49 protein-coding genes, 2 tRNA genes and 1 pseudogene (1 of these 52 running past the window's edge) are annotated in these 57,671 nt (G+C 46.2%); 17 read left to right on the top strand and 35 right to left on the bottom strand.

Annotation, left to right across the window (positions count from 1 at the left end; genetic code table 11):
• The first annotated feature begins 260 nt into the window (after positions 1–260).
• The 6 genes from DWX26_RS03170 to mobQ all read left to right on the top strand — a co-directional run bounded on the left by DWX26_RS03170 (position 261) and on the right by mobQ (position 5,398).
• Positions 261–1,178: a ParM/StbA family protein gene (locus DWX26_RS03170; RefSeq protein WP_117688329.1), complete on the top strand. Its 918-nt coding sequence runs from the start codon at positions 261–263 to the stop codon at positions 1,176–1,178.
• A gap of 3 nt (positions 1,179–1,181) precedes the next feature.
• Positions 1,182–1,565, top strand: a complete 384-nt coding sequence (locus DWX26_RS03175; RefSeq protein WP_118600849.1) for an adenylate cyclase — start codon at positions 1,182–1,184, stop codon at positions 1,563–1,565.
• A 24-nt stretch (positions 1,566–1,589) separates the two neighbouring features.
• Complete coding sequence (locus DWX26_RS03180; RefSeq protein WP_005348487.1) at positions 1,590–2,306, top strand: replication initiator protein A; 717 nt, start codon at positions 1,590–1,592, stop codon at positions 2,304–2,306.
• Complete coding sequence (locus DWX26_RS03185; protein WP_118600851.1) at positions 2,303–3,160, top strand: ATP-binding protein; 858 nt, start codon at positions 2,303–2,305, stop codon at positions 3,158–3,160. Before DWX26_RS03180 ends, DWX26_RS03185 begins: the two co-directional genes overlap by 4 nt.
• Positions 3,161–3,330: 170 nt before the next feature.
• Complete coding sequence (locus DWX26_RS03190; protein WP_005348485.1) at positions 3,331–3,552, top strand: DUF3847 domain-containing protein; 222 nt, start codon at positions 3,331–3,333, stop codon at positions 3,550–3,552.
• Positions 3,553–3,688: 136 nt separating this feature from the next.
• Positions 3,689–5,398 (top strand): MobQ family relaxase, encoded by a 1,710-nt coding sequence (mobQ, locus tag DWX26_RS03195; RefSeq protein WP_118600853.1) that lies wholly within the window; start codon positions 3,689–3,691, stop codon positions 5,396–5,398.
• A 146-nt stretch (positions 5,399–5,544) separates the two neighbouring features.
• On the opposite strand, the gene DWX26_RS03200 is transcribed toward mobQ, so the two are convergent.
• The 11 genes and pseudogenes from DWX26_RS03200 to DWX26_RS03250 all read right to left on the bottom strand — a co-directional run bounded on the left by DWX26_RS03200 (position 5,545) and on the right by DWX26_RS03250 (position 16,244).
• Positions 5,545–5,961, bottom strand: coding sequence for a YjdF family protein (locus DWX26_RS03200; RefSeq protein WP_118108818.1), 417 nt, complete (start codon positions 5,959–5,961; stop codon positions 5,545–5,547).
• A gap of 257 nt (positions 5,962–6,218) precedes the next feature.
• Positions 6,219–6,476, bottom strand: a pseudogene (locus DWX26_RS03205) (TnpV protein); the annotation flags it as partial.
• 86 nt (positions 6,477–6,562) lie between these two features.
• Positions 6,563–7,777 carry a phosphoribosyltransferase-like protein gene (locus DWX26_RS03210; RefSeq protein WP_118600854.1) on the bottom strand — a complete coding sequence of 405 codons (1,215 nt, stop codon included), beginning with the start codon at positions 7,775–7,777 and terminating at the stop codon, positions 6,563–6,565.
• Between the two features lie 20 nt (positions 7,778–7,797).
• Positions 7,798–8,607 carry a Shedu anti-phage system protein SduA domain-containing protein gene (locus DWX26_RS03215; RefSeq protein WP_118600855.1) on the bottom strand — a complete coding sequence of 270 codons (810 nt, stop codon included), beginning with the start codon at positions 8,605–8,607 and terminating at the stop codon, positions 7,798–7,800.
• 16 nt (positions 8,608–8,623) lie between these two features.
• The gene (locus DWX26_RS03220; RefSeq protein WP_118108821.1) at positions 8,624–9,490 is read right to left on the bottom strand and encodes a hypothetical protein; all 867 of its coding nucleotides are present in this window, start codon (positions 9,488–9,490) and stop codon (positions 8,624–8,626) included.
• A gap of 182 nt (positions 9,491–9,672) precedes the next feature.
• Complete coding sequence (locus DWX26_RS03225; protein WP_118521292.1) at positions 9,673–10,530, bottom strand: macro domain-containing protein; 858 nt, start codon at positions 10,528–10,530, stop codon at positions 9,673–9,675.
• Positions 10,527–11,135, bottom strand: coding sequence for a hypothetical protein (locus tag DWX26_RS03230; RefSeq protein ID WP_118521293.1), 609 nt, complete (start codon positions 11,133–11,135; stop codon positions 10,527–10,529). The genes DWX26_RS03225 and DWX26_RS03230 overlap by 4 nt, the downstream gene beginning before the upstream one ends.
• Before the next feature lie 450 nt (positions 11,136–11,585).
• On the bottom strand, positions 11,586–11,957 hold the full coding sequence (locus DWX26_RS03235; protein WP_118202883.1) for a TnpV protein: 372 nt from the start codon (positions 11,955–11,957) through the stop codon (positions 11,586–11,588).
• A 31-nt stretch (positions 11,958–11,988) separates the two neighbouring features.
• Positions 11,989–13,647, bottom strand: coding sequence for a 23S rRNA (uracil(1939)-C(5))-methyltransferase RlmD (gene rlmD, locus DWX26_RS03240; protein WP_118600856.1), 1,659 nt, complete (start codon positions 13,645–13,647; stop codon positions 11,989–11,991).
• A complete protein-coding gene (locus DWX26_RS03245) occupies positions 13,644–14,594 on the bottom strand; it encodes a 3'-5' exoribonuclease YhaM family protein (RefSeq protein ID WP_118600857.1) in 951 nt (316 codons plus the stop codon). Before DWX26_RS03245 ends, rlmD begins: the two co-directional genes overlap by 4 nt.
• Positions 14,595–14,804: 210 nt before the next feature.
• On the bottom strand, positions 14,805–16,244 hold the full coding sequence (locus DWX26_RS03250; protein WP_118600858.1) for a S1C family serine protease: 1,440 nt from the start codon (positions 16,242–16,244) through the stop codon (positions 14,805–14,807).
• Positions 16,245–16,592: 348 nt separating this feature from the next.
• On the opposite strand from DWX26_RS03250, the gene DWX26_RS03255 reads away from it, so the two are divergent.
• From DWX26_RS03255 to DWX26_RS03270, 4 genes are all read left to right on the top strand, one after another.
• A complete protein-coding gene (locus tag DWX26_RS03255; RefSeq protein WP_118600859.1) occupies positions 16,593–18,968 on the top strand; it encodes an endonuclease MutS2 in 2,376 nt (791 codons plus the stop codon).
• Between the two features lie 74 nt (positions 18,969–19,042).
• Entirely contained in the window at positions 19,043–19,747 is a 705-nt protein-coding gene (locus tag DWX26_RS03260) for a response regulator transcription factor (RefSeq protein WP_022461607.1), read from the top strand.
• On the top strand, positions 19,747–21,165 hold the full coding sequence (locus DWX26_RS03265) for a sensor histidine kinase (RefSeq protein WP_022461606.1): 1,419 nt from the start codon (positions 19,747–19,749) through the stop codon (positions 21,163–21,165). The genes DWX26_RS03260 and DWX26_RS03265 overlap by 1 nt, the downstream gene beginning before the upstream one ends.
• A 63-nt stretch (positions 21,166–21,228) precedes the next feature.
• On the top strand, positions 21,229–21,720 hold the full coding sequence (locus tag DWX26_RS03270) for a CinA family protein (RefSeq protein ID WP_022461605.1): 492 nt from the start codon (positions 21,229–21,231) through the stop codon (positions 21,718–21,720).
• 42 nt (positions 21,721–21,762) lie between these two features.
• Here the strand turns inward: DWX26_RS03270 and trmL are convergent, their stop codons facing one another.
• From trmL to DWX26_RS03295, 6 genes are all read right to left on the bottom strand, one after another.
• Complete coding sequence (gene trmL, locus DWX26_RS03275) at positions 21,763–22,263, bottom strand: tRNA (uridine(34)/cytosine(34)/5-carboxymethylaminomethyluridine(34)-2'-O)-methyltransferase TrmL (protein WP_117802093.1); 501 nt, start codon at positions 22,261–22,263, stop codon at positions 21,763–21,765.
• Positions 22,264–22,295: 32 nt separating this feature from the next.
• Entirely contained in the window at positions 22,296–23,276 is a 981-nt protein-coding gene (locus DWX26_RS03280) for an AIR synthase-related protein (protein WP_118666573.1), read from the bottom strand.
• 135 nt (positions 23,277–23,411) lie between these two features.
• Entirely contained in the window at positions 23,412–24,965 is a 1,554-nt protein-coding gene (locus tag DWX26_RS03285) for a VanW family protein (protein ID WP_118600860.1), read from the bottom strand.
• A gap of 55 nt (positions 24,966–25,020) precedes the next feature.
• The gene (locus tag DWX26_RS16695) at positions 25,021–25,179 is read right to left on the bottom strand and encodes a hypothetical protein (RefSeq protein WP_022462412.1); all 159 of its coding nucleotides are present in this window, start codon (positions 25,177–25,179) and stop codon (positions 25,021–25,023) included.
• 24 nt (positions 25,180–25,203) lie between these two features.
• Complete coding sequence (locus tag DWX26_RS03290) at positions 25,204–25,941, bottom strand: 3'-5' exonuclease (protein ID WP_055220616.1); 738 nt, start codon at positions 25,939–25,941, stop codon at positions 25,204–25,206.
• A 41-nt stretch (positions 25,942–25,982) separates the two neighbouring features.
• Positions 25,983–27,734 carry a B12-binding domain-containing radical SAM protein gene (locus DWX26_RS03295; protein WP_022462410.1) on the bottom strand — a complete coding sequence of 584 codons (1,752 nt, stop codon included), beginning with the start codon at positions 27,732–27,734 and terminating at the stop codon, positions 25,983–25,985.
• Positions 27,735–27,914: 180 nt separating this feature from the next.
• Here DWX26_RS03295 and DWX26_RS03300 point away from each other — a divergent pair.
• Positions 27,915–27,987, top strand: a tRNA-Phe gene (locus DWX26_RS03300).
• 170 nt (positions 27,988–28,157) lie between these two features.
• Here DWX26_RS03300 and DWX26_RS03305 read toward each other — a convergent pair.
• Together DWX26_RS03305 and DWX26_RS03310 are read right to left on the bottom strand one after the other, a co-directional pair.
• Complete coding sequence (locus DWX26_RS03305; protein ID WP_022462409.1) at positions 28,158–28,778, bottom strand: sugar O-acetyltransferase; 621 nt, start codon at positions 28,776–28,778, stop codon at positions 28,158–28,160.
• On the bottom strand, positions 28,775–29,122 hold the full coding sequence (locus DWX26_RS03310) for an MATE family efflux transporter (RefSeq protein WP_022462408.1): 348 nt from the start codon (positions 29,120–29,122) through the stop codon (positions 28,775–28,777). Before DWX26_RS03310 ends, DWX26_RS03305 begins: the two co-directional genes overlap by 4 nt.
• Positions 29,123–29,252: 130 nt before the next feature.
• On the opposite strand from DWX26_RS03310, the gene DWX26_RS03315 reads away from it, so the two are divergent.
• Both DWX26_RS03315 and DWX26_RS03320 read left to right on the top strand, forming a co-directional pair.
• Complete coding sequence (locus DWX26_RS03315; protein WP_022462407.1) at positions 29,253–30,161, top strand: AraC family transcriptional regulator; 909 nt, start codon at positions 29,253–29,255, stop codon at positions 30,159–30,161.
• A gap of 151 nt (positions 30,162–30,312) precedes the next feature.
• Entirely contained in the window at positions 30,313–32,265 is a 1,953-nt protein-coding gene (locus tag DWX26_RS03320; RefSeq protein WP_022462406.1) for a glycoside hydrolase family 31 protein, read from the top strand.
• Between the two features lie 143 nt (positions 32,266–32,408).
• Here the strand turns inward: DWX26_RS03320 and DWX26_RS03325 are convergent, their stop codons facing one another.
• From DWX26_RS03325 to DWX26_RS03360, 8 genes are all read right to left on the bottom strand, one after another.
• Positions 32,409–34,160, bottom strand: a complete 1,752-nt coding sequence (locus DWX26_RS03325) for a sensor histidine kinase (RefSeq protein WP_118600861.1) — start codon at positions 34,158–34,160, stop codon at positions 32,409–32,411.
• A gap of 236 nt (positions 34,161–34,396) precedes the next feature.
• Positions 34,397–36,442, bottom strand: a complete 2,046-nt coding sequence (locus DWX26_RS03330; protein ID WP_117760707.1) for a glycoside hydrolase family 31 protein — start codon at positions 36,440–36,442, stop codon at positions 34,397–34,399.
• A gap of 127 nt (positions 36,443–36,569) precedes the next feature.
• On the bottom strand, positions 36,570–38,240 hold the full coding sequence (locus tag DWX26_RS03335; protein WP_158580580.1) for an extracellular solute-binding protein: 1,671 nt from the start codon (positions 38,238–38,240) through the stop codon (positions 36,570–36,572).
• A gap of 54 nt (positions 38,241–38,294) precedes the next feature.
• Positions 38,295–39,206, bottom strand: coding sequence for a carbohydrate ABC transporter permease (locus DWX26_RS03340; protein WP_118600863.1), 912 nt, complete (start codon positions 39,204–39,206; stop codon positions 38,295–38,297).
• A 38-nt stretch (positions 39,207–39,244) separates the two neighbouring features.
• A complete protein-coding gene (locus DWX26_RS03345; protein ID WP_243030501.1) occupies positions 39,245–40,129 on the bottom strand; it encodes an ABC transporter permease in 885 nt (294 codons plus the stop codon).
• Between the two features lie 255 nt (positions 40,130–40,384).
• A complete protein-coding gene (locus DWX26_RS03350; RefSeq protein WP_117813791.1) occupies positions 40,385–41,944 on the bottom strand; it encodes a response regulator transcription factor in 1,560 nt (519 codons plus the stop codon).
• 95 nt (positions 41,945–42,039) lie between these two features.
• On the bottom strand, positions 42,040–43,452 hold the full coding sequence (locus tag DWX26_RS03355; RefSeq protein ID WP_117813789.1) for an amidophosphoribosyltransferase: 1,413 nt from the start codon (positions 43,450–43,452) through the stop codon (positions 42,040–42,042).
• Between the two features lie 207 nt (positions 43,453–43,659).
• On the bottom strand, positions 43,660–44,535 hold the full coding sequence (locus DWX26_RS03360) for a LysR family transcriptional regulator (RefSeq protein WP_117813786.1): 876 nt from the start codon (positions 44,533–44,535) through the stop codon (positions 43,660–43,662).
• Positions 44,536–44,840: 305 nt separating this feature from the next.
• Between DWX26_RS03360 and DWX26_RS03365 the strand changes: the two genes are divergently transcribed.
• Positions 44,841–46,025, top strand: coding sequence for an MFS transporter (locus tag DWX26_RS03365; protein WP_055227985.1), 1,185 nt, complete (start codon positions 44,841–44,843; stop codon positions 46,023–46,025).
• 304 nt (positions 46,026–46,329) lie between these two features.
• Here DWX26_RS03365 and DWX26_RS03375 read toward each other — a convergent pair whose 3' ends face one another.
• From DWX26_RS03375 to pepF, 5 genes are all read right to left on the bottom strand, one after another.
• On the bottom strand, positions 46,330–46,857 hold the full coding sequence (locus DWX26_RS03375) for a flavin reductase (protein ID WP_117509337.1): 528 nt from the start codon (positions 46,855–46,857) through the stop codon (positions 46,330–46,332).
• A 525-nt stretch (positions 46,858–47,382) separates the two neighbouring features.
• Positions 47,383–47,454: transfer RNA gene (locus tag DWX26_RS03385), tRNA-Gly, on the bottom strand.
• A gap of 442 nt (positions 47,455–47,896) precedes the next feature.
• Entirely contained in the window at positions 47,897–48,022 is a 126-nt protein-coding gene (locus DWX26_RS17350; RefSeq protein WP_279220554.1) for a hypothetical protein, read from the bottom strand.
• Between the two features lie 2 nt (positions 48,023–48,024).
• Entirely contained in the window at positions 48,025–48,789 is a 765-nt protein-coding gene (locus DWX26_RS03390; protein ID WP_022462268.1) for a nitroreductase family protein, read from the bottom strand.
• 339 nt (positions 48,790–49,128) lie between these two features.
• Positions 49,129–50,937: an oligoendopeptidase F gene (gene pepF / locus DWX26_RS03395; protein ID WP_226906295.1), complete on the bottom strand. Its 1,809-nt coding sequence runs from the start codon at positions 50,935–50,937 to the stop codon at positions 49,129–49,131.
• Between the two features lie 202 nt (positions 50,938–51,139).
• Between pepF and DWX26_RS03400 the strand changes: the two genes are divergently transcribed.
• Genes DWX26_RS03400 through DWX26_RS03410 form a run of 3 tightly spaced genes read left to right on the top strand, consistent with a single transcriptional unit; the run spans position 51,140 to position 53,035 of the window.
• On the top strand, positions 51,140–51,517 hold the full coding sequence (locus DWX26_RS03400; protein WP_022462266.1) for a GntR family transcriptional regulator: 378 nt from the start codon (positions 51,140–51,142) through the stop codon (positions 51,515–51,517).
• Positions 51,510–52,208: an ATP-binding cassette domain-containing protein gene (locus DWX26_RS03405; RefSeq protein ID WP_055227982.1), complete on the top strand. Its 699-nt coding sequence runs from the start codon at positions 51,510–51,512 to the stop codon at positions 52,206–52,208. The genes DWX26_RS03400 and DWX26_RS03405 overlap by 8 nt, the downstream gene beginning before the upstream one ends.
• Positions 52,202–53,035: a hypothetical protein gene (locus DWX26_RS03410; RefSeq protein ID WP_117760689.1), complete on the top strand. Its 834-nt coding sequence runs from the start codon at positions 52,202–52,204 to the stop codon at positions 53,033–53,035. Before DWX26_RS03405 ends, DWX26_RS03410 begins: the two co-directional genes overlap by 7 nt.
• 73 nt (positions 53,036–53,108) lie before the next feature.
• On the opposite strand, the gene DWX26_RS03415 is transcribed toward DWX26_RS03410, so the two are convergent.
• The 3 genes from DWX26_RS03415 to malQ form a co-directional block, all read right to left on the bottom strand.
• Positions 53,109–55,373: a glycogen/starch/alpha-glucan phosphorylase gene (locus DWX26_RS03415; RefSeq protein WP_055227980.1), complete on the bottom strand. Its 2,265-nt coding sequence runs from the start codon at positions 55,371–55,373 to the stop codon at positions 53,109–53,111.
• Between the two features lie 168 nt (positions 55,374–55,541).
• The gene (locus DWX26_RS03420) at positions 55,542–56,576 is read right to left on the bottom strand and encodes a LacI family DNA-binding transcriptional regulator (RefSeq protein WP_117802081.1); all 1,035 of its coding nucleotides are present in this window, start codon (positions 56,574–56,576) and stop codon (positions 55,542–55,544) included.
• A 98-nt stretch (positions 56,577–56,674) separates the two neighbouring features.
• Positions 56,675–57,671: the 3' portion of a 4-alpha-glucanotransferase gene (gene malQ, locus DWX26_RS03425; protein ID WP_118600865.1), read on the bottom strand. The gene runs 485 nt beyond the window's last position; the window shows 997 of its 1,482 coding nt (coding positions 486–1,482); the start codon falls outside the window, past its right edge; the stop codon is at positions 56,675–56,677.

Here is a 57,671-nt window from a genome sequence, read left to right on the forward strand (position 1 = left end):
CAGACTGGATTCCCACCAACTATATATTCGGCACCGAACTGGCGCACACCTCCAGTATCCATATTATACGATAAAAAACAATGAAATCACAACAAGAGTACATGAAGAACGTAAGCACAATATATCTTTTTTCTCAATTCCTGCTCAATTTCCCCTCAATGCCTTTTTCCTCCGATTTTCGTATGCTTATCCCACAGCAGAGCAGTACCACACCGGTACGACCTGCTGAATCAATCAATACGAAAACGGAGGTATTTTTTATGCGAGAACTCAGAAACACCAAAATCATTGCTGTAGATCATGGCTACGGCAATATGAAAACAGCAAACACCGTCACCCCAACCGGCATCAAAGCCTATGAAACTGAACCAATCTTCACCGGGAATATTCTGGAATACAACGGCATTTACTACCGGATCGGCGAAGGACACAAAGAATTTATCCCGGATAAAGCTATGGACGAAGAATATTATCTTCTGACGCTAATGGCTATTGCAAGGGAACTGAATGTCTTTTCCATCCGTGAAGCAGATGTTCATCTGGCTGCCGGACTTCCTCTGACATGGATCAGAAATCAAAGAGAAGCTTTTCGTTCCTATCTGCTCCAGAATCCAGAAGTCCATTACCGTTTCAACGGCAAAGAATATCATCTCCGCTTTGTGGGATGTAGCCTTTACCCACAGGGATATCCGGCTATTGTAAACCACCTTGGAAATTTCAAGGGAACTAATCTCCTTGCAGATATCGGAAACGGAACCATGAACATTCTGTATATCAACAATAAGAAAGCACAAGAAAGCCGATGCTGGACAGAAAAACTTGGTGTAAACCAATGCATGATTGCTGCAAAGAACGCTGTTCTGGACAAATTTGGAGTGAAGATTGAAGAATCTACAGTAGAACAGATTCTGCGGTTTGGAACAGCTGACATTTCAGCACCATATATGGATTGTATCAGTTCTATTGCCAGACAGTATGTGGCAGAACTTTTTTCCACACTCCGCAAATATGAATACAATCCTGACCTAATGCGCCTGTATGTAGTTGGCGGCGGTGGATGTCTGATCCGTAACTTCGGAACGTATGACAAATTACGAGTCACCATCATTGATGACATCTGCGCCACCGCCAAAGGTTACGAATCTCTGGCTTATATGAGCCTGAAAAGGAGGGGATAAACCATGCAGAACAATATCCGCAACACAAACCTGCGCTTTAATCTGGACAAAGAACAGCAACGGAGAGCCTGGGAATATTTACAGACGATGGACAGGCAGGATTTTAAATCTTACAGTCAGGTAATCTCTCTTGCACTGGTAGATTATTTTGACCGCTACTACCACACACAGGCTGATCCTTATCTGGAAACAAGAGAACGGGAAGAACTTTTTGTGAAACAGATTGTAGATGCAGTGGAAAACAGTCTGAAACAGGCATTGCCACTTTTTCTTTCCGGACTGACTGCAGGCATGGCGCAAAGGGAGCCCCAAATCAGGGCATCCTTTCCAGCACCTGAAAATTCACAGCCAGATAGTGATGTAGACTGGGATTTTCTTGGGGAATAAACCCTTTTGATTGGAGGTGAACACATGACTGACTTTCTGACAGCAGACACCAACCTGCCATCTTATATGATGTTTCCCCGTTTCCTTCTGGACATGGAAATAAACGAAACTGCCAAAATGCTTTATATTATCCTGCTCGACCGGGCAAGGCTTTCCCAGAAAAATGAGGGGTGGTCAGATACAGACGGTCATGTGTTCATTTACTTTACGATTGAAGCACTGGCAGAAGTTCTCCACAAAAGCCAGATGACGGTTAAAACTGCTCTGGCAGTACTGGAAAAACAGGAGCTTATCTTCCGAAAACGGCAGGGTCCCGGACAGCCCAATCGGATTTATGTAAAACTCCCAAAAGAAACCATCCACTATACAGACAGATTTCTTTCCCTAAGACAGACAAAAAACTGTCCTATTGACAGACAGGATTCTTTCCCTGATACAGACAGAAAACTGTCTGGTAATAAGAAAGAGATAAAAAAGAACAATTTAGCAATAAGAGGGAGTAAGGAGCCACTCTCACCCTATGGAAAATTTCAAAATGTTTTTCTGTCAGAAAAAGAGCTTGAAGATATCCGGCAGACAATCCCTGACTGGAAGGATTATATTGAACGCTTATCCGGTTATATGGCTTCTACCGGAAAGCAATATCAGAACCACGCAGCTACCATCATCAGTTGGGCAAGACAGGATCATCCTGCTTCCCGACAACGGAATTACGAAAGTGAGGAATACGAAACATTATGACAAAATTTATAGAAAAACCAACAGCTATAACCCCAAACAGAGAGCTTCAGTCTGATGAATATTTTAACGAAACAGACCACCTGATCTACTGTTCCAAATGCAATACGCCAAGGCAATGCAGGCATGAATTACAGGGAAAGGTTCTTATTCCTTCCATCCGCTGTAAATGCCAGCAGGAAATCTTTGAGCAGGAAGAAGCCCAGAGAAAACTTCATGAAAAACAAATGGAAATAGAGCATCTTAAAACCAGCGGCTTACAGGACAAAGCACTCTATGACTACACTTTTGCCAGGGATAACGGCATCAATCCGGAAATAAAACTGGCACACAATTATGTAAGCAACTGGGAAGAGATGAGAGCAAATGCTTCCGGACTTCTCATCTGGGGTGATGTCGGTACTGGAAAATCTTTTTTTGCAGGCTGCATTGCCAATGCCCTTCTGGAAAAAGGCGTTCCTGTACTGATGACCAACTTTTCCCGAATTCTAAATACCCTTACCGGAATGCATTTTGAAGACAGAAACCAGTTCATCAACAGCTTAAACCGCTACAGTCTTCTGATTATTGATGATCTCGGAATTGAGCGGAACTCTGACTTTGTACTGGAACAGGTATTCAATGTGATCGACAGTCGTTACCGCAGTAAAAAGCCCCTGATCATAACGACCAATCTCACTTTATCAGAGCTGAATAACGCCGCTGATATCGCACACAAACGAATTTATGACCGTATTCTGGAGAGATGTATTCCTGTCCGTATCAATAACCGGAATATTCGTCAGGACAATGCAACAGCTAATTTAAAACAGGCAAAAAGAATTCTGTTAAACAATCATGCTCCGAACCAGAACTGAAGCAAAGAAGCATAACACGATAATTATTCTTCACTGACAGTGGTACTACTTTCTTTCCTTATTTATCACCAGAAACATGCCACTGTCAGTTATCCGAAACTATAGTACCAAACCATAAGATTTTAAAACCAATACTGCCCGGATACGGGCATAAAAAGGAGGTGCCAGATATGGCAGATAAAAAAATCATGACACCAGAAGAAAAAGCACTTTTACAGGCAAGACACCGCCAAGAAGAAGCCGAAGCAAGAAATCGCAAAAAAGAACGTGATGCCAGAACACACCGATTAGTCCAGGAAGGAGCCATTTTGGAAAGTATTGTTCCCCATATTAAAGAAATGGATTTGGATTCCCTGAAACGGGAGCTGATAATCCGGCTACGAGGAATGTAAACGCACAAGTTCTACTCCCGAAGGGCGCACTTACTCACCACCCGATAAATCGGGCGGTGGTATCCCCTACGGGGCTCGTGCGCTCTGCCGAGGGCTTTTCCGCTGTTGCAGGCAACATCGAAAGGAGGTGCCAGATATGGCAATTTATCATATGCAAGCCAAAGTTGTCAGCCGTGGTTCCGGACGTTCCGCTGTCGCAGCTTCTGCTTATATGAGCTGCAGCCGGATGTACAATGATTACGATGGCATCCAGCATGATTACACCAGAAAGCATGGACTCATTTATCAGGAAGTATTGCTTCCACCGATGGCTTCACCAGAATGGAAAGACCGTGAACAACTCTGGAATGCTGTGGAAGCTGCAGAAAAAACAAAAGACAGCCGACTGGCAAGGGAATTTGTTGTCGCACTTCCCGTTGAATTAGATAAGGACAGTAATATTTCTCTTCTAAAAGATTTTATTCAAAAGAACTTTGTAGATATGGGCATGTGCGCTGACTTTGCTATTCACGATACGGATGGACACAATCCTCATGCACACATTCTGCTTACCGTCCGTCCACTGAACGAAAACGGAACATGGCAGTATAAAACAGAAAAAGAATATCTCTGCATAAAAAATGGAGAAGAAAAAGGATTTACAGCTACTGAATTCAAAGCTGCTCAAAAAGATGGCTGGGAAAAGCAATACAGATATAAAGTTGGGAAAAAGAAAGTTTATATGACCGCATCTGTCGCACAGGAAAAAGGCTATGACCGCATCGACAAGCATCCAAAAAGCAGCCGCTATGGCAGACAGAATCCCATTTCTGAACAATGGAACAGTGATGAGCAACTCTGTATCTGGAGAGCAAACTGGGCAGATACTGTAAATGAAATGCTTGCCCACAATCAGATAAATGCATCCATTGATCACCGCAGCTTTGCAGATCAGGGAATCACCGAACAGCCGACCATCCACGAAGGCTATATTGCTCAAAACATGGAAAAGAAAGGAATGATAGCTGACCGCTGTGAAATCAACCGCCAGATTCGTGCAGATAACCAAATGCTCCGGGAATTAAAAGCTCAGGTAGAGAAACTGGCTCAAGCTGTCAAAAATTCTATTCCTGTAATTGCAGAAACAATGGAAACTATCCGAAATCATATGATTTTTACACAATATCATTTACTTCATAATGAGATGCAAAAAGAAGTAATTCATGATTGGATGAATCATTTTAATCCAATACTGAATAAATACAACACCGTTAAAAAGAAACTCAAAGCTAAAGTTACAGAACGGAAAGAGCTGAATGTAGAAAAAGAGAAAACCAGTATTTTGAATCCCATCCAGCATATAAAATTGAATCAGCAGCTTACCACTGTTACGGAAGAAATTGAAGAACTGAAATCAAGGAAAGAGCAACTAATCTTCCAGGCACAATGCTCCACTGATAAAGATATGACGAATCTATCCAAAAAATATGACCAGATGAATAGCAATCTTGATATCCTGGATTCTCAGGACATCTCCCTTAAAAAGCAGCTTAAAAAAGACGCCGCTGCTTTCCGGGAAGAAAAATTTCGTCCTGAACCTGAACAGTATACAGAATTGCTGGACACCAGAATCCAGATACGTCCTGATTTCCGGGATAAGCTGATCGAGCAGCTCAAAGGTACTTTTGGTAAGTATTATGACTATCACCGCCGTGATATTGCAACCAATGAAGTGGATTATCTCAATGTGGAAGATCCTGATGTCTTCTCCCATCGTGCATGGGAACTTAAATATCAAAGAGAACAGGAAATACGGCGAAATCAGCCTGCTCGGACTAAGAAAAAATCATATGATATAGAATTATAACCGTCTTTGAATAGATAATATGTTTTTACAAATCTTTTGTTCAAAAATGAGTTCTTTAAAAAAAGCATATGGATTTAACTTCCATACACCCAAACTGTAGACAAAACCCTGCTTTTGCAAGGTTTTGTCTACAGCCTGAAGGGACCTTAATGTCCCTTATGCTTTTCTCTTTTCTTTCGTTGTTTCAGTTCAAACATTCGCTGTTCTTCCGCCTCTTTTTTCTTCCGGCTTTTCTCTTTGCGTTCCTGCTTGTTCTGTTCCTGCTGTAATTTCAACGCCTGTTGCGATTTTGTACCAATGCCTATTTCCAGCATCTGCTTTTTTGCTTCCCGCTGCATCCGTTTCGGATTTCTTTTGATATCCTTTACAACAGTTTCAACAACCGGACTGAATTTCAAACTGAAATAGCACTTTTGAATATATTCCTGTACTTCATAATCTTTTGGCTCTGCACCAAATGTTACCTTTGCCACAGATAGTTTACCATCTTCGATGCGTTCAAAGATTCCCACCCAAAACGGCTCTTCAAAAAATACTGTCAGCTTTCCATTGACTTTGTCCATAAGAATCCCTCCTAAAATTGATTGAACAAAGAATGGACAACCCGGAGGGGCAGGTTACTTACCCTATTTATATAGGACGGCCGGGCTACCTACCGGCTCTGGCACACCAAAGATGTACGTTGCGTTTTTATCTTTGCTTTTATAATCAAGCCATATGGCACGATTAACTTCTGTTCAAATCATACCATATGATCAATGCATTTTCTATATACTTTCTTTATAATCAGAAAAAAAACCCCAAAGAAGCTTTCCACATTTTAAATATACACTAATTCTTTCGACACTATCTCTTCCACTACATTCTGGAAATTATTTACCGCCCTGACCCATTCCATCGGGTCGTTGGCTTTTATTTCTTCCACAATGCCTTACTTCTCCTGTGCTTCTTCATCCAAAACATTCCGATGTTCTATCAGTCTATCTTCCAACATATACCGTAAATATATCGCCGGACGATGCTCTTTCAGATATGTTTTCCGCATCATTCCATAATGCGGTTCTTCATCTGTACTGACATAGACTAAATAGCAAAACCACAACCTTTTTCGAAAGGTTTATCCTCCATTTAGGTGGAATAGTTTTTACCTATCCAAAATGCCTCCTAATGTTTCCAAGCACAATCAATGCAAAAACCATTGCCACCATCATTTCTTAAGCTTATACCACAACCACATTCTGGACATGTGTCAAAAATGTCATCGTATCCATCATCTTCAATTTCTTCAGGTTCCCAATCAGCATTGAATGGATTAATATCTGCATTACTAATCCTTCTCGGTAACAAAGGATACCAACAATCCAACTCATTTCCTTTTTCAATCACATTTCCCCACCATAGCACTATTGGACATGTGTTTGATATATTTAAATCAGTAGCACAAAATGATCCAAAACCAAATGATGGTGTCAGATTATATCCCAAAGGATATAATCCTTTATGATCTTGTATATTTTTTGTAATTGCAATCCCTTTTTTCAGAAATTTTTCTTCAACTATATCTCTATTTTCTAAATTTGAAAATATTCCCTCTGTATATTGATATCTAGCATTACGAAAAACGTAATATACTTTTTTTCCATTAACTCTTTCTAACTTTTCAATATACGAACTAACCTCTGGTAGTTTAGCCAACCTTGATGAAGGCCACAAACATTCCTGAACTGGTTCGTATGAAGTAACATTGTTAATTCTCGTAATTGTTTTGTTATTACATATCTCTCGCCATCTATGAATATTTAATTTTATATTCTTGGTCTTGCATACCTTTTCTAACACGCTTTTTGAAAAATCCATGCCACTCCGACATGCAATCAAATAAATAACATCTATATGTGATCCCTCTGGTATAGTTTGCAAGCATCGTTTAATATCTTTTCTCAATCTGCTTCCAGTGTACAAACCATCATCTAGATATACATAGTAATTCTCTTGTCCCGGATTTCCGGTTCTTATACTGCATCCATATTTTTTGTTTGCTTCATCTTTTAGAATTTCAATCAATTGAATTTGACTTTTACCACTTTCTTGTATATCTAAAAAACATATGCCTTTAAATGGATCTGCATCTGTTGCATTTTTATTTTCTAACTTCAAATAATTCATTATCTCATTCAAAAATAAACTGATTTTATCTCTACCAAAATACCACTTCTTCAAAATATGCAGGGTTTCCTCCAAAATTGTATCCTGCACATCAGGATTGAACTGAGAAACCCATTTATGCACGTGTGCCTGATTTATCTCTATCCCAACAGAAGATTGTCTAAAATCCTTAATTATTTCCGCTATTTCTTTTTCTATTATATCTTTCTGCATTTTCAGAAATATCCCTCTTTTTAATATGTTAACTTTCCTATCAAATTATTCGAAAAATCGTATAAATTATCATAATGTATTATATCGATATCATCGGCTTTTTTCCGCTCTCGTTTTATAATATAGGTCTTATCTTGAAAATCCGATCTCCTTCCAGAAATAACAACATAATGAAACCGAGACATGTCCAAAATATAAAATTCTTCTGGCAAATCACGTGCACTATTCTTGTGCTTCCTCATAATTTCTCCAAAAGAACTATAATTTGCCGGAAGCCATCTTTTCCAATCTTCTAACTGTGATATTCCATCCCTAAATTCTGCACCAAGCTGTCCATCTTTTAATGTTATATTTCCATATGGACTTTCTAATTCAATAAAAATAAATTCATAACCTCCGGAACTTTTTCCAACAAGAAGATAATCAGCTTTATATGAATTACCCAACTGAAATTCTGGAAATAAATACACTCCATGATTTCCAATGTTAATCGATAATCCCCAAATGATGGAGCCTATTATATGATAATATTTTTTATCCTTTATGAAATTCAATATGCTTCTTTCTGTACATGCTTCATCACTTAATAAAGAAAAAAATTCTTCATTTGCAGCAGCCAAACGTTCCACATCTCGCAATTCCGCAACATCCAAATAATTATTAGGAAAAAGTGATTTACACATTCTTGCAGCTTTAGGATATGCCAAAAAATTATTAACTCGTCCAAATCCACTTACTCTTTTTTCACCAAACTTCCGTCCAGTTGCCTCTTCATATTCTTGCTTTTCAGCTTCTGTCAAACCTAAAAGATAATCTCGTTCATATAACATATTTTACCTCACATAATCATACATCTTGATCAACAGATGTATGATTGTCACAATCCTTTTTAAAGTTAATCAATTTATCTGTATCTGTTTTAATTCTAAGTAAATACAGTAAGGCATATGCGCGATTATACAGATATTCAATAAAAGCCAAGTCCTGAATTGGCTCTCTTGCCTGTTTCGCCTTATTCAGATATTCATTGTGACGTATATCAAAATATTCATTGGAGATTTTCATAATCTCCTCAATTTCAGCCTTAACAACCGCATATACTTTACTATTTTCATCTTCGTTGACACTTTTTGCGGCCAATTTATATTTTAGTATTACTTTTTCACTATCTTGTACCGACAAAATAAATTGCAAAGCATCTATTATGTAATCCAATGCACTTTTCTTATCTAGATATTCTCGGCTCGTTATCATTTCTTCTGAATAACGAATCTTTCTTTCGAACATAGAGTAATTTAAAATTTTATCTAAATAATATGATGTTTTATATCCCTCTTGTATTAATCGTCCATTCTGTAATCTATACGGAATGGAAAAACGACTAAGTCGTTTGTTTACCATAACTGTAAAATCATATCTTTTCTCAAAAATTACCCACTCATGAAATGCAAGCTCTATAAACATTTTTATATCTTCCATTTGAGGCACTTCCAATTTCAAAATGTCCGAATAATCTATCCCATAGTGTAATCTATATTCTTTTTCAAAATCTATCCCTAAATAATAAATTCCACCATTCCAATTGTCATAATCTTCATAATATGCCTTTAAAATCCCTGTTCCTGGTAACTCATCTTCGAACCATGTAGTAAAACTCAACCAAAATTTTTTTATATTATCTACTTTTACAATCGATAAATTTGTATCGTCCATTTTTGTTCCTTCTTCCTTAACCAGAATATATATATTTTATCATATCGCTTTCTATTTTGCCATCTACAAAAGAGTAAGAGAAAAGCCGATCAGAAATTACAACTTCCAATCGGCATCTGTGTCTTTTTTATATTTTCCAGTAAATCAGATAAAAGAACTTCCATCATCCATGACTTATCCCTTTATACTAACGAATCGATTTTATCCAATGAAAACTCTTGATCTCTTCTACATATAATACGCAACTTACAAGGTGATTTTATTTTATGGGAGCTTAATTTATAAGACCAAATTATCATATCAAGCAGCTCCTGCTGAGGAATAGATGCACCTGAACCTCCGTCAAAGCGAGTTAACCCAGCTCCTAAAATTGGTATACATACATCTTGCTGTCCATAATGCTTATCTATTTCTTCCCATAATACCGATAAGCACTCCAAATATTCATCACGCGTAAAAAATCTGCCCAACCCATTTTTATCCAGTTTAGCAAATGCCAGCAACAGTTCATCCCCATTCGGTACTATTCTCCCTGATTCATACCGTTCTTTACCCTGATATTTCGATTTAGACTTAAGTGGCTTTAGATGTGAGTTTGACAACAGTAATTGAATATTTAGATTAGGATTTGCAGTTAAATATTGTCCACATATTGAAGTTGGTTTTATATCAGCAGGAGCAGTACCAACATGAGTTGAAAAACATTCATCAAAATTAATTATTTTTTTACATTTCTTCATTTTAAGCAAATCGCCATATTCCACTGTAATTTTATAATTGTTCCCTTTTATACTAACTTTATTTCGCAAAAGTAAATACGTTTTATATCCAAACGCTGTGAAAAACCATACAATTACAAAAGTAAGTACACGATTCACAATAATATTGATTTCTAAAGTATAGCCCTCTAAAGTGAATTGTTTAAGAACATCTTCTGATATCAATATAACCTTTCCAAATATAACTTCTGGAATAAAAGTAAAAACTGCTGAAATGATAGCAAAAGCATATGCCACGCTTTTCTTTAATAAATCACTCAAAATCCCAGTACCTCTTTTATGTATGAATAATCTCCTACTTTATCGCCTCGATAATTTGTTGTCCAAAAAGGTCTTGCACTATCTTCGTAATTCTTCATATAAGAAGGAAGCCAATCTGATTCTCTCCGAAGAGAATTATAAACCACAATAATTGTTTTATTTTTCTTCTCTGCCTGTTTAAATTCATGTTTCAAATACGAATATGAATTAATACATCCCACATCATCGTTTTCACCAGGAGTAGAAGTAAAAAATACCTTACACGATTTCGTACCATTTGTATTTTGTTTATACGGTGTACAATTACAAGAACTTTGATCATTACCTGAACGCCTACAAGCACTCCCTGCTGTACGCAATGCAGTCTTATCTCCAACAACAAAGATAACTGCAGATGAAGCATTAATTTGTCTGTTAAATTCTTGTTTTAAATCGCATATGCGGCAATCAGGATCTTTTGAAACGCTCCCTGATGCTACTTTAGACATATCGATAAAATCAACCTTGTGAAAATTATCACTCCCCCATTTGTTCAACTCTTCAACAACATCACGATCACCATCATATTCTGCATAATCTGCACTTATATATACTTGTTTACTCATATTGTTTTATCCCCCTTTTTGTTATTAGCACTCTTTTTTATCGAGTGCTAGTTTGAATTATATCACTAATTAAAGAATACGACAAGTAACCAGTACATAAATCTACAACAGCAAAGCCGATCAGGAATCTCACCTCCCAATCGACATCTTTCCTTACTCCCCTTCATTTTTACATTCAATCTCCGTTCCATCTTTAAAAACCTAGATTGAGTTCAATGTTTTCAGCATCAAATTCGTATCCATCTCCGTCAAAAATTCTGCTCCATCCGTGTATTCTATCACCTTCTCTGTCCGGTAACCTTCCAATAGTTTCTCGCTCTACATCTGTTCCATGAAAATACCTTATTGCAGTTTCCACAAATTATTTTTGATGCAAATAAATTGCTTTCTGGCTCGTGAAAAAATTGTTTGTAAAAACGGTAAAAAGCTCCCGAAGGAGCTTTCCACGCTTTAAATATACACTAATTCTTTTAACACAATCTCTTCTGCTGCATTTCGGATGTTATTCACCGCCCTGACCCATTCCATATGGTCATAGGCTTTCAATTCTTCCGTAATGCCCTGCCGCTCCATCATCTGACGCACCAGAATATCCATTCTCTCCTGTGCTTCATCGTCCACAAGATTCAGATGTTCCACCAGTCTGTCTTCCAACATATACAGTGAATACATTGCCGGACGATGCTCTTTCAGATACGTTTTCCGCATCATTCCATATTTCCCATAATGCGGTTCTTCATCTGTACTGACAAAATTCGGATAGTAAATTCCGTCTGCTCCCAGTGTGTAGGTTCCACCCTTTTTTTCAAATGTGCTTTTCATGTGTTATTCCTCCTTGAAATCAGCGATATCCTTAGATCATCGCAAAATATTTCAGGGCAGCCTTGATAGCATCTTCTTTCTCTTTCGGACACTGTGGCACTTTTGGATTTTCTGTCTTTGGCAGATTATAGTTCTCTCCTACTTCGATTCCACATTTCCTTTTGATTTGAGAAATATATAAACTTGAAACCTTCAAGCCAAATTCTTTCAGCACATAATCTTTGATTTCCTGATAGGTTGCTTTCAACTCGGCACTGGTGGCATCCAGCTCATCCAGATCTAAGTCGATCTCTATCGTGTCATCTGGTTTTTGTTGGGACAAAAGAACTACCGTCTCTACATGGCAAGTCATCGGAAACTGGTCCACGCCTCTTACCTTTTTCACCTCATACCCCAGCTCCTGAAGAATCTTCAGATCCCTTGCCAGTGTCGCAGAATCGCACGAGACATACACAATCCGATCCGGCTGCATATCGGCCATGGTGCGGAGCAGATTTTCCTCGCATCCTTTCCGCGGCGGATCGACTACAATCACATCGGCATGCGCATGTTCGCCTGGATGTTCTTTGGCATATTTTTCGTAATATTCCGGCAGTACTTCCTCGGATTTTCCGACAAAAAACTCTGCATTTTCGATTCCATTGATTTTCGCATTGTTTTTCGCATCTGCGATGGCCTCCGGCACGATCTCCACGCCGTAAACTTTTTTCGCCTTCTGCGCCAGAAAAAGTGAAATCGTTCCGATACCGCAGTACAGATCCCAGACAGTCTCTTCTCCGGTAAGACCAGCATATTCCAGCGCAAGGCTGTACAGTTTTTCTGTCTGCACGGGATTTACCTGATAGAAGGAAAGCGGAGAAATCTGGTATTTTACCTTTCCGATATAATCGGTAATAAATTCCTGTCCCCACAGACAGCGAATCTCTTTCCCCATGATAACATTGGTCCGCTCACGGTTTACGCTGAGTGTAATGCTCGTCATGCCTTCCAGTTCCGTCAGTGATTGGATGAGTTTTTTCTCTGCCGGCAGTTTCTTTCCGTTCACAACGAGACAGACCATGATTTCTTTCGTTGTAAATCCAAACCGGATCAGCACATGGCGCACCAGACCTTTGCCGGTCTCCTCCTGGTATGCCGAAACGCTGTTTTCTTCCATCCACGCGAGAATGCGGTTCAAAATCTCTTCGTTCTGCTCTACGCCAAGATAGCAGTTCCGGTTTTCCATGATCTGATGCGTTCTTCCCGCATAAAATCCGGTAATCAGTTTCCCGTTTTTATCCTGTCCGATCGGGAACTGTGCTTTGTTTCGATACCGGAACGGAGACTCCATCCCCACAATCGGCTCCATCGGAATTTCCGTCATCCCACCGATCCGCTGGAGGTTCTGGGCAATTTTCTTTTCTTTAAAGCGGAGCTGCTCTGCATAGTCAAGCATCTGTAACTGACAGCCGCCGCATGGACGGGCCACAGGGCATATCGGCTCTACGCGGTGCGGGGACGGTTCGATCAGACGCATCAGCCGTGCGTAGCCGTAATTTTTCTTTGCTTTTATCACTTTTACTTCGGCAAGATCTCCGATAACCGTGTCCTTGACAAAGAGGGTATAGCCCTCGCATTTGCCTATACCCTCTCCGTCGTGTCCCATATCTTCAATTTTCACCGTCAGTACATCATTTTTCTGATAGCTCATGAAAAGTCTCCTGTTCTGCGGATGTTGGACTCAAAGAACCGGTTGTAGCCAATCCACTCATTGCCTGCCGGCGCTGCATCAAACAGCTCGGTCAGAGTCTCCATTTTGGCATCGGCATTATCAGCCAAGTTCAGCGCTACCGCTTCTACCATTGCCGGCTTTTTCGGGGAACCGTATTCCAGCTCACCGTGGTGTGCCAGAATGCAGTGTTTTAACTGATTTTCCAGCTCCATCGGAAAACCTTCTATTTTCTGTGCAGCATCGTGTACCATCTCCGCACCGATCATAATGTGGCCGAGAAGCTGTCCATCATCCGTGTAATCGTTCTGCGGGAATAAAGAGAGTTCTTTCGTCTTTCCGATGTCATGCAGAATCGCTGCCGTAATCAGCAGATCACGGTTTAAGATCCCGTACGATTTCGCCATAAAATCACAGAAACGGGTGACACTTAACGTATGCTCCAGCAGTCCGCCGACAAAGCCGTGGTGAACACTTTTTGCCGCAGAGCTCATGCGGAACCGTTTTACCGTCTCCTGGTCCTGGATAAAATAGTACGTCAGGATTGCGGAAAGATACTGGTTTTTCACCGTTCCAATCCAGGAAAGCAGTTCCTGATACATCGTGTCGATGTCGTAACGGCTGGTCGGCAGATAGTCTGCCGGGTTGTACTCGCCCTCTCCTGCCTTTCTTGCACGCTTGATCGAAACCTGAAGCGCGCCGTTGAATACGGTGATATCGCCGCTGATGTCGACGTAGTCAAGTGCTTCGAATTCGTCGATTCCCATCGAATTCGGATCCCAGATTTTCGCATCGATCGTACCGGTGCGGTCCTGTAAGATCACGTTTTCATACTGTTTTCCGTTTTTCGTAACGGCTGACTGTTTATGTTTGCAGAGATAGACACCGGACATGCGGTTTCCTTCCCGGAGTTCGTTAATATACTTCATAAAAATAAATCCTCTTTTTCTAAAATAAATGCGGACACAGCGTTCCGTTTTTGTTTTCCTTGTTTCTTTACATGCCTTACCAATTCTACCAGATTTTTATACAGAATGCACGTATTTTTTCACAGCGGTTCGGAAACCGTCCGAAAAGAAAAAGCTTTCGGAAACCACGCCGGTCAAGGCCGGCTTTTTGGCTTCCGAAAGCCTCTGTTTTCAGACTTCTCCAAGCGTCACATCAAACGTCATCTCCGCGTATCCTTCGGCGCCTTTCCGCATCGCCGTCACGGTAACCACTTCTCCTGCGCTGTGTTTTCCCAGCTGCTCATGGTACTGTTTGATCGTTTCCACCTTCTGTTCCCCGAGCTTTACAATCACATCATACTCTTTCATGCCCGCCATCATCGCCGGCGAATCGTCTGTGACGCTGCTGATCAGAACGCCTTTTGGAATCCCTGTTTTGTCGGAAAGCTCTTCTGTGACATCCTGCCCGCGGATGCCGATATAAGCGCGGCTCACATTGTTGGAGAGATTTTCAATCAGCTTTTTGATCTGCGAAATTGCAATGCCCGTCACCACGTTGTTTCCCTTGGCACTGTAGCTCTGCGCGATAATACCGACGATTTCGCCGTCCAGATTTACCAGAATACCGCTGCCGTCCGTACTGCCGAGGATGTCAGTTGTCAGCAGATTGTACTCATTGTCCAGCGCTGAGATCTTATTCGTAACCGAAGTCACCACGCCGTACGCAATCGAATCACTGTAGCCAACCGGGCTTCCGACGGCCACAACCGGATCACCCTGGCTTACGAGATACGAACTGCCAAGCGGCGCAATTTCAAGGCCGTCCCGTGTTTCCTCATCCAGCTTCGACTTGTCCACCTTCACAATCGTAAAACCGGTGCTCGGATCATGGCGCTGGTATGTGGCATCTACCATCGTCTCATCCCAGAACGTAACCTGAATCCGCTCCACATTTTCCACAATGCGGTATTCCGTCAGGATGAAAAGATCCTGTCCGTTGTCTGCAACGATCAGTCCGGAAATCTGCTGCTGGTTTTCATAGTTCTGGTTAAAATAGTCCATCTGATTGGTAATGCCGATGACGGTCACCAGCGCTCGTTTTGGTTTTTCCGTTACTTCCAGCATATCCTGGTAGAGCACTTCATAATTTCTGAGACTGTTGTCCTTTGCCTCCGCATCCGTTTCACCATCGACTGTGGAAGCCTCACTGCTCTCCTCCCCCGTCTCCGTTCCCTCTGCCGCTTCGTTTCCATCCGTGCTCTCGGAAATCGTGCTTTCTGCGACACTTTCATCCAAAACACTGCCATCCGCTGTGGAACTGCTGATTTCCGAGCCGGAACCACTGCTGTCCACCGGCGCATTCTCCGAAGATGCTGTCATCGTCTCATCCATCTCCTGTCCGCTGTTCGGATCCTCGTCGCCCGGAATATCCACTTTGGCCGGCGGCTCCTCTTTTGTAATTGCACCGGCAATCTTTGGCTCTGTCACAGCAAAGACCGCGGCCGCAACCAGACCGCCAAGTGCTGCAAGAACCAGCCATCCGGCAATCAGCAATACGATCTTTTTCCAGTCAGGCGGCTGCTTTTTGATGCTCTCTTTCATGAATTTGTAAGGTTTTGGGTCATTTTCCATACATTTCTTTCTCCATACATTCGTATTCCATTCCGAACTGCTCTGCGCATACGCGCTCCCACAATTTTCACATATATAAGAAACTTTACCAGATAGATATGAACATTTTATGAAGACTGTTACATTTTTTTCTCATTTCTCCAAGATCCCGCATTTTCTCGTTCTTGGGGTTTCTTTCTTTTCCTTTTTAAGGTATAATTGGGGGAGTGGAAAAACCTGTGACCCACATTCCACCTGCGCTCTGTGCTTTCCCGTACAGACGCCAGATCAGATCCGGGCGGTATGTGATAAAAAATACCGCATTATCTGTAAACGATGATGAATTATTAATACGAAAAGGTAAGTATCATGAATCAGAAAGCATTAAAAACGCTCGAATACGACAAAATTATCGAACAGCTGGCTTCGTATGCCAGTTCTCCGCTGGGCCGGAAGAAATGTCTGAAGCTCGTTCCTTCTTCTTCCCTCTCCCAGATTACGCGGATGCAGCACGAGACACACGACGCGCTCACCCGGCTCTTTAAAAAAGGCCACATTTCCTTTGGTGATGCCAAAGATATCCGCGGCGCATTAAAGCGTCTCGAAATCGGCAGCTCCATGAACATCACGGAGCTTCTGCAGACCGCCGCACTTCTGGAAAACACGGCACGCGTCAAAGCGTACGGCCGCCGCGAAAATGCGGACCAGACGCCGGACAGCCTCGAAGATCTCTTCGAAACACTGGAGCCTCTGACGCTGCTTTCCACGGAAATCCGCCGCTGTATTCTCTCCGAGGATGAAATCAGCGATGATGCAAGCCCGAATCTACGCCGCATCCGTCGTTCCATCAAATCGTGTGAGGAAAAAATCCACAGCCAGTTAATCTCGCTCGTCAACGGTTCCTACCGCACGTATCTGCAGGATGCCGTCATCACGATGCGCGACGGCCGCTACTGTATCCCGATCAAATCCGAGTACAAAGGCCAGGTTCCTGGCATGGTACATGACCAGTCCTCGACCGGTTCCACCTTCTTTGTCGAGCCGATGGCCGTTGTCAAACTGAACAACGATATCCGTGAGCTGGAAATTGAAGAAGCAAAAGAAATCGAGGTCATCCTCTCTACGTTGAGTGCCCAGGCAGACCTGCACCGCGATGAGATCCGTTACGACCTCGAAAACATGGTAGAGCTTGACTTCATCTTCGCGCGCGCCGCTCTTGCAATGGAGCAGAACGCCAATGAGCCGATCTTCAACACCGAAGGTAAAATCCACCTGCGCAAGGCACGCCACCCGCTGATCAATGCGAAAAAAGTCGTTCCGATTGATCTGTCGCTCGGCGAAGATTTCGACCTTCTGATCGTCACCGGACCGAATACCGGCGGTAAAACGGTTTCCTTAAAGACGGTCGGACTCTTAACACTGATGGGCCAGTCCGGACTTCACATTCCGGCACTCGACCGCTCCTCCCTTTCCGTTTTCGACGAGGTTTACGCCGATATCGGTGATGAGCAGAGCATCGAGCAGTCGTTGAGTACCTTCTCCTCCCACATGACGAATGTGGTTTCCTTCCTCGACAAGGCAGACCGCAATTCCCTCGTCCTGTTCGATGAGCTCGGCGCCGGTACCGACCCGACAGAGGGCGCGGCGCTTGCCATCGCGATCCTCTCTACGCTCCACGAGCGCGGCATCCGCACCATGGCAACGACACACTACAGTGAACTGAAAATCTATGCCTTATCCACACCGGGCGTGGAGAATGCCTGCTGTGAATTCGATGTCGAGACTTTAAGCCCGACATACCGCCTGCTCGTCGGCGTTCCTGGAAAGAGTAATGCGTTTGCGATTTCCAGCAAACTCGGCCTGCCGGACTACATCATCAACAAGGCAAAAGACGAAATCAGCGAGCAGGATGAATCGTTTGAGGACGTTCTGACCACTCTCGAGCAGAACCGGATCACGCTGGAACGCGAAAAAGAAGAGCTTGCCCGCACCCGCGCGGAAGTCGAATCCCTGAAGCAGAGCCTTGCCAAGAATCAGGAACAGATCGACGCAAGAAAAGAAAAGATGATCTCCAATGCAACCGAGGAGGCACAGAGAATTCTCCGCGAGGCGAAGGAATACGCCGACCAGACGATGCGCGATTTCCAGAAATTTGGAAAAGAGAATGTTTCCGTCCGCGAAATGGAGCAGAAACGTACCGCTCTGCGTGAAAAGATGAACAAGCTCGATAAGAAAAAGGCGAAGGAAGTACCGAAGCGCACCGGAAATCTCCGCCCGCAGGATCTTCATCTCGGCGATGCCGTCAAAGTCTTAAGCATGAATCTCAAAGGTACTGTCAGCACCCGCCCGGATTCGAAGGGAAATCTCTTCGTCCAGATGGGTATCATGCGGACCAAAGTGCATATCTCCGACCTTGTGCTGATCGACGAGGCTGTCATCACCGGCCCGTCCATCTCCCGCACAAGCAGCGGAAAATCGAAGCTTTCCAAGGCTGCCACGATTTCTACCGAGATCAATCTGCTCGGAAAAACGGTGGATGAAGCGGTTGCCGAACTCGACAAATATCTCGATGACGCTTATCTCTCCCATCTGCCGAGTGTCCGCGTTGTCCACGGAAAAGGAACGGGCGCACTGCGGAAAGGCATTCACAATTATCTGCGCCGCCAGAAACACGTAGCGGACTTCCATTTAGCGGAATTCGGCGAGGGCGATGCCGGCGTTACGATTGTTACGTTTAAGAAATAAAAACTCAGGAAAATATGGGACGGAACGCATACTGTATGCGGTTCCGTCCTGTCCCCAGTGAAGGAGAATCTTTTATGGCTTCCAAACAGAAAATTCTGATTGTCGATGACGATAACAATATCGCAGAACTGATTTCTCTCTATCTGACCAAGGAATGCTATGACACAAAAATTGTAAACGATGGAGAAGAGGCTGTCCGGGAGTTTCACTCCTTCCAGCCGAACCTGATTCTGCTCGACCTGATGCTGCCCGGCATGGACGGCTACCAGGTCTGCCGCGAAATCCGGCACGATTCCGATGTTCCGATCATCATGCTCTCGGCAAAGGGCGAGGTGTTCGACAAAGTCCTCGGCCTGGAACTCGGCGCGGATGACTACATCATCAAACCATTTGATTCCAAGGAGCTCGTTGCCCGTGTGAAAGCAGTGCTGCGGAGATTTCAGCCATCACGCACGATCCCGGTGTCCGCGACCGCAGGAAAATGTGTCGAGTACCCGGATCTTATCATCAACCAGACGAACTATTCCGTCATTTACCAGGGCCGCACCGTCGATATGCCGCCGAAGGAACTGGAGCTTCTCTACTTCCTTGCTTCCTCACCAAACCAGGTCTTTACGCGGGAACAGCTCCTCGACCATATCTGGGGCTATGAGTACATCGGCGATACCCGCACGGTAGACGTTCATATCAAACGTCTCCGCGAAAAAATCAAGGACCATGCCTCCTGGGCCATCACGACGGTCTGGGGCATCGGTTACAAGTTTGAGGTTAAAAAATAATGCGACGCACGCTTTACCGGAAATTAATTCTCATTTATGTCATTCTCGCCATTGCCGGCTTTACGCTGATCTCAACGGTCGGCTCCCGCATGGTGGAGGACAGTCTGGTCTCCAGCGCGAGCACCAGTCTGTACCGGGAGGCCACGCAGATCGCTTCCAAACAGGGCGACCTTTATTACCACAGTGAGCGTTCCCTGACGGATCTTTACAATTCGCTCAGTGCACTGGCTTCCTATCACAATTCCCAGATCTGGCTCATCAGCGCAGACGGGGAAATTCTGCTGAACACGGCAGCTGCACTCGATGAGGAAAACCCGGAGATCATCGACGGTTTTGATCCAGTTGCGCTCGGCAGCGAGTATTACAGCACGGGAACGTTTTTCGGCTATTTCGAAGACAAGATGCTGAGCGTCATGGTTCCCGTCACCTCCGATTTCCGGATCAATGGCTATGTCGCCATCCACCTTCCGCTGCAGGACGTCTATCAGCAGAGGGAAAGTCTGCTGGCACGGATTGATTTTCTGTTCCTGCTCGTGTTCGGACTCTCGTTTGTGATTCTGATCTTTTTCTCCCTCGTCGTGTACCGGCCGCTGAAAAAGATCATCAACGGTGCAAAGGAGTATGCCTCCGGCAACCTGACCCACAAAATTGATGTTAAATCTCACGATGAGATGGGGTATCTCGCTTCCACGCTGAACTACATGTCCGGCGAGCTGAACAAGACCGGCGAATACCAGCGGAAATTTGTGGCGAACGTCTCTCACGACTTCCGCTCACCGCTGACCTCGATCAAAGGCTACGTGGAGGCAATCCTAGACGGAACGATTCCGCCGGAAATGCAGGAAAAATATCTGAAAATCGTTCTGTTTGAGACAGAACGGCTGCACAAGCTGACGCAGAGCCTGCTGACGCTGAACGACATCGACGATAAAGGGAATATGCTTGATCTGACCTCGTTTGACATCAACGCCGTCATCAAGGATACCGCCGCTTCGTTTGAGGGAACCTGCACAAAAAAGCGGATTTCCATTTCACTGATCCTCGCATCGCGCACCTTATACGTCTGCGCCGATATGGGAAAAATCCAGCAGGTGCTGTACAATCTCATTGATAATGCAATCAAATTCAGCAACAACGATTCCACCATCACAGTTGAGACAACGGAGAAGCACGGTAAAGTCTTCGTCTCCGTCAAGGACACCGGCTGCGGCATTCCAAAGGCAAGCATCACGAAAATCTGGGAGCGCTTCTACAAGCTCGACGCCTCCCGCGGCAAGGACCGCAAAGGAACGGGACTTGGGCTTTCGATCGTCAAAGAGATCATCACTGCGCATAACCAGAATATCAATGTCATCAGTACAGAGGGCGTTGGTACCGAATTTATCTTTACACTCGCCAAAGGCGAAGCACCAAAATAAGCCCCTCCGCCGAGGGGCTTTTTTGCCAGACATATCAAACTAACTCTGGAGGTAATTTTCACTATGAACCCAAACACCATTGATTCCATCATCAAACAGCTCATTGCATCCCACACCACCATTTCCACCATGGAAAGCTGCACTTCCGGTCTGATCGCCTCCCTGATCACCGACACCGAAGGCGCCTCCGCCATTTTCCCCGGCGGCTACGTCACGTATCTGAACGAAACCAAAGTCCTCGTCGGCGTCGACCCTTCCGTCATCGAAATCCACGGCGTCTACTCCCCCGAATGCGCCGAAGCCATGGCCCGCACAGTACAAGAAAACCTGCACACCGCCATCGCCATCGGAATCACCGGCACAACCGGAAATCTCGACCCCAACAACGCTGACAGCGTACAGGGCGTCGTCTACTTCTGTATTTTATACAAAGCCCAAGCCCACACCTTCACCTTCCAGACCAACGTCTCCGGCATGACCCGCCACGAAATCAAACAGCTTTACGCAGAGCAGGTCTTTGCCGAATTGGAAATGATCTTAACTTCTTCCTTATAAAAAGAATGCAGCTCCGTCTACGATCACCAGAGTCCCGTCCGTCTACCTCCACTCATGCGTCCGCAAATGCCCCGCGAGCTGCATATGGTCAAAGCTATTCTGCCGCAGTGCCTCGTACAGTACGATCGCCACGGAATTTGAAAGGTTCAGCGACCGAATATCATTAATCATCGGAATCCGCACCGCCGTCTCCTGATTATCGTACAGAATATCCTCCGGAATCCCCGCGCTTTCCTTTCCGAACATGATAAAGCAGTCCTCTTCATACTGCACATCCACATACGTCTGCGGCCCCTTCGTCGTCGCATAGTAAATCTTCGCCCCCGGATTTTTCTCCAGAAAATCCTCGTAACTCTCATACACTGTCACATCCAGCTTCGGCCAGTAATCCAGCCCCGCGCGCCTGACCGCCTTGTCCGAAATATCAAACCCCAGCGGCTTAATCAGATGCAGCCTCGTCCCCGTCGCCACACACGTCCGTCCGATATTACCTGTATTTGCTGGAATCTCCGGCTCATGAAGAACAATATTCAAATGTGCCATTTTACCAATCACTCCTGTCGTATATTTAAGCCTTATCTGCCAACCCGGTACATCTCATCCATCTGCGGCTTATCCAGATACCGGACCTCTTCCCCGTTCCGGAGAATCCTCTCCTTCCCGGATGTCGTCCGCCCAATCACCGCCGATGGAATCCCTTCGAGTGCCATTTTCTGCACCAGCCCCTCGCCGTCCGCCGCCGCAATCAGCAGCGCCCCCGTCGAAAGCATCTGATACGGATTCACCCCGAAAAATTCACAGATCTCCACCGTCTCCTGCTGGATCGGAATCCTCTTCAGCGCCACATCAAGCCCGATACCCGCGCCGTCCGCCATCTCCCAGAGCGCCCCGAAAATCCCGCCCTCCGAGAGATCCTGCATCGCAGCCGCACCGTGCTCGATCGCAATCTCCGCCTCACGGCAGACAGAGTAATCCTCCGAAAAATCCGCCGCCCCATGGATAAATCCCGGAGAAAATCTCGTCAGAAGCTCATCCCTTCTTGTCTTTGCCAGATAAGACACCGCGCCAAGCGCAATCCCCTTCGTCACGACAAGATCCAAATCCGCTGTCACACACGACGGATCAAACAGCCCCGCACGCGTTGTCCCGCCTGCCGCCGTCACGGTAAGCACCGGATACAAAACCCCGTCCGTCACCTCCGTATGCCCGCCGATCACCGCAGTTCCATACCGCACACACGCACCGTCAACCGCCCGCATCAGCTCCTTTAAATCCTTTTCTTCCATCGCCTCCGGCAGCATCAGCGACACCAGCACTCCTTTTGCCGATGCCCCCGCCGCGGCCACACTGTTGCACACCCGGCAGACCGCGAGCACCGCGTCCTCCGGATCCTTCACCAGCACCGGCGCACACGAAAACACCTGCGTCTCCTTTTCTCCTGCAAATGCCGATACCCCACGTCCAACCGCCGGCCCTGCTGCGTCCTCTCTTTTCTGCCCCAGCATCTTAAACACCGAGCGCACCAGCACGCTCTGCTGTAATTTACCCTTTCGCATCCCTTGTCCTCCTCGAACTTCCTGTTTCAAACGAAAAAGCAGACGGAATCCGTACTCCTTTTCCCTCTGCTTTCCCATTTTTCACGGAAAATGTTACAGTTCACTGGTTCCCAGCGAACTGTAACCAGAAAACGCCTAGTCCTCATCGTCCTCCGTTTTCTCTGTATTGCTGCTGTCGTCCGTCTTTTCCGTACCATCCGAATCCGAATCATCGCTGCTGTCTTCCTTCTTCTCCGAAGAACTCGATGACGAACTGCTCTGGCTGTATTTCGCTGCAACTTCCTTTGCTTTTGCAAGATCATTTGCCGCAATCGCCGCCTGCATTTCCGCACGCGCCGCTGCATTGTCCGTCTTTGTTCCCACGGTATAGACATCCGATGTCATGCGGTAAGTGCTGGAATTCACCTGCTCCTTCGTCTCATTTCCATTGTCATTCACAATCTTCCACAGCCGCGCCGTCGAACCCTGATAGCCGTACGATGTCTGTTCAATTGTTCCAAACGATGCATTCGCATCTTCCGTCAGGCTCGGCGTCGGATCCTCCGTGTTTGTCGTCTCACTCTCATAGCGGACCGTGCGGTTCGGATCTCTCGTCTCATGGCCGTAGATGGCAAAATGCAGGGTGCTTCCGTCCGCGCTCGCCTCAATATAAATCGGCGCATCCGTATTGTTGATGAATTTCAGGTCTTTCAATCCCTCTGCAATCGCCGCATCCATCGACGGATCCACATAGTGGACAATCATGGAATGGCTGTACCGCTCCGTCACCTCAAGCTCTGCTTTTAAGACAGCAACATAGAGCGTTGTGGAAACCTGGCAGATACCGCCGCCGTACGAATCGACGACCTTGCCCATCTCATACGATGCTGCCAGTGCATAACCATTTTCCGCATCAAACGGCACAACGACCGCCTCTACGGAAAATTCCTCGCCCGGCTGTACCAGCGTTCCGTTAATCTTCTCTGCGCCGACTGCGACATTCTGTTTTCTGCCGCTCGTACCGTTGCCATACTCCGTCGTACCCTCGCCGAGCAGATCTTTGACAAGTGCAAGCTGCTCCGGATTACCGCCTGCCGGTGTTTCTTCTGTTACCAGTTCTACGCCGCCGATGCCGCCCCGCCAGCTTGTCGTCAGGTAATTGACAACCTTCGCCATGGACTCATCCACGTTGACGCTGCATCCGGTCTGGCCCGGATTGACGATAAATTCGCCGTTTTCGCGGGTCAGCGTTGCATCTGTTGCCTCGCGGTTCAGCACAGCCGTGTTGTTTTCTACCGCCTGGCGCGCTGCCTCGCCATCGACTGTATATTTCAGGGAAAACGTCACCGTCTCTCCATTTTTGAGCCGGTTCTGTGTCAGGAACCGCTTCAGTACATTGCCTTCCTGCCCGATTGTGACGGCTTCTCTTGCCACCTCCGGGTTGGCACAGGAAAGTCCGAGATCCCCTGCTGTCACCTGTGCATTCTGCTCTCCGGCAGACAGGTTGATAACCGAGGGTTTTAACTGTTCAATTTTGTCGTTTACTGCCTGTGTGATCTGCTCTTCGGTCATACCGCCGACGGAAATGTCTTCTACATAGATTCCGTCCAGCGCTGTCCGGTCATCCGCTTTGACTGGTTCTGCCAGAAAGCAGAATGCGAATGCGATAAGCATCACCAGCAGGCCTCTCATTTTTCTGCTGTTTTTCATACTGTGCCTCTTCTTGATCCGTTTCCCATTTCACTCTGTCTTTTACAGAATCTCTTTACACCAGCCATAAAAGTGCTGGAAGAACCATACCAAGCACCATAACCACTGCAAGAATCAATGCCAGTATCTTTGCTGCATTTCTCTTCTTTGCCAGCGGATCTTTCTTCTTTTTCTGTGCCTCTGTCGGGGCTTTTCGATTGACTTTATTACTCATCGTTCCATCCTTTCTTTTTCTCTTCTATTTTTTCTCAGTTCTCTGTCGTTTTTCCATTCTTCCATGTGCCAGAATAATCTGATCGATCATGCGGGATGCACGGCTTTTTGTGAGTGCTCCCCACTCCGGTTCGAGATCCAGCTCATGGTACCGGATCAGATCCGCCAGATATTTTTTCTGTGCCTCCGTCGCCGGAACCTCACGTTTCATTTTGGCCTTCAGAGGCGCTGCGGCAAACCATTCCGGGTGATCTTCCGAAAATCCTTCTTCCAGTTTTCGGAACAGTGCCAGCGTTTCCAGCACATCGTCCATCGCACGGTGTGCGTGTTCCCGCGGGATCTGATAGTAGCCGCAGAGTGCTTCAAGGCTTCTGCTCTCCAGATCCGGGAGGGCTTTCCGTGCAATTTTCAACGTATCCCACGCTTCTTTTTCAAAGTCCAGACGGGCATTTATCGCTGCCTGCTTGATGAAGCTGTAATCGAACAGAATATTGTGCCCCAGAAGCGGCAGGCCGCCGCAGAAATCCAGAAAGCCGCGGACAGCAGTCTCCACATCGGGCGCATTCGCAATCATCTCATCCCGGATTCCGGTGAGTTCCGTGATCCGCTCCGGCACTTTTCTGCCCGGATTGACGAAAGTCTCATACGATGCCGTGACCTCTCCGCCCTGCACTTTTACTGCACCGATCTCCAGAATCTGGTCTTCCTTTACAGAAAGACCCGTTGTCTCAAGATCGAGCACTACAAAATCTTGTATTTTCATCTTTTATTACCTTTTCTAGTATCTCATGTTCTTTTGAAATGTCAAGCGTAAAAAAGCTCACTACAGTCGATCATCTCCGCATTTCCCGTCAGCGGATCGCGCTTCTGATAATCAAACAGGAGTACCGTACGCGCCTTTTCCCCGTTTCCGAGCACATCGTAATCAAAAACTTCCACATGCGTCATGCGCTGCAGCTGCTTCCAATCGTATGTCGTATACGATGGCAGAAGCGTTCTCGTTTCGGCTTCCTTCTGGTAAAAATCACGCGATTCGTTTTTCCATTCCGACGGATCCTTTGCAAAATGCGGCCGCGTCTTCATATTTTCCCGCGCATACAGATCGAGTACCATCATCTGGCGGAAGAATGCTTCGTCCTGCTGTTTTTCGTCCCGTAAAAACTCGAGCAGAATTTCATACCGCTGGATCCGGTTATGCGCCGCCTCACTGTAGCCCTTTGCCCGGTAGAAATCACCGAGTTCCTGGAAGAAGTCGAACGGGTTCTCATACAACCGCTCGATCATCGGCAGCGTGTGGACAAACTGACCGCTGTTGTAATAGACTTCTACCATCTCTTCCACGTCTTTCAGTTTCAGCACATCATCATACGGCAGCCATTTTGTATAAAGCACCTCATACGGCTCCCGTTCCTGATAATGGCAGTCATATTCTTTCGTATGCTCATACATAAAGGAGCCTCGAAGCACTTTTAAAAATCCGAGCTGCAGCTGCTGCGGCCGGAGCGCATAGACATCCGCAAAAGAACGGCGGAAACTTGCATAGTCCTCGTAGGGAAGTCCCGCAATCAGGTCCAGATGCTGGTGGATGTTTCTTCCTTTCGCAATCCGATTGACAATCTCTGTCACTTTTCCAAAATCCATCTTCCGGTGAATTGCTTCGATCGTCTGCGGATTCGTAGACTGCACGCCGATCTCGAGCTGTACGAGTCCCGGCCGCAGCGTATTCAAAAGTTCCAGCTCTTCTTCCGTAATCAGATCGGCAGCAATTTCAAAATGGAAATTTGTCACACCATTATCATGTTCTGCGATGAATTTCCAGATCGCCATTGCGTGATCTTTTTTGCAGTTGAAGGTACGATCTACAAATTTAACCTGCGGTACCTTCTGCTCCAAAAAGAAGGCAAGCTCCTTTTTTACGAGATCGAGATTTCGGAACCGGAGCCTTTTATCAATGGAAGAAAGGCAGTAGCTGCACGAGAACGGACAGCCACGGCTCGACTCATAATAAATGATGCGGTTCTCAAATTTTTTCAGGTTTGCATAGGGAAAATCCACCTCGGACAGATCCATAACCGGACGCCACGGGTTGCTTTTGACTGCACCGTCTGCATCACGGTATGTAATGCCATGGATCTCCTCCAGCGTTTTCCCCTCCATCCCATTCCCCTGGTTCTGATAATAAACTGCTATTTCCCGGAAAGTCACTTCTCCCTCGCCTTTCATAATTCCGGCAAGGAACGGATACTGTTCCAGCATCTCCTCTGCATGGTACGAAACCTCCGGCCCGCCAAGCCAGATCTTTGTTTTCGGACTGATTTTATGATATTCTGTAATCAGATCCTCTACGATTGATATATTCCAGATGTAGCAGGAAACGCAGACAACGTCTGCACGCGCCAGAAACAGGCTTCGCAGCATGGAATCCTTTGACTGATTGATCGTAAATTCGCGGATCTCCGGGAACACGCCGGCTTTCTCCGCGCTCGCCTGCAGTGTATAAACTGCGAGATTGGAATGAATATATTTTGCGTTGACCGCAGTCAGAATAATTTTCATAATCTTTCTAATACTTCTCCTTGGTTCCTCTTTGCATATCTTTTATACTACCACATTCTCGAACGAAAATACACCGCCATTCCTCCAAAAGCACAATTTTTTCGAGATTTTCGATAAAACAGTTGCAATTTTCGCGAATCCATGTTATATTAACAAAGGTTTCCAACAGGAAATCAAAATGCCCAGATAGCTCAGTTGGTAGAGCAGAGGACTGAAAATCCTCGTGTCGCTGGTTCGATTCCGGCTCTGGGCATTTTTTGCTGCACAAAAGCAGGATTCACATTTTTTTGCCACAGCAAAATCCGGCAGAATCTCCTGTCTCCCTATCGCAAAAAAACTCTGCACCGCATCCCCGGAAATTCCCGGATGGATACGGTACAGAGTTTTTTTCATCGCACAACTGCCCAAGAAAGCTTTTCGTTTTTACAGATTTTTGATGACCTCCCATGCTTCATCATCAAATTTTCTATCTCTGAAATAATACTGTTTATCTTCTTCGGTAATCTTCCGAATGACTTTACACGGATTTCCTGCTGCAATCGACCAGTCCGGAATGTCCTTTGTTACAACACTTCCGCCGCCGATAACAACGTTATCTCCGATATGTACGCCTGGTAAAATAACGGTATTTCCGCCAATCCAGACATTATCTCCGATGGTAACTTCAATGCCGTATTCATACGCACTGTTTCTTGCCGCCGGATGCACCGGATGACCTGCAGTATAGATGGCAACGTTCGGCGCCATCTGGCAGTTGTCTCCGATTTTTACCTTTGCCACATCGAGAATGGTGCAGTTATAATTTGCAAAGAAATTTTTTCCGACCTCAATATGAAAGCCATAGTCACAGTAAAATGGCGGATTGACAAATGCACCCTCGGATTTTCCAAACAGTTCTTTTACAATGGCTGCGATTCCGTCAAAATCCGAACGGTCGATGGTGTTCAGTTTCTGCGTCAGTCTTCTCGCATTCATCTGCTGCTCCATCACCTCTGCATCGGAAATGTACGGTAACTGTCTGTCTCTTCTCTCTACGTTTTTCATTGTTCTGTATCCTCCCTGGTAATATTATTCACCCACTGATATTTTTTATAGTGTCTGTAAACGGCAGGAAGCTTAATCATTTCATCCAGATTCAGCAGGAAATAAACGACCATGACCGTTGTTCCGATCGTAATCGCCGCATAAAAGAGATTCAGGACAAAAGAAATCTGTGTGGCAAGCGAAACTGCGGACAGGGAATTCTGGTCCAGCGTACCGACCATTAACGCATCGGACGCACTTACCAGTGCATTCATCAGATTCTGTACAACCATCGGGATCAGCAGTGCAAGAAGTTTCCGGTAGAATTCTGGATCTTTTTTCTTGATTTCCCTCTGATTTTTCATTTCTTTTTCCTTTTTTCTGTTTTATTCCATACACGTATATGTTATAATCATATTATCTTAGGTTTTGCGTTTTTTCTACGACAATATTCCTTATTTTTTATAATAATTGTACTTTTTCACGGAGGTTTTTATGATAAATGACCCAATTACAAAAGTCATGCAGGACGCATCCGAGATCGTCCGCTACGATGAAGTCGGCATTCCGCTTTATATCCGGGAAGGACTGCTTTCTTCCTATCCAGATCACCGGGCGCTCTGCCACTGGCATGAGGATATCGAATGGGTACAGATCCGCTCCGGTCAGATGAACTACTATATCAATGGAAAAAGAGTCCTTTTAAACGCCGGGGAGGCGATTATCGTCAATTCCCGCCAGATGCACTACGGATATTCCGAAAACGGCCAGGAATGTGACTTTATCTGTATCCTGTGCCATCCGAAAATCCTCACCGCGAACAGCGTTCTGTACCAGTCTTATATTACGCCGGTTCTTTCGAATCCGGCTCTGGAATATCTTCATCTGAAGCCGGAAAATCCGGAAGATACTGAAGCGCTGCAGACCCTCCCGGAAATTCTCCGGCTGAAGAAGGAACAGCCAACCGCCTACGAAATCGAGGCTGCTGCTCTGCTTTCCCTTTTGTGGTGCCGTCTTTTGCGCACGCATCCGATGATGCCGGACGGCAACACCGCCGTCTCACAGGATCCAGATCTTCTGATCCAGCGCGATATGGTTTCCTATATTTACAGCCACTACAGTGAATCCATCAATCTGGAAGAGATCGCCGCCGCCGGAAAAGTCTGCCGCAATAAATGCTGTCAGATTTTCCGCCGCTATCTTTGCCAGAGCCCAATTGATTTTCTGAATCATTACCGTCTGGAAGTAAGCTGTCATCTGCTAAACACAACCAAAATGTCCATCGCGGAAATCTGTACCGCATGCGGTTTCAATCATCAGAGTTATTATTCCAAAATTTTTCTGCGTACTTACCATTGTACGCCGAGAGATTTCCGGAAACGCGCAGAAGGCCTGCCAACATAACCTGATTTTTTTCTGTACACGTTTTTTTGTTAAAAAAAGGAAGAATTTTGCTAGACATTTTTCCGATCCCTGTTATAATAAAATTACAAAGGTGTTGCGCTAAACCTAACCAAAACACTATATTTTCCATTTATTTTACAAGGAGGATGACATGGTAAAAAAATTTGTCTACGGAACCCCATTTGAAACCGAAGCTGTCGTAAAAGAGATCCCCTCTTCCGAAGGAAACCCGGATTACGGTACCTTCTCCACCGAGAACGGCTTCTCCTTCACTACAAAGCTTGCTGACGAGGACATGGTATTCGGACTTGGCGAAGCCAACCGCGGCATCAACAAACGCGGTTTTCTTTACATCAGTGACTGCGCTGATGATCCAAACCACGTAGAGAGCAAAACCTCTCTGTATGCAGCACACAACTTCATCATCATCTCCGGCAAGACACACGTAGGATTCTTCTTCGATTATCCGGGCACCCTGCGTTTCGATATCGGCTACACAACTTCCGATACAATGACTGTTTCCTGCGAAAACGCAGATCTCTACGTTTACATGATCACCGGTGATTCCGATCTTGATATCGTAAAACAGTTCCGCGGCATCATCGGACGCAGCTACATTGCTCCGAAGTTTGCTTTCGGTTACGGTCAGAGCCGCTGGGGCTACAAAACAGAGGATGATTTCCGCACGGTAGTGAAAAAATACCGCGAAAACCATGTGCCGCTCGATATGGTTTACATGGATATTGACTACATGCAGGATTACAAGGACTTCACCGTAAATGAAGAACGTTTCCCGGATTTCGAGGGATTTGTACAGGATATGAAAAAAGAAAAGATCCATCTCGTTCCGATCATCGATGCCGGTGTGAAAGTCGAAGAGGGTTATGACATTTACGAAGAGGGCTGTGAAAAAGGCTACTTCTGCCGCCGTGAGGATGGCTCCTACTTCGAAGCTACTGTATGGCCGGGCTGGACTCATTTCCCGGATGTCTTAAATGCAGATGCCAGAAAATGGTTTGGTGACAAATACGATGTTCTCGTTTCCAAGGGAATCGATGCCTTCTGGAATGACATGAACGAGCCATCCATCTTCTATTCCCAGGAAGGCCTTGCTGATTTCAAGGAGACTGCAAAGAAATATGTGGAAGGTGACCCGGAGGTTCCGCACTACATGGTAGGCGGAAAGCTTCAGGCACTGGCAAACAACCATGAGGACTATAAACGCTTCTATCACAACGTAAACGGCGAACAGGTCCGCCATGACAAGGTACACAATCTGTTTGGCTACAACATGACACGTTCTGCCGGTGAAGCTTTTGAACGAATTTCCCCGGATAAGCGAATCCTGATGTTCTCCCGTTCTTCCTACATCGGCATGCACCGTTACGGTGGAATCTGGACCGGAGACAACTGCTCGTGGTGGTCACACATCCTGCTGAACCTGAAGATGATGCCGTCCCTCAACATGTGCGGTTTCCTCTATACCGGAGCCGACCTCGGCGGATTCGGTACAAATACCACAAGAGACCTGCTGCTCCGCTGGCTGGCACTTGGTGTTTTCACTCCTCTGATGAGAAACCATGCTGCACTCGGAACACGTGAGCAGGAACCTTACCAGTTTGAGCATATCGAGGACTTCCGCAACGTCATCGGCGTCCGCTACCGCCTCGTTCCGTATCTGTACAGCGAGTACATGAAGGCTGCTTTAAACGACGATATGTACTTCAAACCGCTTGCCTTCGTTTATCCGGACGACAAACTGGCAAGAAATACAGAAGATCAGTTGATGATCGGTAATGAGATCATGATCGCACCGGTTTACACCCAGAATGCCATCGGCCGTTACGTATATCTGCCGGAAGAAATGATGTTTGTAAAATTCCTCGGCAATGGAAACATGTTCCAGGAGGTTCTTCCAAAAGGTATCCACTATGTAGAAGTTGCCCTGAATGAGGTTCCGCTCTTCATCCGCAAAGGCTGCGCAATCCCGGTTGCTGATTTTGCAGAATCCATACCGGATATCAAAGAGGAAAGCATCCGCATGGTCGGATACGAAGGCGCTTCCTACGAGCGTTATACCGATGACGGAGTTTCCCGTATCTGATACAGAAAACAGTTTTTGAATCATCTCCCCCTTTGCAGGAGCTTCCCGGAGCCATCAGGTTCCGGAAGCTCCTGCAGTTTTTTCACGCAAAAAGGCGGGAACCCTCTATGTTTCTCCGGGTTCCCGCCTTTTTTCTTTTCGCTTTATTCTGTTTTAGGCAGCCGCACCTCTACGACGGCTCCGTAATTTTCATCCATATTGGAGCACGTAATGCTCGCCCGTTCGCCGTACATCAGCGCCAGGCGGCGTTTTATATTGGAGATGCCGACATGGTGACGGCCGTGGTAGATGATAGGCGTGTCGTTTTCGATTGCATCCAGTGCCTCTTTCGAAAATCCGTTTCCGGTGTCGGAAATACAGATGTAGAGGTACTCACCGTCCTCGTACGTCTCGTTTGTGAGATATAGGGAAATCTCACTCTTCCGGTCCAGGGATACACCGTGTACTACGGAGTTTTCCACCAGTGTCTGCAGCAGAAGAGACGGAACCTTCCATTCTCCGATATCACCATCCGTCGTTGCTTCAAAGGAAAAGGCTTCTTCTCCGTACCGCAGCTTCTGGATGCGGATATATGCCTCAATGTGTTCCAGCTCTTCCTCCACATCGCGCTGCTTCTTGGAATCCTGGAAAATGTAGCGCATATAGTCGGACAGCACCGTTGTGATCTCAACGATCTCGCCTTCGTTATTCTTATCCGCAATGCCATGGATCAGGCTCAGGCAGTTCAGAAAGAAGTGTGGCTTGATCTGTTCCTGCGTATATTCCAGCTCGGCTTTCTGTTCTGCAAGCTCTTTTTCATAGATCGCAATTTTCAATCCCTGTATTTTCCGCAGCAGTTCCTTGAATTTGCCGCTCACAGACTCCAGCTCTAACAGATTGTTGCTTCCATCATCATTCAGACTCTGCTCTTTTTCCAGCTCCTCCAGTTTTTGTCCGAATTTTTCCAGCGGTTCCAGAATCCGGTGGTAATATGCTGTAATTTCCAATGCGCAGACAATCAGAAGAACCGCGATCAGGACGACGAATGCAATCTGCATAATCAGTACATTCTCAAGAATACCGCCTCCCGGCAGAACCATAAGATTGATTTTTCCGACCGTGCCAAGCTGGTAGGAATAGACCGTCGCATTTTTCTTCTTCTTTCCCGCTTTGGAAAAATCGATAATCTCATTTTTATATTTTTCCGACGTATCTGCCTGCGTCATGACACGGCCTCTGGCATCCACCATAAACGGAATGACATCATACTCCTCTGTTTTGGCGCGGATGGTTCGGAAAATCAGGTTCAGATTGATGACACAGCCGATAACTTTTTTGTTTTTCGCGTACCAGCCTACAATATAGTCGTCGTCGCCAAACGTAATCACAGTCCATTGTGTGCTGATCGAATCCTTTGATGTCATAATCTGCAGATATGACATCAGCATCTGATTCAGCGTTGTCATTCCCTTACTCTCGGTAAACATAGTTCCACTGTCCGTAATCAGAACATTGGCTTTCTGACCGTAGACGAAGAAGGTCTGTACCTCATGGTAACGGATTTTCAGCACACGGTTTCGCTCCCGCAGCGTCTGCTCCATTTCATAATACTGAGCATCTGTCGATGTTATCTGATCCGGGATTTCTTTGATGTTGCTGTCAGAATCCAGCAGATAGATCAGTTCACTGTTGATCTGCGACATATCACGGTTGATCTGATCGACATAGAGCTTTGCCGTATCGGCAATATATTTATCTGCCAGCTTGCGGTTTTCCCAAACGCCCCAGAGCAGGCAGACAACAAGCCCCATCAGGACCAGAAAAACCGGAGTTCCAAGCCGCAGGGACGTATCCTTCAAACTGCGTATTCGAACGCTGCGCAGCATCCTTCGTTTTCCTTTCTGCCAGAGATTCATAAGCGCATCCACCCCTCCTTTTTTCTGTCTGCAGAGCGACTGCCGGACGCCGCACCTTACCGCGCAGCTCCGGCAGTCATTTTACACTCACAGAATATATTTGCAGCTATGTTCTTTGTAACACAGCCCATTATATCACATTTTTTCGCTTTGTGCATGCAAAGTCCGTGTTTCACATGGTGAGAACAGGATTCTTTGTTGCCGTTCGCCTGCTACCGGTGAGCGGTAACATTCTCTTATTCAGAGAAAATGTTCAGCAGCTTTTCTGCATCCGCTCCTTCTTTTACGAATACCGGAATAGTATCCAGCGGTGCAGCAACCGTTACGTTCTGTCCTCCCTCATACTTTTCTCCGGTCCATGCGTTAAACCATGCTGTTCCATCCGGGAGATAAACCTCGCGCTCCGTTACGTGATCCTCCATCACAGGTGCAACATAGAGATCCGGTCCGAACAGATAAGCATCCTCCACATTCCAGCTTTCCTGATCTGTCGGGAAATCATAGAAAACAGGCCGCATCATCGGAGTTCCGTCCTCATGTGCTTTCTTCATCTGTGTCCGGATATAATCTCTCAGGCGCTCACGCAGGAAAATATATTTCTTTGAAATTTCATATGCCTTATCGCCAAAACTCCAGATCTCATTATCGCTGCCGGAGCCGATCTGCTCTGCACCGTAGCCCTCCTGTGGATTGCGGTTTCCATGCAGACGCATGACAGGACAGAAGCATCCGTACTCAAACCAGCGGATGTACAGACGATGGAAATCCGGGTCGTCGGTTCTGGCGCCGTGGAAACCGCCAATATCGGTGGTCCACCACGGAATACCGGCAATCGCCATGTTAAGCCCTGCCTGTACCTGGCGCCGGAAGCACTCGAAGGTACTTACAATATCGCCTGACCATACGAGCGCACCATATTTCGCGCTGCCTGCCCAGGCAGAACGGATCAGGCTGATTGGCATAGTATCGCCTTCTGCCGTCATGCCATCATAGAACGCTTTCAGATAATATTTCGGATAAATATTTCCGACCTCCTGTACGCTTCCGAGCTGATAGCGGTAGTTCTTGAAATCGTAAACGCTGTATTCCGGCTCTGCCACATCCAGCCAGAAGAGTTTTGCACCCTGATCGTAATAATTTTTCTTGATTTTTTCCCAGACATACGTTCTTGCATCCGGGTTGGTTGCATCGAAGAAGACTTCATTTCCACCGCAGAGCATCGTCAGCGGTACACCGTGCTCCGTGCGAACCAGATAGCCCTTCTCTTTCATCTCCTCAAAGTTTTCGGAATAAATATCGACGGTCGGCCATACCGATACAACAACCTGAATTCCCATCTCCTTTAATTCGCGGCACATACCCGGCACATCCGGCCAGTATTTCGGATCAAATTTGAACTCGCCCTGCTTCGTCCAGTGGAAGAAATCGACGACAATCACATCAAGCGGTACACCGAGTTCTTTGTATTTTCTTGCTACAGACAGAAGCTGTTCCTGGTTCCAGTAGCGGAGCTTACACTGCCAGAAGCCCATGCCGTATTCCGGCATCATCGGAGGTTTTCCGGTCAGCGTCATATAATTCTCCTCGATCTCGGCAGGGGTGTCACCTGCAATCACAAGGTAATCAATTTCTTTCCCGGATTCCGTTACCCATTCCGTTCCATTGTTTGCAAACATCACCTGTCCGACGCCCGGATTGTTCCATAAGAAGCCGTAGCCGATACTGGAAAGATAGAACGGAACACTGACCTGTGAGTTTCTCTGTGCCAGCTCCAGCATACAGCCCTTCAGATCCAGCTCATGCTGCTGATACTGTCCCATTCCGAAGATTTTCTCACCTTTTCTTGCTACAAACCGCGCTACAATACGGAAATTATCCCCGACGCCGTTGCTGTACTCGCGTCCCATGATGTTGAGCGGCATGCTTTCCTCATCGCGCAGACGGCGGAAATGCTCCTTTAACAGAACTCTTCCATCCTCATGATAGAACGTAATGACGCTGCCGGAATCGATCACTGCATGAAGCTTTCCATTTGTGATTTTTCCGTAGGAAGTATCCGTTCCCTCATACATATTGGCAAAGGCTCCGCCTTTTGCTGATGGATCCTCAAAGATTTCAACCTCTCCCGCATGCGCGTCCTTTGCTTCCAGCGCCCAGTCACGGCCGGTAAAGCTTCGATTTTTTGTCGCGCGTACACGCAGTGCATCTTTCCCCCACGCTTCGATGCAGACGGTCTCGCCATCGTAGGAATAAATTAACTTACCCTCTTTTTCCAAAAACATGTAAAAATCCTCCTTTTGTCAAAAACGGCAGGTCATTTCTGGCCTGCCGTTTCTCCTGCTGTTTTGCACCTCAGACATTGATCCGCCGGATCAACGCCTGCTTCTTACAGGTAATGTTATTTTCTGTTTATTTTGCCAGATTTTCTTTGTATGCATTGTAAGCATCTGTCTGAATCTGGAGGAACTCGTCAATACCCATAGCTTTCAGCTGATCGATGTAGGAATCCCATTCATCATCGATGCCGCCGTCTACTACCCAGTGTGCATACTGTGCTTCTACATATTTATAGATATCGGTTCCGATTGCCGTGATTCTGGAAAGGTCTTCGTCGGTATACTGAACCATCGGGAATCCGCAGTTTTTCTCAGTATCAACATATTTCTCGTTGATTGCATCGTCTGCCAGTTTGATACCATCACCCTGATCTTCCGGAAGAGAAACTTTGTCATAGAAATCCCCGTTCATGTATTTTGGTCCGAAGTCACGTAAGGAGTTGGACCATGCGGAAGTATCCAGAGAAGATCCATCGCTTGGCACATCTACATTGTAGGTTCCGTCGCCATTGTCTGTGATCTGGCTTCCGATCGTACCATAGAAGGTCTGTAACGATGCAAGATCGGTGTAAAATTCATCCGCCCATTTCAGCAGGGTGTCAGGATCTTTACAGTCTTTGGAGATCATGAGCTCACGGTCGGAGATATCAAGGTAATTGGTTGCTGCTTCTACGTAGTGGTTTCCATCGTAGCCTTCTACTGCCTCAAGAGTCTTAAACTGATTTACGTTCGGACCAACCTGGGCGTCTGCAGTCCATCCAAAGATAAGACCTACCTGAGAACCGCCATCAGCCTGCTGTTTTGCTGTCTGCATAGAGCCATCCTGTGTGAAGTACTCTGGGTCAACAACGCCCTCTTCCCATAACTGACGCATCCATTTTACTGCTTCTTTGTAATTTTCTTCCATCGGCATGAAGACCGGTTTTCCTTCGCCATTCAGTCCCATGTAGTTTCCGTCACGGCTTACCATGGTTCCGAACGGGGAAAGGATGTGGCGCAGATCGCCGCTTAACAGTCCGCTGCTTGCCGCATTTGTGATACCGATCTCGTTGGTCGGATCGCCGTCGCCGTCAGCATCTTCTGTCGCAAATTTAACAAGAACCTCTTCCAGTTCTTTATAGGTCTTCGGAGTTTCCAGTCCTAAGTTATCCAGCCATTCCTGGTTGATGCACATAACATCGCCGCAAACCTTCGGACGAAGCGGAAGCTTCTTCGGTAAGCTGTAGATTCTTCCGTCACGGCTGGTGCAGACTGCTTTCAGTTCCGGATCAGCCTCAAAGGCTGCTTTCAGGTTTGGCATATCTTTTTCGATCAGATCTGTCAGATCCAGGAATGCCGATTTGTTCTGTGCCATATCTGCCTGTGTTAAGCAGATGGAGCCAAGAAATGCATCCGGGAGGTCTCCGGAAGCCAGCAGCAGAGATTTCTGCTCGGACCAGTCACTGTTGTAATAAACCTGCCAGTCGATGTTGATATTCATCTTGTCCTCGATTTCTTTCATGACGCCTTCATGCAGGAAATCGGTCGGCCAGGTATCGGTCCATCTTACTGTTGCAATTTTGTAGGTTGGGCGGTCACTGGTATCTGTCGTGTCACTGGCAGAAGATTCTGTCTTTGCAGAACTTGCTGCAGTGCTTCCACTCGTACTTTCCGTTCCTCCATTACTTCCACATCCTGCAAGCAGTCCAGCTGCCATTGCGGCCGAAAGAGCAACGCTCCAGGCCATTTTTGTTTTCTTTCGCATCATCATCTCTCCTTTATGATTTTTATTTGCAATACTTCTCTCCTATCCGCAGGATCAGCCTTTCAGTGATCCGAGCATAACACCCTGATTGAAGTATTTCTGCACTAACGGGTACATACACATGATCGGCGCGGAGGAAACCACGATGATCGCGTATTTGATAAGATCGGCCATCTGCTTTGCCTCAACGGCTGCAGCGCCGGTACTCATGGCACTCATGGTCTGATTGCCGACCAGAATGCTTCGAAGGACAATCTGCAGCGGCTGCAGACTTTCGCTTCGGATATAAATCAATGTATTAAAGTAGGAGTTCCACTGTCCTACTGCTGCCCACAGGGCAATAACAGCGATAACGGCTTTGGAAAGCGGAAGCACAATCTTGAAGAAGAATCCAAGGTATCCACATCCATCCAGCTGCGCCGCCTCCCAGAGATCCTCCGGGATACTGTTGTTGAAGAACGTTCGTCCTACGATGATGTAATACGTTACAACGGAGAACGGAACAACCATAACCCAGAAGGTGTCCAGCAGATGAAATCTCTGTACTGCCAGGTAGGTTGGGATCAGACCGCCGGTGAAGAACATCGGGATCAGGTAAAATGCCGTGAAAAATCTTCTTCCATACAAATGCTTTCTGGAAAGCGCGTAGGAAGCCGGAACATTGACAACGAGTGTCACAAGCGTTCCCATAATTACGTAAGCAATCGTATTACGGTAGCCGGTCCACAGCTTTGCATAGCTCGCCAGCTGTTTGTATCCTTTGAAGTTAACTCCTTTCGGAAGGAACATAATCTGTCCGTTGGATACGGCTGCCGGATCACTGAACGATGCAATGATGATGAAGTACATCGGATACAGGGTGATGATGATCAGAAGCACGCCGATCGTATACAGGATGATATCGAAAATCCAGTCTTCTCTGGATTTCTTTACTTTATTTGTTGATACTGCTTTTGCTTTACTCATATCTTTGCTCTCCATTCCTATGTAGGCTCAAAATTCTGTCAGATCAGTGAGGTATCACTCATTTTACTGGAAATGAAGTTGACTGCCAGAAGAAGAATCAGGTTGATAATGTTGTTGAACAGGCCAATTGCAGCGGAAAGGCTGTACTGGCTGCTCACAAGACCCATCTTATACACATAGGTGGAAATGATCTCACTTGAGGTACTGTTCAGTGTATTCTGCAGCAGGTAAACCTTCTCAAATCCAACGCTCATGACGCTTCCCATTCTCATGATAAACATGATGGTTGCCGTCGGCAGCAGAGCCGGAACATCGATGTGGATCATTTTATGCCATTTGTTGGCGCCGTCCATCGTTGCCGCTTCATACAGGGTCGGGTCTACAGAGGAAAGTGTTGCGATATAGAGGATACTGTCCCATCCTACATGCTGCCATGCCTCAGACCATACATAAATGTGTGGGAATGCTTTTGCACTTCCCATCAGGTTCGGGAGCTTGAATCCAAGCACTCCCACCAGCTTTGCGATAATACCTGTACTCGGGGAAAGGAACAGGATCAGCATTCCGGCCATAACAACGGTGGAGATAAAGTGCGGCAGGTAGGTTGATACCTGGAAGAATTTTTTAAACTTCTGTGCCTTCATCTGGTTAACCAGCAGTCCCATGATAACCGGGAGCGGGAATGTTACCGCGATGGTGTAAAGACTGATGATAATTGTGTTTTTAATGGTCAGACCGAACTGATAGGAGTTAAAGTACTGTTTGAAGTATTTCAGTCCAGCCCAGCTGCTTCCCATAATTCCATCCGCAGGTGTAAAGTTTTTAAATGCAATCACAATTCCGTACATCGGGTAGTACGTAAACAGTGCAAAAATGATAATGGAAGGAAGCATCAGTAAATATAATGGCCTGCTTCTTCTCACTCCCTCTACAAATCCTATGGAACTCTTCTTTTTGGTTTTACTATGGTTGGCGCTCACATATCATCCCTTCTTTCCTTTAGATTTCTTTTTCTCGTCTCAACCGATGAACATATTATACAAAAACTCGCCTCATTTTTCTAACATTTTCCGGCAGTCTGTATATTAAAAAAAAGACGTTTTCGCAACGTCTTTTTTTAAGTAAAATCTGTTTTTTGTTATCTATCACGTTTTTTTGTTATTGACACCATTTTTTTGTTATTTCTGACGGCTCCGGTATTCATTTGGCGTACATCCAACCAGCTCCCGGAACGTTTTACTGAAATAGGAAAAATTTCCGTACCCGACTTCCATCGCAATTTTGCTAATCGGCAGGGATGATGTGCGCAAATATTCTTTTGCCCGTTCAATTCTGCGCTCGGCGATATAATTTGGCAACGACATTCCCGTCGTTTTCATAAAAAGTTTGGAAACATAATCTTCCGAAAGAAAGACTTTTCCTGCCAGCACCGGCCGTGAGAGATCTTCTCCCAGATTCTGTTCAATATATTTTTTCAGCTGATCCACCACATTGTCGCTGTGTGTTTCGCTCTTTTTCTGTCCCTCCAGTACAGCAAACAGATATTCGATAAATTCCCGGCTTCCAACTACAGAAAGACAGGCTTCTCGTCTTCTGTGCTCGAATTCTTCTCTTTCAAAAATCTGTTCAAAAGCGATTCCACGGTCTTTTAAATAGCCATAAACCGTCTGAACCAGTTCTCCGATAAAACGAACGGTAAAATCTTTTCGCATTCCACCCGCAGCCCGGCGCTGTGTAATATAGCCCTGCAGAGATTTCCTTACCTGCTGCACAGAGTCCGTCTGCTCCATTTCTGCAAGATACGTTTTCCAGGATGGCTTTTGATATTCACGTTCCACAAAGTACCAGCGGTCTTCGTACAAAATTCCTGTCTCATCCGGCACGGCGTATTTTTCGATTTCTTCCAGTTTATCCCGGCTTTTTGGAATCTCTTCCAGCGTAACGGGTTTTCCCATATAGGTACAGAATCTTGCCGGAACCGCACCGGAAAGACACTTTCTCCATTCCTCCAGTTTTTCTTCATCCCCTGCATTTCGGATCACGTTCCGCAGTACAATCGCCCACTCCAGATCACTGGCATGGACAATGGCTTCCACACGCCGCCCTCTTGTTTCAAAAAATTCTGTCGTGACATTCTCAATCACAAAATTCTCCAGACTGATTTCTTTTTTATAATATTCTTTCGAAGGAATCTCCAGAACACGCAGCTGGATCAGGCAGAATTTTTCTTCCGGATCGTCATATTTCTTTTTTGCCTGCTCAATCCAGTATTCTTCCTGCATACACTGGATCAGAAGATCTTCCCATAGTTTCTTTTCTTTCTGTTCTGTATTTTCCTGTGCTTTTGTCTTCTGCTGTTTTTCCTTTACAATCTCGACCAAACGAAGAAGCGCGATTTCCAGATCTGTATTGGAAATCGGTTTCAGAAGATACTCTCTGGATGAAAGTTTCAGCGCCATCTGTGCATAGGCAAAATTTGCATAACTGCTCAGGAAGGCACATTCGATATCCAGTTTTTTATATCGGATCCATTCGAGCAGTTCCAGCCCGTTTCCCTGTGGCATGTCGATGTCACACAAAAGCATTTCGATTGGATATTCTTCCAGCAGTTTTTGCGCCTGGCGGATATTGTTTGCCGTAAAAACCATATCGATTCCGATTTTACTCCAGTTCACAGTCTCTTCCAGCTTATCGACCAGCAGCTTATCATCATCCACGATCAGAATAGTAATTGCCATAAAAAAGCCCCCAATATTTTTTAAGGCCAGCCGGCAGATTCCACTTACATAGAATATTCTGCCAGTTGGCCTGCTTAAAAACTATTATATCCTTTTTATTCTTTTCCGTCAAAGCAATAGGTACACATTTTGCACTTCGGCAGTCCAATGGATTCTACCAGATCATCGAGGCGGTGATACCGGAGGCTGGTAAAGTTCTGACGGCGGCAGATTTCCTGGCACATGGATTCGTAGCGGTCGCTCTTCGGATCTGCATATTCCTCCAGTGTTTTTTCTGCATTTTCTCCTTCTTTTTCGAGGATGATCCGTCTGGTAATCAGATCAAGCTCGGATTTGGAACGGGAAAAGTTCAGGAACTTGCATCCATACAGCAGCGGCGGGCATGCCGGGCGGACATGAACTTCTTTTGCACCGCTCTGATACAGAAACTCAGTCGTCTCCCGAAGCTGTGTACCGCGCACAATGGAATCATCAATCAAAAGCAGCTTTTTCTGATCGATCAGTGCCTGTACCGGAATCAGTTTCATGCGTGCGATCAGGTTTCTCTGCTCCTGATTGGTCGGCATAAAGGAACGCGGCCAGGTCGGAGTGTATTTGATAAACGGTCTTGCAAATGGAATTTTAGACTCATTGGCGTAGCCAATCGCATGGGCGATACCGGAATCCGGCACACCGGCAATGAGATCCGGGTGAACATCACTTCCCGCATCACGTTTTGCAAGCATGGCACCACAGTGATATCGCATCTCCTCGACGTTAATCCCCTCGTACGATGCTGTCGGATAGCCGTAGTAAACCCACAGGAAAGAGCAGATTTTCATCTCCTCCTGCGGCGGAACAAGCATCTCCACGCTCTCCGGTGTGATAAAGTCGATCTCTCCAGGTCCCAGTTCATGATAATCGGTATAGCCAAGATTCAGGTAAGCAAAATTTTCAAAGGAGGCACAGTAAGCGCCCTCTTTTTTACCAATGACAAGTGGCGTACGGCCTTTTTTATCACGGGCGGCGTAAATTCCGTCTTTCGTCATCAAAAGCAGCGTCATGGAGCCATCCACCACATCCTGCAGATGACGAATACCTTCCGTAATCGTTTTTTCGCTGCAGATCAGAGATGCTGCCAGCTCTGTGGCATTGATCTGTCCGGTGCTCATTTCCTGGAAATGCGTCCGTCCGTTTCCATAAACATTCTCCAGGAGCTTGTCCATGTTGTTAATCTTTCCAACGGTTGTAATCGCAAAGCTTCCAAGATGTGACTGGATCAGGAGCGGCTGCGGTTCATAGTCGGAAATGCATCCGATACCAAGATGGCCTTCCATCTCTGCTACATCGCGCTCAAATTTTGTACGAAACGGGGAATTTTCTATATTGTGGATTGCACGGCTGAAACCATTTGCTCCATAGGTCGCCATTCCTCCTCGTCTTGTACCGAGATGAGAATGATAATCTACTCCATAAAACAGTTCCAGCGTACAGTCTTCTCTTGATGCAACTCCAAAAAAGCCTCCCATTTGTCGTTTACCTCTCTTTTGTATTTTTTCTCCCTTGTGATGCGAAACGTATCGGTAATTCGGGCCATGGTCCTTTTACACCGTTTCGATTTGCACATACTTTCTTTTCTGTTATAGTGTAACACGATTTTTCCCGGATTGTAAAGTTTTTCTAATAAATTAGCTCACGAAAATAACTCACGTTAATAAATCATTTTCTGGCTGTTTTCACAAATTTTCCCGGATATGGTCGATAAACTTCGTTGCGGCAAGGCTGAATGGCTGTTCTCTTTTCCAGGTAAAAACACTGCGGCAGATGATCGGCGGATCTAAGAATCGTCCGACAATCTCGTCTTCCTTCCATAGTTCGGAGACTCCCTGCACCGTAATGAGATACCCGAGTCCCTTCCGAACCATTTTTGCTCCATTCGTCGGCATATTACAGGTAAATCGAACATTCAGCTTCTGATAATATGCTCCGAACCAGTTGGTAATCTCATTTTGCACATCCTGTCTTCTTGGCAGGATCAACGGAAGATCTTTTAAATCTTCCGGATGTACGACTTCTTTTTGTGCCAGCGGATCATCCGGGCGCATCAGCACCTGCTGCCGCTCTCCTTCTTTCAGACGCACAAACTCATATTTTCCCACATCAACCGGCTCCAGAAGCAGTGCAACATCCATCAGACCACGATCCATCTGCTCTTTCAATACATCTGCTGTTCCCGTCACCAGATCAAACGTCACGTTCGGATATTTTTGGCTGAAGGTTTCGATCAGATCTGCCAGAACATTCACAGACCTTGTCTCTCCGCATCCGATTGTCACATGTCCGTCGATCAGTGCTTCCTGCTCTGCCAGTTCTTTTTCTGTCTTATCAATCAGCCCGATAATTTCTTCTGCCCTGCGGCGCAGCAGGATTCCCGCATCCGTCAGCCGGATTCTCCTTGTTCCCCTTTCAAACAGGATCACTCCCAGTTCTTCTTCCATCTGGGACAGCTGACGGCTTAAGGTTGGCTGCGTAATATGCAGCATCTCTGCCGCACGGCTGATGTTTTCTTCCCGTGCTACGGCAAGAAAATAGCGAAGTACTCTTGTTTCCATATGTCTCCCTCTCGTTTTTCTCTCATTTTATTTCTGGCCTTTGTTTTATTTTGCTCTTTATTTCTTTTCCTTCCTGTTTTTCAGAAAGAATTTTCTTTCTTCTACTATATCGCTTTTTTTGTTTTCTGAAAAGAAAGTATTGATTCTTTTTTTCAAGTATGATACTTTGAAATTGTTGCGTACAGAGGTTCTGCGTTAAACTTAACGCAAATTTTCTGTACCTGTTTGCTATCCACAGAAATCAGAAACACGCGCATTTTTCTCTGATTTCCTATGATAATTTTTTGTATCAGGAGGGTTTTACTATGGTTTCACTTTTGCTGCCTGTCATTTATCTGGCATTCATCAGTCTTGGACTGCCGGATTCTCTGCTCGGCTCTGCGTGGCCGGTCATGTACCAGGAACTGGGAACTTCCGTTTCCGCAGCCGGTATCATTTCCATGATTATCTCTGCCGGAACAATTGTTTCCAGTCTGAACAGTGACCGGCTGAACACACGGTTTGGCACCGGAAAGGTCACCGCTGTCAGTGTTCTGACAACCGCTGTGGCACTGTTTGGTTTTTCCATCAGCCATTCTTTCTGGGCCCTGTGCCTCTGGGGAATTCCCTACGGTCTCGGCGCCGGAAGCGTCGATGCCGCTTTGAATAACTACGTTGCGCTTCATTATAAGGCGCGCCATATGAGCTGGCTGCACTGCATGTGGGGTGTTGGCTGCAGTACCGGCCCTGTTGTGATGAGCTGGGCAATCAGTCACCTGAACTGGAACAAAGGATATCTTATCATTTCCATTTTCCAGATTGTGCTGACATTGGTTTTGTTCTTAAGCCTTCCTCTTTGGCAGAAACCTGCCGGAGCTGCCGAAGAGGATACCTCTGTTCCGGCGGAGCGGAGTTTTTCCAGTCTGATCCGTGTTCCTGGTGTCAAAGAGGTGCTGATCTGCTTTTTCTGTTACTGTGCAGTGGAATCTACTGCTGGCATGTGGGCTGCAAGTTATTGTACGCTGTTCCGCGGTATTGATGCACAGCGTGCCGCAAGCTGGGCCAGCCTGTTTTACATTGGTATTACCATCGGACGTTTTATCTGCGGTTTCGTTACCATGAAGCTGAACGATCAGAATATGATTCGTCTGGGACAGTTTTTCATCGCCGTTGGTGCGGTTCTGATGCTGCTGCCGTTTGGCGATTCCCTTCTTTTTATCGGCCTGATCCTGATCGGACTTGGCTGTGCGCCGATTTATCCTTCCATCATTCACGAGACACCGGCAAACTTCGGTGCTGACTTAAGCCAGGGAATCATCGGCATCCAGATGGCCTTTGCTTACGTCGGAACCTGCCTGATGCCGCCGGTTTTCGGTGTTCTCGGCCAGCATATTTCCTTCGGACTGTATCCGGTATTCCTGATGGCCATTTTGATTCTGATGGTTGTAATGGCAGAGCGGATGCACCGCGTAACGGCGGAAAAGAGAAATTCTTATAAAGCCAACTATTAATCCAATTATTCTGCAGCAGAATGGTCCCCTTGGATCAAACTCTGGTATACTGCGTACAAAAAAGTACATCTGATCAGGTTACTCCCTGATCAGATGTACTTTTTGTAAATTTCGGAAATTTTTTCAAGCACGCTCCGCTTCAAACTCTTTCACCAAATCCTCCAGCAGGTTTCTGATCTGCAGGTGCTGCAGACATACTTTCTCACATTTTCCGCATTTCACGCAGTCTGATGCCTTTCTGCCCGGTGCAGTATATACAAGATTGTGATAAGAAATACTGATACATCACGCCAATTTTCCTGTTTCATTCCTCAATCATGCCAAAGACATCTTCAATCTCGCCCATATACAGATAATGGAGATCGCCATCTTTATATAAAGTATCGCGCGTAAATTCCGGCAGATCTTCTTTCTCCATTCTGACCGCATAGATTTTTTTGCAGACAAAGGTCAGCTCTGCCTCTTCAAATCCAACCGCATTTCCCAGCATCTTCGGTGTCAGACTGGTCAGACTGATCTTATCCGGCACATCATTTCCCGATTTTGATCCCAGGATTCCAAGATCCTTCCGATATTTCTCTGGAAAAAAGCAGACCGTAAACTCGTCTTCCTTCTGCAGAATCTGATGCGTCCGGCGGCTTTCCCGGATAAATACGGTAATGATCTGCTTTCCTTTCTTTGGCGGTCCCCAGATCGTCCCCATCGTACCCCATCCGATCGTCATCGTATTATACTCCCTTGGCGTACCCGCAGTACACAAACCCCAGCGGTCATCAAAAATAGAAAACACATCATACTTTGCGGTTTTAAAATTCTCCATCGTAATGTTCATACTACATTCTCCTTTCGCTGATTTGCTTTGTTATCCTTAGCATACCGTACGGTAGTAACTACCGGGCAAGAACTTTTTTTCGAAGCCTTGAATTTTTATAAAAACAGGGAATTTTTTTATTTTAGAAATAAGAATTGTATGTTATACTAATGAACGTTGCCACTCCCAGACAGGCAGAGAAGGGAGGGTTGACAGTGCAAGAACTATTCATTTCATTTCATTTTTTCTTTCCGTTATGGCAAGTATAGTAGCCTACTATATCTGCAAATGGCTGGACGGTAAGAAATAACTGGCAGCCAGCCTAAGGTTTAAGCCGCCTTGCCCAAAAGGCACAGAAAGCCCCACGAGTTGCAGCTCGTGGGGCTTTTGTTGACTTTGCAAGCCATTCATTTCATTGCCTATCGGCATTATAGCATATGAAAATTTAAAATGCAATATTCTTAAGTTTTAAAAATAAGATTTCTTTTTCATCTATTTTTCCACAACGCAAAAACCGGAATGCTTACACATTCCGGTTTCCAGCAGAGCGCGAGACGGGATTCGAACCCGCGACCCCAACCTTGGCAAGGTTGTACTCCACCCCTGAGCCACTCGCGCATTTATTAATTTTTATCTTGTTAAGTGCTCGCTGCACCTTACAAATGATACTATACAGGAACTCCCCTCATTTGTCAATACCTATTTTCAATTTTTTTCAAAAAAAATCAAAAGTATCTACGATTCCCTCAATTTTCGCTCTCCATCAGACACCCGCACAGCTGTCTTCCCCCCACAAATTCACACCGAACCACCCTCCTGACGAATCCAGACTCCTTTCCATCCGTCCTCCCAACCCCACATGCTCACGCCGATCCGCCTCCTGGCGGATCCAGACGCTTTACCCCCGTCCCCACCGTCAGACCTCGCGTGGCTTCGTACCTGCGGTGCAGCGGGCATAGAAAAAGAGGGCAAGAACTGTGAGCTCAGAAGGGGCCCGGAAAAATGGGATGACCTCTGGTGCACAACACCAGAGGTCAAAACGCACTGAGTCGGGAAACCATCAGGTTTCCTGACGAATTGCGTTGATTCTCATTTTTCCGGGCCCCTTCCGCGTCACAAGTTCCGCCCTCTTTTTCTCGCCCGCTGCACCGCAGGTACGAAGCCACGCGAGGTCGTCCGTATTCACCTCTAAGCCTTCAGAATCGCGCTCAGCACATACTGATTATTTGAGAAGTTTTTCTGCGAAATATCCCCGAGTCTGATCAGGTCAACATCCAGCCACAGCTCCTCTGCTGCCACCATCATATTTGCAAACATAATCCCGAAATTCACCTCATCCCACTTCCGAAGCTTCTCCACACTGTGCTTCTTCGAGAAAATATGAATCCTGTTATCATACACCACAAATCTCCACGGCTGGCTGTTCATACTGGATGGCGACAGTCTCGCCGCTTCCAGCATCTGCGTCATCCACTGTCGCGGCACCTCTTTGAACACACAAAGATCCTCCAGCGGCAGTCTCTTTGCTTCACTTTGCCGTCTCGTATGCGAACCATGACTCTTACCAAAAGCGACGATCCCCACCAGCCGCTTTCCGTTCTTCTCAAGCTCCGCCTTTTTCACACGATTACTTCCGATAAAGCAGGTTCCCAGTCCGATACTGCACAGATACAGCACCATCTGTTCCATAATATAACCCACGTTCATCAGATATCGTTCTGACTCCTCCGAATAAAAAGCCATATAATACGGCGCCTTCACACTGAACATACTGAGCATTCTCTCCTGCCCTTTTCTGTTGTCCAGAATCGCCATATCCACACCAATGCCCGAAAACAGTGCCGGCATCTCCTTATAATGCTCCCAAATCTTATCCAAAGTCTGCGGCGGAAGCGTATCAAAACAATAATTCCTTACTGATTTTCTAACAAAAATAGCCTCATATAAATTCATACTCTCACCCTTACTTCATCTGCTATCCGTCTGTTTTTGTTACAGTTCACTGCTGAATGAACAGTAATATTTCTTTCATAGCCGGCCGCGGCCCGCTCCCCATTTTTACAGGAGCAAAGCCGCATTCCGAAAAATTTACGTTTAATCTTCCGCATTCGACAGAAATACGGAAATTCTCCCTCTTAATCGCAAATATTTTTCAATTTCCAGCTCATCCATTTTTACTCTGTAATAATATTGTAACATATCCAAAAACTTTTTCAAGGGAAAAACGCGCCAAATTTTGTATATTTTTCACACATATTTCCCATCAAATTTATGCAACTTTAAAACCTGTGCTTACGCTTCCGCGGTCAGCTTCTCCAGCTCCTCCACATAAGAAGCAAACACATCCAGCGCCTCTTCCACCGGCTCCGGCTTCGTCATATCGACGCCGCAGATCTTCAAAAGGTCAATCGGATCCATCGAGCAGCCGCCGCTTAAGAACTGTTTGTACTTCTCCACGATACCCGGCTCCCCTGCCAGGATCTTGCTGCTGATCGCAATCGCCGCCGAAAATCCCGTTGCATACTGATATACATAGAACGGTGTATAAAAATGCGGAATTCTCGCCCATTCCAGCGCGATCTGCGGATCCGAAATCATATCCGGTCCGAAATACTCCTTGTTGATCGACAGATACAGCTCCGAAATACCGTCCGCCGTCAGCGTGCCTTCCTCTGCCATCTTCTCATGAATCCGCTTCTCAAACTCCGCAAACATCGTCTGGCGGAACACCGTTCCCTTAAACTGATCCAGGAAATAATTCAGCAGGAAAATCTTCTCCTCTTTTTCTTTCGCATGCTTCAGCAGATAGCGGATCAGCAGTGCCTCGTTGCAGGTTGATGCCACCTCAGCGACAAAGAGGCGGTACTCCGCATACGTAAACGGCTGTGTATGGTTCGAATACCAGGAATGCAGCGAATGGCCCATCTCATGCGCCAGTGTGAAGACCGAATCGATATTTCCGTTAAAGCTCATCAGCACATACGGATGGGAATCGTAAGAACCCCAGGAGTAAGCACCGCTCTTTTTTCCTTCGTTCTCATAAACATCCACCCAGCGCTCCGAAAAGCCCTTGTCCAGCAGTGCCACATAATCATCCCCGAGCACGGCAAGCGCTTTCTTCACGATCTCGATCGCCTGCTCATACGTATATTTCTGCTCGTACTCTTTCGTCAGAGAAACGTAAACATCATACATATGAAGTTCATCCACACCGAGCAGCTTTTTACGCAGTGCCACGTAGCGGTACATCGCCGGCATTTTTGCATGAATCGCCTCGAGCAGCTTGTCGTAAACCGAAACCGGGATATTTCCGCCATCCAGCGATGCAGCCAGTGCAGATGGATATTTTCTTACATCTGCAAAGAATGCGGCCTGTTTCAGATTGGCACCGAACGTTGCGGCGAGCATGTTTTTGTGTTTTTCATACTCCGCATAATACTTCTCAAACGCTTCTTTTCTGACCCGGCGGTCCTTCGACTGTAAAAATCCGACGAAGGTGCCGTGGCTCAGTGGAACCTGATTTTCCTCTTCATCCGTGACCGGCTGGAATCTGAGGTCTGCGTTCGAAAATGCCGAAAAAATCTGATCCGGGCTGGATGCCATCTCTCCGGCTTTTGCAAGAACCGCCTCCATCTCCGGCGAGAGAATGTGCTCTTTCTTGCGGAAATTTTCTTTTAATATGCGATCGTACAGACGGAGCGGCTCATATGCTTTTTCAAATTCTGTAACCGTCTCCTCGTCAAGCTCCAGGATCTCCGGCTCTACGAAAGAAGAGGCATCCGCAAGAACAGCCATCATGCTGTCCATCTTTCCGGCATAGCCCTGATACTTCTGATTTCCCATATCCTGGTGATATTTCTGGCTTGCATAGACATACAGGCTGGAAAAGACGCGGCTGATGTCATCCAGACCGGAAAGAACGTCATACAGCGCTTCTGCACTCTCTTTCATTGTTCCCTGTTTTGCGCGGAACGCTTCTATTTTCTTCGCAAGCTCCTGCTCTGTTTTCTCAAATTCTTCATCACTACCAAACAAACTCGAAAGATCCCAGCAGTACGCCGGATCCATCTCTTCTCTTTTTTTCAGTTTAATTTCTGCCATATTTCTCCCTTCATCCATCTTTTTAGACGGAACTATTTCTGCGGTTTTTCTTCTAATACTAATGTGCCGCACTTACGCTTAGTTTACCACAATTTAACCTCTAAATCTAAAATTTTTTCTTAATTTTCTTGACAAATCCATAAACCGATTGTATGATTGTACTATCAAATTAATACAACAGTACAAAAGGAGTGAATGCCATATGCCATGGAATCTTGATTCCTCGCGGCCGATCTATCTGCAGATCATCGAGCGGGTACAGATGGACATCATCACCGGGCGCTATCAGCCGGGCGATAAGCTTCCGTCCGTCCGCGATCTCGCGCAGGAGGCCGCCGTCAACCCGAACACAATGCAGAAAGCGCTTTCCGAACTGGAACGCAGCGGACTGATCTATTCCCAGCGGACCAGCGGACGCTTTATTACCGAAGATAAGGAGTTGATTCATCAGATGAAAAAAGAACTTGCCGCCGCAGAAGTATCTGCTTTTGTTGCCCACATGAAACAGCTCGGCATAACCCCGGAGGAAATCCGGCAGCTACTTGCCGAAACGATTGAGGAGGAAGAAAATCATGAGTGAACTTGTAACGTGTAAAGACCTGACGAAGCGCTTCGGAAACCACACCGCGCTCGATCATCTCAACCTTTCCCTGGATTCCGGGAAAATTATCGGACTGCTGGGGCCCAACGGAAGCGGAAAGACGACGCTCTTAAAGCTGCTGAACGGACTGCTGACCCCGAGTGAGGGTGAAGTCCTCATCGCCGGAAATCATCCCGGTATTGAGACAAAACGGATCGTCTCCTATCTGCCGGATAAAATGTATCTCGGCAGCTGGATGCGCGTCTCGGATCTTTTAACGTATTACAGCGATTTCTTTGAGGACTTTGACATGTCCCGCGCCAATGCCATGCTGGAATCCTTAAAAATCAGCCCGAAGGACCGTTTGAAAACGATGTCGAAGGGAACGAAAGAGAAAGTCCAGCTCATCCTCACGATGAGCCGCCGCGCAAAGCTCTACTGCCTCGACGAGCCGATTGCAGGCGTCGATCCGGCAGCACGCGATTACATTTTATCTACGATTTTAAACAACTACGAACCAGACGCATCCATCCTCATCTCAACACATCTGATTTCCGATGTCGAAAATATTCTCGATGAGGTCATCTTTATCCAGGAGGGCCAGTTAAAACTGCACGCCTCGGTTGAGGATATCCGGATGCAGGAGGGTGAATCGATTGATTCTTATTTCAGGGAGGTATTCAAATGTTAAAAAAATGTCTGAAACATGAGTGGAAAGCATGCTGGAAAAACATGGCGCTGCTGAACGGTGCCGCCATTTTCATGGGCGCTCTCGGAGGCTTCGGATTCCTCTTTTCCCAGATTTCTGAGCTGCCGGATCTGCTGATCGTCCTCTATCTGTTTGCATACGTTTTGATTGTGATCGCCGCATCCGTCATGACACAGGTGCTGATGATCCAGCGCTACTATAAAAATCTTTTTACCGACGAAGGGTATCTGACCAACGTCCTTCCGGTATCGGCAACGGATCATATTCTCTCCAAAATGCTGGTTTTCGGCGCATGGAGCATCTTAAACGCACTTTCCGTTCTCGCTTCCTTCGCTTTTTTGCTTCTGCCGTCCGCAATCCGGTATTTTACCGCAAACACCCTGCTTTTTTACAACAAGACCATGACCTTTTCCGATTTTCTGTCCTATCTCTGGGCACAGATTACCGGTGTTGCCGATGCTGCTTTTTCCCTGATCGGCATCACGAACCACATCGGTATGGCACTGTTTTCCATCGTTGGCTTCTTCGCTTCGCTGTTCTTTGGCATTCTTCTGTTCTATGCCGCCATCAGCATCGGAAGCCTGGTATCCAGCCACAAAATTCTGACGGCTGTCCTCTCTTACATCGGCATGACTACCGTGATCCAGATCTTCGGCGGAATCAGCATCGTCCGTGTTTTCCAGGACTCCACACCGACTGCTGTGGTTACCACATCCTCGGTTTCCACACTTATCATCACCGTGGTGCTCTGCGTTGTTCTGTTCCTGATCTGCCGCTATATCTTAAGCAGACGGCTGAATCTTTCATAAAAATTGCATTAAAAAACGCCGCCGCGGACGAACCGAATCGTCTGCGGCGGCGTTTTGTATGCATGTTCTGCACTTATGCCAGATGCCAGATATCCTCGTTGTACTGTGCAATGGTACGGTCGGAGGAGAAGAAGCCTGCTTTTGCGATGTTGATCAGGCACTTCTTGTTCCATGCATCTTTGTTCTCGTAGTCTTTGTATACTCTTTCTTTTGTCTTGATGTACTCTTTCAGGTCGAGCAGCGTCATGAACCAGTCTTTGTTCAAGATCTCTTTGTAGAGTCTCTCCAGGCAAACCTTGTCGCCGATAGCAAGAAGCTCATCGCTGACGATGAAATCAACCAGCTTTGCAATCTCCGGATCTTCGTCATAGATGTCTTTTGAGCAGTAAGCAGCATCTGCGTACAGGTCGATGACATCCTGCGGTTTCTTTCCGAAGATGTAGATGTTCTCTTTTCCGACAAGATCGCCAATCTCAACGTTTGCACCGTCTTCTGTTCCAAGCGTCAGGGCACCGTTCAGCATGAATTTCATGTTTCCGGTTCCGGAAGCCTCTTTGGATGCCAGGGAGATCTGCTCGGAGATATCTGCTGCCGGGATCACCTTTGCAGCTTTTGATACGTTGTAGTTCTCAAGCATAATCACTTTGAAGTACGGGCTTACCTCAGGATCGTTATCAATCAGCTCCTGCAGGCACAGGATCAGATGGATGATATCTTTTGCGATGATATAAGCCGGTGCAGCCTTTGCACCGAATACCATGGTGATCGGGGTTTTCGGCTTGTTTCCGCTCTTGATATCCATGTATTTGTAAATAGCGTACAGGGCATTCATCTGCTGGCGTTTGTACTCATGAAGACGTTTTACCTGTACATCGATGATGGAATTTTCATCCAGCGCGATATTCTGTGTCTCATACAGGAACTGTTTGAGATCCAGTTTGCGGTTGTGTTTGATCTCCTCAAGTTTTGCAAGAACCTTCTTGTTGTCTTTGTATTTAAGCAGTTTTTCCAGCTCGTCGGCATCTTTTTTGAATCCCGGTCCGATCAGGCTCTCAATATACTGTGCCAGTTCACGGTTGCAGTGCAGCAGCCAGCGGCGGAAAGTGATTCCGTTTGTCTTGTTGTTGAATTTCTCCGGATAAATATCGTAGAACGGTTTCAGCTCGGAGTTTTTCAGGATCTCGGTGTGCAGTGCTGCAACGCCGTTAACAGAAAATCCGTAGTGGATATCCATGTGTGCCATATGGACGCGCTGATCCTTATCGATGATCGCTACTTTCTCATCTTTGTATTTCTTCTTTGCCTGTGCGTCCAGCTCGTGGATAATCGGCATCAGGTGCGGAACAACCTCCTCGAGGTAATCGATCGGCCATTTTTCCAGTGCCTCTGCCAGGATGGTGTGGTTGGTGTAAGCACAGGTCTTGCTTACAACATCGATGGCTTCCTGCATGGTAAAGCCTCTCTCCTGCAGCAGACGGATCAGCTCCGGAATGACCATGGACGGATGGGTATCGTTGATCTGGATCACAACGTGATCATACAGCTTGTGCAGATCGTAGCCCTTCTGCTCGCACTCCATGAGGATAAACTGTGCGCCGTTGCTGACCATGAAATACTGCTGGTAGATACGAAGCAGCTGTCCGGCACGGTCGCTGTCATCCGGGTAGAGGAACAGTGTCAGGTTTTTCTGGATCTGATGCTTGTCAAAGTTGATGCTGTCTGATGGAACGATACTCTCGTCTACCGTATCTACATCGAACAGATGCAGACGGTTACAGCCATTGTTGTAACCCGGTACGTCGATATCATACAGGGTAGAATGCATCGTGAAGTTTTTATACGGAACTGCAAAGGATACCGGCTGTCTGACGAGCCAGCTCTCATTTGTGATCCATGGATTTTTCACTTCTTTCTGTTTGTGGTCGACCAGAAGCTGGCGGAACAGACCGAAGTGATAATTAAGGCCGATACCGTCTCCCGGCAGGCCAAGCGTTGCGATAGAATCAAGGAAGCATGCTGCCAGACGGCCGAGACCTCCGTTTCCAAGGGACGGCTCCATTTCCATCTCCTCGATCTCGGTCAGCTCTCTTCCGTGAGCTGCAAGTGCTTTTTCAACTTCCTCGTACATGCCAAGGTTAATCAGGTTATTGGACAGCAGTTTTCCGATCAGAAACTCTGCTGAAATATAATACAGCTTCTTACTTCCGGTGTTTCTTTTGCGACCTGCCATCTCCTGTTTGGTGATAACCATCAGGGCTTCAAAGATTTCGCTCTTTGTGCAGTTGTCCAGATCTCTTCCAAAACGCTCTTTTAAGATTGCCTGAATTCTTTCTTCCATTTTTTTCTCCTCGTATTGCTGTGGATAAATTCCCACAGTGTCATTTAGTTGCGCTGCCATTCCAGATTTCCTGCAATTGGCAGCTTTCGCAGTTCCATTCAAAGCTTTTCCCTGAATGGGACGGTTCACTTCTGAATCACTTTTCGGGGCAGCGAAACAGCAAATATTTTACTGCTGCGCGATCCGCGACTTCGTAGATTCCCTTACGACGAGTTCCCCATCGTATACTTTGCTGCAGGGTTCTTCTTTTCCTGAAATTAAGGAAAACAGCATCTTCGCCGTCTCTGCGGCAAGCTGCTCCACCGGCTGGCGGATCGTTGTGATACTGGGTATATAATACTCTCCCGCATCAATTCCGTCAAATCCGGCAACGGAAATATCATCCGGCACGGTAAGCCCGGCCTCTTTTAAGGCACGGCACGCACCGATTGCCAGCGTATCCGCGGTGGCATACAGCGCGGAAAACTCCGTCTTTTTTTCCAGAATTTCTTTTGTTATCTTGTACCCTGTGGCGAAAGAATACGTGTCGTCCTTCGTCATATGAAATACCAGATCAGGGTCATAAGGTATCCCATGATCCAGTAAAGCCTGGCGGTACGCATTCAGACGGAGGCGTCCGATACTGATGTCGTCCTCGCAGGCGGTAATGATGGCAATGCGCCGGTGCCCGAGACCACAGAGATAATCTACCATCTTATAGCTTTCCCTGTAGTCATCGACCGATACGCTCGCGCACGGTTTTCCTCCGTCTGAAACCGCCCCGATTGTACTGATCACGTACGGAACCGGGATCTGCGCCATTTTCTCATGCGGATGCGTAAAGTTTCCGCCGAGGAAAATGATGCCGCGCAGCCGTTTTTCTTTGACGATCTCGATCGCGGAGTCTACCTCATTTGCCTTTTCCTCTACTCGCTCAATAATGCAGGCGTATTTCTTTTTTCGCACAACCTCTTCAATCACACTGATCATGTTGTTGAAGAACATGTTGTCCATGCCTTTTACCAGAATGGCAATCGCTTTGGCATTCGACCGCTTCAGGTTTCTGGCACTGTTGTTCGGTACGTAATTCGATTCGGCAATCACCTTTAAGATCATCTCTTTTGTTTCCGGATTGATGTCCGGATGATTGTTCATCGCTCTCGATACGGTACTCACGCCTACCTTACATTTGCGGGCAATGTCCCTGATTGTTACCTGTTCCATATTCTGCAGGCCTCTCCTTTAAACTCTGTATCTGTTCTGCCGGAATCTCTTCCGGCTTGTTTTCCCGGCCTGTTTTGCTTTCTCTCCGGCGCGTATTTTTATTTTGCAATACGTGCTGTAATCTGTGTCAGCCGGTGAATTCTCTTTGCCATTTCCGATGTAAACTGTCCCGGAAGCAGGCGCCATTTCCAGTTATTTCCAAGTGTAGACGGATAGTTAATTCTCGCCTCCGTTCCAAGACCTAAAAATTCCTGCATCGGAGTGACAGCCAGATTTGCCACGCTCTCCATTGACATGCGAATAAAATCCCACGGGAGTTCCTCGTCGGTACTCTTTGCATTTCCCATATACTCTTTGGAGAATTCGCGGTCTTCCTCACTCATGACATAATACCATCCAAGAATGGTATCATTGTCGTGTGTTCCGGTGTAGACAACACAGTTTCTCTCGTAATTGTGCGGCAGATAATCACTCTCCTCACGGGAGTCAAAAGCAAACTGCAGCACCTTCATACCCGGATAGCCGGATTCTTTCACCATTTCGATCACGCTCTCGGTAAGATATCCCAGGTCTTCTGCGATGACATCCACATCGCCGAGCTTTTCTTTGACGGTGTTGAACAGATCCATGCCCGGTCCTTTTTCCCAGTGGCCGCGCTCTGCCGTCTGATCACCGAACGGGATGGAATAATATTCATCAAATCCGCGGAAATGGTCGATGCGGACAGTATCGTACAGTTTAAACACGTGAGCCAGACGTAACAGCCACCATGCATAACCTGTGCTCTTATGATAGTCCCATTTGTATAACGGGTTGCCCCAGAGCTGTCCGGTTGCGGAGAACGCATCCGGCGGGCATCCGGCAACTGCTTTTGGCTGGTTGTCCTCATCAAACTGGAACAGAACCGGATTTGCCCAGGTATCGGCACTGTCAAATGCAACATAAATCGGAATATCACCGATGATACGGATACCCTTTTCATTTGCGTATGCCTTCAGTGCTTTCCACTGTTTCAGGAACATAAACTGCTGGAATTTGTAAAATGCAATCTCCTCGGCAAGTTCTTCCCGTTTCTGATTCAGTGCTGCTTCTTCT

This window comes from Blautia sp. AF19-1 (genome assembly GCF_003479155.1).
Lineage (GTDB): Bacteria > Bacillota > Clostridia > Lachnospirales > Lachnospiraceae > Fusicatenibacter > Fusicatenibacter saccharivorans.

Coding starts and splice junctions, on each gene's coding strand:
- DWX26_RS03170 (WP_117688329.1), top strand. CDS start 261: ATGCGAGAACTCAGAAACACCAAAATCATTGCTGTAGATCATGGCTAC.
- DWX26_RS03175 (WP_118600849.1), top strand. CDS start 1,182: ATGCAGAACAATATCCGCAACACAAACCTGCGCTTTAATCTGGACAAA.
- DWX26_RS03180 (WP_005348487.1), top strand. CDS start 1,590: ATGACTGACTTTCTGACAGCAGACACCAACCTGCCATCTTATATGATG.
- DWX26_RS03185 (WP_118600851.1), top strand. CDS start 2,303: ATGACAAAATTTATAGAAAAACCAACAGCTATAACCCCAAACAGAGAG.
- DWX26_RS03190 (WP_005348485.1), top strand. CDS start 3,331: ATGGCAGATAAAAAAATCATGACACCAGAAGAAAAAGCACTTTTACAG.
- mobQ (WP_118600853.1), top strand. CDS start 3,689: ATGGCAATTTATCATATGCAAGCCAAAGTTGTCAGCCGTGGTTCCGGA.
- DWX26_RS03200 (WP_118108818.1), bottom strand. CDS start 5,961: ATGGACAAAGTCAATGGAAAGCTGACAGTATTTTTTGAAGAGCCGTTT.
- DWX26_RS03210 (WP_118600854.1), bottom strand. CDS start 7,777: ATGCAGAAAGATATAATAGAAAAAGAAATAGCGGAAATAATTAAGGAT.
- DWX26_RS03215 (WP_118600855.1), bottom strand. CDS start 8,607: ATGTTATATGAACGAGATTATCTTTTAGGTTTGACAGAAGCTGAAAAG.
- DWX26_RS03220 (WP_118108821.1), bottom strand. CDS start 9,490: ATGGACGATACAAATTTATCGATTGTAAAAGTAGATAATATAAAAAAA.
- DWX26_RS03230 (WP_118521293.1), bottom strand. CDS start 11,135: ATGAGTAAACAAGTATATATAAGTGCAGATTATGCAGAATATGATGGT.
- DWX26_RS03235 (WP_118202883.1), bottom strand. CDS start 11,957: ATGAAAAGCACATTTGAAAAAAAGGGTGGAACCTACACACTGGGAGCA.
- rlmD (WP_118600856.1), bottom strand. CDS start 13,647: ATGAGCTATCAGAAAAATGATGTACTGACGGTGAAAATTGAAGATATG.
- DWX26_RS03245 (WP_118600857.1), bottom strand. CDS start 14,594: ATGAAGTATATTAACGAACTCCGGGAAGGAAACCGCATGTCCGGTGTC.
- DWX26_RS03250 (WP_118600858.1), bottom strand. CDS start 16,244: ATGGAAAATGACCCAAAACCTTACAAATTCATGAAAGAGAGCATCAAA.
- DWX26_RS03255 (WP_118600859.1), top strand. CDS start 16,593: ATGAATCAGAAAGCATTAAAAACGCTCGAATACGACAAAATTATCGAA.
- DWX26_RS03260 (WP_022461607.1), top strand. CDS start 19,043: ATGGCTTCCAAACAGAAAATTCTGATTGTCGATGACGATAACAATATC.
- DWX26_RS03265 (WP_022461606.1), top strand. CDS start 19,747: ATGCGACGCACGCTTTACCGGAAATTAATTCTCATTTATGTCATTCTC.
- DWX26_RS03270 (WP_022461605.1), top strand. CDS start 21,229: ATGAACCCAAACACCATTGATTCCATCATCAAACAGCTCATTGCATCC.
- trmL (WP_117802093.1), bottom strand. CDS start 22,263: ATGGCACATTTGAATATTGTTCTTCATGAGCCGGAGATTCCAGCAAAT.
- DWX26_RS03280 (WP_118666573.1), bottom strand. CDS start 23,276: ATGCGAAAGGGTAAATTACAGCAGAGCGTGCTGGTGCGCTCGGTGTTT.
- DWX26_RS03285 (WP_118600860.1), bottom strand. CDS start 24,965: ATGAAAAACAGCAGAAAAATGAGAGGCCTGCTGGTGATGCTTATCGCA.
- DWX26_RS16695 (WP_022462412.1), bottom strand. CDS start 25,179: ATGAGTAATAAAGTCAATCGAAAAGCCCCGACAGAGGCACAGAAAAAG.
- DWX26_RS03290 (WP_055220616.1), bottom strand. CDS start 25,941: ATGAAAATACAAGATTTTGTAGTGCTCGATCTTGAGACAACGGGTCTT.
- DWX26_RS03295 (WP_022462410.1), bottom strand. CDS start 27,734: ATGAAAATTATTCTGACTGCGGTCAACGCAAAATATATTCATTCCAAT.
- DWX26_RS03305 (WP_022462409.1), bottom strand. CDS start 28,778: ATGAAAAACGTAGAGAGAAGAGACAGACAGTTACCGTACATTTCCGAT.
- DWX26_RS03310 (WP_022462408.1), bottom strand. CDS start 29,122: ATGAAAAATCAGAGGGAAATCAAGAAAAAAGATCCAGAATTCTACCGG.
- DWX26_RS03315 (WP_022462407.1), top strand. CDS start 29,253: ATGATAAATGACCCAATTACAAAAGTCATGCAGGACGCATCCGAGATC.
- DWX26_RS03320 (WP_022462406.1), top strand. CDS start 30,313: ATGGTAAAAAAATTTGTCTACGGAACCCCATTTGAAACCGAAGCTGTC.
- DWX26_RS03325 (WP_118600861.1), bottom strand. CDS start 34,160: ATGAATCTCTGGCAGAAAGGAAAACGAAGGATGCTGCGCAGCGTTCGA.
- DWX26_RS03330 (WP_117760707.1), bottom strand. CDS start 36,442: ATGTTTTTGGAAAAAGAGGGTAAGTTAATTTATTCCTACGATGGCGAG.
- DWX26_RS03335 (WP_158580580.1), bottom strand. CDS start 38,240: ATGCGAAAGAAAACAAAAATGGCCTGGAGCGTTGCTCTTTCGGCCGCA.
- DWX26_RS03340 (WP_118600863.1), bottom strand. CDS start 39,206: ATGAGTAAAGCAAAAGCAGTATCAACAAATAAAGTAAAGAAATCCAGA.
- DWX26_RS03350 (WP_117813791.1), bottom strand. CDS start 41,944: ATGGCAATTACTATTCTGATCGTGGATGATGATAAGCTGCTGGTCGAT.
- DWX26_RS03355 (WP_117813789.1), bottom strand. CDS start 43,452: ATGGGAGGCTTTTTTGGAGTTGCATCAAGAGAAGACTGTACGCTGGAA.
- DWX26_RS03360 (WP_117813786.1), bottom strand. CDS start 44,535: ATGGAAACAAGAGTACTTCGCTATTTTCTTGCCGTAGCACGGGAAGAA.
- DWX26_RS03365 (WP_055227985.1), top strand. CDS start 44,841: ATGGTTTCACTTTTGCTGCCTGTCATTTATCTGGCATTCATCAGTCTT.
- DWX26_RS03375 (WP_117509337.1), bottom strand. CDS start 46,857: ATGAACATTACGATGGAGAATTTTAAAACCGCAAAGTATGATGTGTTT.
- DWX26_RS03390 (WP_022462268.1), bottom strand. CDS start 48,789: ATGAATTTATATGAGGCTATTTTTGTTAGAAAATCAGTAAGGAATTAT.
- pepF (WP_226906295.1), bottom strand. CDS start 50,937: ATGGCAGAAATTAAACTGAAAAAAAGAGAAGAGATGGATCCGGCGTAC.
- DWX26_RS03400 (WP_022462266.1), top strand. CDS start 51,140: ATGCCATGGAATCTTGATTCCTCGCGGCCGATCTATCTGCAGATCATC.
- DWX26_RS03405 (WP_055227982.1), top strand. CDS start 51,510: ATGAGTGAACTTGTAACGTGTAAAGACCTGACGAAGCGCTTCGGAAAC.
- DWX26_RS03410 (WP_117760689.1), top strand. CDS start 52,202: ATGTTAAAAAAATGTCTGAAACATGAGTGGAAAGCATGCTGGAAAAAC.
- DWX26_RS03415 (WP_055227980.1), bottom strand. CDS start 55,373: ATGGAAGAAAGAATTCAGGCAATCTTAAAAGAGCGTTTTGGAAGAGAT.
- DWX26_RS03420 (WP_117802081.1), bottom strand. CDS start 56,576: ATGGAACAGGTAACAATCAGGGACATTGCCCGCAAATGTAAGGTAGGC.